Below are 56,770 nucleotides of genomic sequence, written 5' to 3'. Positions count from 1 at the left end.
CGTTTACGTTGGGCGCAGGGTGGCGCGGAAACCATCATGAAATATTTCCCACAGGTCTGGCATTGGCGCAATCGTCGCCTATGGCCGATGTACATTGAATATTTCGTGACGGTCATTTGGGCGGTGCTTTGGGTGCTGTTCGCCATCGTTACCTTGGCGCAAAAATTCATTTTCGGCATTGATATTGAAAATATCGGGCTGTTTGAAACCAATATTTCCATTATGTTCTTTGCCTTCTTTTTACAGTGTTTGTTAAGTTTATATATCGACTCACGCTATGAGCGGGACTTACTACGCTATGGTTTATCCTGTATTTGGTATCCTTACATTTACTGGCTATTAAATACAGTGACATTATTGGTCGGCATCCCGAAAGCGATTTTCCGCAATAAATCGAAATTTGCCGTCTGGACCAGCCCGGACAGAGGAGTATAGCCATGTCGTCGTCAGATGAATTACAAAAATTGATGGTGATTGATAAAAGCGATCGCTTATCTTTCAAAATGTTGGTGAAAAACTTTATCCTGGATCTGCTTACTTGGGGGTTATGGATTTACAGTATTGCCTTCATTATCAAATACGCCAAGGGGATTTTTACGCAACCGGTGCTGGAACGCTTTTTCTTCCATGACGTGATTGGAATCATGTTTAGTGTGGCGATTGTCCTTGTTATCGTCACATTCTTTTGGTCAATTATTTCAGCAGGAAGAAGGAGGAGAAAGAAAAAATAAAACCCATACCTTGTTTTTAATTAACCCATTATGGCTTCAAACGCTATAAACACATAACAATACAAAGCAGCATAGATAAAAGTGCGGTCGAAAATCCAAGTGTTTTTTCACCGCACTTTTTGTCTTTACGCTTTTGCGTTATTTTTACGGCGTTGTAAGAAATACACCAACACGAGCAACAAGGCACAGCCTAAGGATACAATGAACAGGCTGCCGAAGAAGCCGTTCCAGTGTAAGGTTTTAATAATCCACGCCAACGGCACACCGGCGGCAGCTGCGCCGATATAGGCGAACAAGCTCACAAAGCCGGTGGCGGAGCCGGAGGCATATTTGTGGGAGTTTTCAGCGGCAGCCATGGCAATCAGGAATTGTGGCCCGAAGATGAAGAAGCCCATTAAGAAGAACAGCGTGCTCATCACGAAATAGTTATCGCTTGGAATAAACCACAAGGCGAGGGATACGGAGATGATGCCCAACACATAAATAATGTTCATTTGCGTACGGTTGCCGTGGAAGAATTTATCGGAACCCCAACCGGCAAATAACGCACCTAAGAACCCGCCGACTTCAAAGAAAGACACTGCCGCGTTGGCTTTGAGTAAATCGTAGCCGTGGGTTTCCGTTAAATATAAATTGCCCCAGTCGTTAATGCCCGTGCGAATCATGTAAATAAAACACCAAGAGAACGCAAGCGCCCAAATAATGGTATTTTTGAACACGTAGGTTTTCAGAATTTCCCAGTTGGACAAACCCACGCCTTCGCTTTCATGTTCTTTTTCCGCGATGTCGTTACGCCATTCACCCACCGTCGGCAAACCCATGGAAGCCGGGCGGTCGCGCAACAGGAAGCAGAGCGCGAAACCGATTACACAGGCGATAATCCCCGGCACGATCATGCCGTAGCGCCAGCCCCAATAGAGCGTCACCGCACCGGCGAGCAACGGGATCAACGCGCCGCCGAGGTTATGGGAGGTGTTCCAAACCGCCCACCACAAACCTCGCTCATTGCGCGAATACCACGTGTTCAGAATTTTAGAACAAGGCGGCCAGCCCCAGCCTTGGAAAAACGCATTAATCATCCAAAGGGTGATGAACATAAACACCGAAGAGCTCATACCGAACAGAATGTTTACCACGCCGGTCATCATTAAACCGATCCCCATAAAATAGCGCGGATTCGAGCGGTCGCCCAACACGCCCGATAAGAATTTCGACACGCCGTAAGTCAAATAAAACGCCGTTCCCATGATCCCGATATCGGTTTTTTGCAACCCCAAATCCGTCAACATCGCCGGCATCACGAAGTTAAAACTCTTGCGCGTAAAATAAAACACCGCATAGCCGATATAACTGGTGATCATCAGGTGCATACGCCAATAGCGGTACGTTTTGTCGATTTCTTCCTTGCTTTTCGTCACCGGCAAATCCGGCGGGACACTAAAAATACCCATCGTCTTCTCCTTATTTTTTGTGATTTAAATAACAAAACTTATTTTGGTTAGCATAGTACAAAATAAATGTTAAAAAAGTGACATTTGTCACAGATAGCAAAATCCCTTATTACCCATGGGCGTATTTTGTTATAGTGTGACAGTGCCAAGGCAAATCAATAAGGAGAGACAATGGACTTACATAACATTCGCGAAGAATACCGCAAAAAAGTGCTGTCGCAACGGGAATGTCGCCCCAATCCCATCACGCAATTTGAACATTGGCTGGAGGACGCCATCAAAGCGCAGGTCAACGAACCCACGGCGATGAACCTCGCCACCGTCAACGAAGACGGGAGACCAAGCAGTCGCATGGTGCTATTAAAAGAAGTGAACGCGCAGGGTTTTGTGTTTTTCACCAACTACCACAGCCGCAAAGGGCGCGCCATCGAACAACAGCCTTTCGTCGCCTTAACTTTCTTCTGGCCGGAACTGGAACGCTCCGTACGCATTGAAGGCAAAGCGGAAAAAATCCCCGCCGAACAATCCGACGCCTATTTCGCCAGCCGCCCTTACACCAGCCGCGTCGGCGCCTGGGCAAGCGAACAAAGTGCGGTCATTTCCGGCTACAAATCCTTACTTGCCAAAGCCGCCCTCATCGCCGCCCAACACCCCCTCAACGTCCCCCGCCCGGAACACTGGGGCGGCTACCTCGTCACCCCCGACCGCATCGAATTCTGGCAAGGCAGACCCAGCCGCCTACATGACCGTATCTGTTATCTGTTGGAAAACGGAGAATGGAAAAACGTGAGATTGTCACCGTAAAAACGTTGGAAAAAATCACCGCACTTTTTGGGGAAAGTGCGGTGGGATTTTTAGGTGTTTTTGATGTTGTTTTGATAGCGCCAGCGTCTACGCTGGTGTTTGGGGAGTTGGCACAAGCGAAGGACGCTTGCGCCAGCATTAGATATTATATTTAGATACTATTTCTGTGGCTTGTTTCTCTAATTCAGGGAATAGTGTTTGGGTGCTAACCCCAAATAATTCCAACTCTTTTATGATATTTTCTTTGTTTCTTATAATAAATTTTTGTTTACCGGATTTTCTAATCCATTCATTGGGAATTGAGGGCGGTGTCAATTTATTATGATTCATCCCATACAATAAAAAGCATCCTTGCTGCCTTACGATTCTTGCATTATTTAATTTTGCTTTTACACAAAGTATCTTATTAAAATCCTTATGATTAATAACAGGTCTAAAACTTGGCTTATCTGCTCTAATATCGTGAGTTAACGCCAGTATTTCTTTTTGCTCATTAAAAGAATTTAAAAAGGCATTTTCTCCCTCTTCCTTAGATGCAGCGAAAATGAGATCTTCATAATCATTCTGACTCATATTAATTTCATGACCAATACTAGATAATGTATCTTTAAATTTTTTAAAATTCTTAAGGCGCTCATAATTGTTCATGACATATTCGGACTCTTTCATTCTTTGAGTTATCGATGCATTATTTGTGCAATCTTTAATATTGAAATCATTGGGTCGTATGCTAATAGCAGATAATATTGAGACCGTATCACTATCTGAATACTTAATGTATTCATTTGGAATATCTAAGATAATTAATTCACCATCTTTATTATGATGTGATGTTTCTACACACGCAAAATACAGCGCAACTAAGGCATTGGTAGTTAAATCAAGCAATCTTGTTTTACAGCCATAATGTTGTAATTTAACTAATTTTTCAAAAAGAGTATCACTTGGTAAAAAATCATCAGGACAGCTTGTGAATGTGTCTTTTATAATTTTATCTTCATTTCTAATAAGATTTGGACTGCGAAAAATACTTGGTTGTATTTTCCAGCTCTTATCAGCTTGTCCACGGAAAAAACGCATTTTACCTTGCTCTGGATTTCCAAGTTGATTAAGTATTTGTATTAAATCACTAACATTATTAATAATATATTTTTTCATATTTATTCTCTGAAAATAGTCTTTTTTATAAATTGTACCCCATACAACGGCACATTCACCACCCAATCCTGCTCCTTATAATCCGCCATGGAAAACCGTAAGGCGCGTTTCGGTTGGAATTGATCTACATAGACTTTCAAACTTTTGGCTTTGAGGTTTTCTTCGGCTTTCACTTCGATTGGAGTGATGTCCTGCCCTTGTTGCAGCACAAAATCCACTTCTGCCGTGCCTTTTTCCGTCGCCCAGTAGAACACGGGATTGTCTTGTAGCACGAGGAGTTGTTGCAGAACATATTGTTCCGTGAGCGCACCTTTGAATTCGGTAAAGAGACGATTGCCTTCCAATAACACGGTCGGGTCTAAATAGCTTTGCGCGGCGAGCAAGCCCACATCCAGGCTGAATAATTTGAACGCATTGTCTTGATAGGCGGTGAGCGGTAAATGCGGTTTTTTAATGCGCGGCACGGCGTGCACCAAACCGCTGTCTTTCAGACATTGCAGGGCGATTTCGTAATCCTTGCTGCGCGCGCCTTTTTGCAGTTGGGAATAGACGAATTTTTTATTTTCTTTCGCCAGTTGTTCCGGAATGCTGTTCCATAGTGCACGCACCCGTTGCACTGTTTGTCCGTCGCGAATATGTTTGGAAAAATCCTGTTCGTATGCCATCAACAAATTACGTTGAATTTGCCGCACTTCGTTCAGGTTCTGGGTTTCCACAAAGGTTTTCACCGCTTCCGGCATCCCGCCCACAAAATAGTATTGACGCAATAAATCAATATAAGCGGATTTCATTGCGCTGATTAACGCCCAATCGCGCATTTCCAGCAATTGCACGAGATCCTGTTTGTCCATGGCAAGTAAAAATTCACGAAAATCCATCGGGTAAATCTGCAGAAAATCCACTTTCCCCACGGGAAAAGACACTTGATGATGCAGTGACACGCCGAGCAATGAACCGGCGGCAACGATATAAAAGTGCGGTGCGTTTTCATAGAAATATTTAAGGGAGGAAAGCGCCTGCGGCACTTCTTGGATTTCATCAAAAATGATCAGCGTATTTTCCGCCTGAATATCCACGCCACTTTCGATCTTCAAACCGAGGATTAAACGATCGATGTTGTAATCGCCCTCAAACAGGGTTTTCATGCGCGGGTTATTGTCGAAGTTAATATAAGCGGTTTGCTCAAAGACTTGCTCGCCGAAATGTTTCATAGCCCAGGTTTTGCCTACTTGCCGTGCGCCTTGAATAATCAATGGCTTACGATTGGGCTTGATTTTCCACTGTTGCAATAAGTCTAAGATATAGCGTTTCATCGTTGATCCTTTCGTTCGATTTTTCGCTATTCTAACGCAGTGATGACATTTTTTCTAAGGAAAAAATGTCATATCACCACATTTTTTCCAACGAAAAAATGCAATCTCACTACACTTTTTCTAAGGAAACTGAAATCTACCTAAAAAAATAACCACACTTTAGGCTGAAAAGTGCGGTCATTTCTCGTGTTAAATTTGAATTAGGCTAATTTGGCGCGGATGGCGTTGGCTAATTCCGTGTTTACCTTCTCAAAGTGTGCCAGTTGACGTTTGACGACGCTTGAATCGGTCACTTCCGCCAGGCTGGCGGCGAAGTTGCCGGCGAGGCGATCACGTTGGGCGGTGTCCATGATGGCGTAAAGTGCTGCCGGTTGTGAGTAGTAGTCTTCGTCGTAGTCGCGGAAGTTGAAGTGCGCGCCTTCGCGTTCCAGTTGCAATGACGGGCCTTGGTCGTGAGTTGGCACGTAGGTGTCAAAGCGGTTCGGGGCATAGTTAGGGTGTGCGCCGCCGTTGTTGTCCACGCGCATTGCGCCGTCGCGATGGGTGGTGTGATACGGGCATTTCGGCGCGTTCACCGGGATTTGGTGGTGATTTACGCCTAAGCGGTAACGTTGCGCGTCTTGATAAGAGAACAAACGTCCTTGCAACATGCGGTCAGGGGAGAAGCCGATGCCCGGCACGTTGTTGTTCGGTGCGAATGCCGCTTGTTCCACTTCGGCAAAATAGTTTTGCGGGTTGCGGTTAAGCTCCAACACGCCCACATCAATCATCGGGTAATCCTTGTGCGGCCACACTTTGGTTAAGTCAAAGCTGTAATTGTGTTTTGCCGCGTCCGCTTCCGGCATGATTTGAATTTGCACGTTCCAGCGCGGGAAATCGCCTTGGGCGATGGCGTCATATAAATCCCGTTGGTTGGATTCACGATCTGCGCCCACCACTTTTTCCGCTTCTGCATTGGTTAAGAATTTATGGCCTTGTTGGGTTTTGAAGTGGAATTTCACCCAGAAACGTTGGTTGTCGGCGTTGATAAAGCTGTAAGTGTGGCTGCCGTAGCCGTTCATGTTGCGGAAACTTGCGGGAATGCCGCGATCGCTAAATAAAATCATAATTTGGTGCATGGATTCCGGATGGTGAGACCAGAAATCCCACGCGGCGGTGGCGTCGCGCAAGTTGGTTTGCGGGTTGCGTTTTTGGGTGTGAATGAAGTCCGGGAATTTGAGCGGGTCGCGAATGAAGAACACCGGTGTGTTGTTGCCCACCAAATCCCAGTTGCCTTGTTCGGTGTAGAATTTTAACGAGAAACCGCGCACATCGCGTTCCGCATCGGCGGCACCGCGTTCGCCGGCAACAGTGGAGAAGCGCAACAGCACGTCAGTTTGTTTGCCTACTTCGCTGAACAGCGCAGCTTTAGTGTATTGGGTGATGTCGTGGGTGACGGTAAACGTACCGAAGGCGGCGGAACCTTTGGCGTGCACCACACGTTCAGGAATGCGCTCACGGGCAAAGTGCGCCAGTTTTTCCTGATACCAGACATCTTGTAACAGTAACGGACCGTGTGCACCGGCGCTCATGGTGTTGTCATTATCCACCACCGGCGCACCGGCAGCGGTAGTTAATGTGGCAGAGCTATGATCAAAAGGGCATTTTGCTGACATAATCGTTTCCTTATTTTTTGAGTAGTAGAGTAAAAAAATATTCGTTTTTTACGGATGATTGATTGGCAAAAATTATAAATGCCGGCAAAAAGTTCTCAATCTATTAAATTGATAATATTTGACGATTGAAAATTCTATATTGATAGTTGAGGTTGATTTTAGACTAGCGGGAAACATGTAAAAAAATAACCGCACTTTAAGCCCAAAGCCCAAAAGTGCGGTTATTTCTCACGATAAATTTTGGAAATCTTATTGCTCAAATTCCCGATTCAGCACCAAAGCGATGCCGTCTGCGTTGTTGTCGGCGGTGACTTCTTTTGCCGCTTGCTTCACGGCATCGGGGGCGTTGCCCATGGCGATGCTTAAGCCTGCGTATTGCAACATATCGAGGTCGTTGAAGTTGTCGCCGAAGGCGATGACTTGCTCGGCGTTGATACCCAGATGTTGCTCCATAAATTGAATGGCTTTGGCTTTGGTGGCGGCGGGGTTCATGATTTCCAAATATTCGTCTTTGGAGCGGTGAATGCTCAAGTGCGGCAGGGCATGTTTCAGCACGGGCTCCACCGTTTGAATGTCTTCCGCGCTGCCCATGACTAATATTTTATGCACTTCCGTGAGGTTGCTCGGCAAGGGCTGGGCAGTTAAGCCGGTAATATCGCTTTCCTGTTTGATCCATTCATTGTTCACATCGTTACAGAACCAATCCAAACCGGCGTAATAGCTGATGGAAAGGTGGGAAAAATCGTCTAACCGTTCATTAAGTTTTTGTAAGTCCTGCGCTTCCAGAATTACGCTGTAAAGTGCGGTCAGATTTTTATCTAAAATTAACGCGCCGCTGTAACAAATCATGCCGTGTTGCGAACCAAGCTGTTCCGTGTAAGGCGTGATGGCGTAAGGCGGACGGGCGGAAACGGGAATAAACGGAACGCCCTGTTTCAGCACGTTTTTGATGGCGTCTTCCGTTTTCGGCGTAATCTGATGTTGGCTGTTGAGTAACGTGCCGTCAATGTCGCTGAACACGGCTTTGTATTGGGGCTTCGGCATCGCGTTTTCCTCCAGTGTGGAGTCGGCGAACTTGAGCAAGCGGGTGAGTTCTTTCTTGCCTTTTTCCGATAACACCTTGTTGTCCTTCAGAATTTGTATGGCGCGCGCCTGAATAAAGCGTACATAATCCACATTTTGTGTTTGCGCGAATTGTTTTTCGGCAAATTGCATCTCCGCAAAATCTTTATTGGCTTGCCCGATAAGCATTTTCTGCCCGATAAGGACGATCAGCGCGATGGCAAGGGCGATCACCGCACCGTAGCCGTTGGTGGGATAGTAAAGCATGCCCGCCAGAATGAAAAGTGCGGTCACTAAATTCGATGAATTTTTGATGTAGCCTTCGGCGGGCGGGGCTTTGACGAGATCTTTGAGTTTCATTGAAAATCCGCTGATTGAAGATTGAGTTGATGGACAGATTGATGGCGCGCGTCTTTTGGCTATGGTTATTTAAAAATCTAGTTCTTTGCTCCCTCCGTTTACGGGGGAGCTGCCGCAGGCTGAGGGGGGATTTTGCCCCCTTCCGCCCTTCGGGCACCTTCCCCCGCAAGCAGGGGAAGGCAAGATTATTTAGAAGGCGCGCTAGTTTTAATTTACGCCAACACACCAAAATGGTAGCCGACGATACCCACGCCGAACAGCGCGAAGATGATATACATGGCGTTGATTTTCTTACGTAACAAATACATACACAAGAAAGTGAGTAAGAGTGCCGCCAAGCCCGGGAGCAAGTCGTTTAATACGCTTTGCACGGTGGTGACTACTTCTTCGCCCATTTGGTTTTTATAGCGTGACAGTTCCAACGGGATGTTGATGCTGGTCCATTTCGACACCAGCGAACCCATCACAAAGAGACCGAGGATAGACGCCCCCTGCGTCAGTTTTTGTAGGCGGCCGCCGCCCATGTCGTTGACGATTTCGGTACCTTTCTCGTAGCCGTATTTAAAACCATACCAACGGGTTAAAGCGCGGCAAAGGTTGATACCGATAAAGAACAACAACGGTCCCAGTAAGCTGCCGGTAATGGCCAAGCCTGCGCCGAGCGCCGCCAATACCGGACGTAATGTGCCCCAGAAAATCGGGTCGCCCACACCGGCAAGCGGCCCCATCAGACCGACTTTCACGCCGCTGATTGCCGCGTCGTCAATGTCTTTCGCGCCGTTGGCACGTTCTTGTTCCATCGCCGCCGTTACGCCGATAATGGAAGAGGCAACCCAAGGCTGGGTGTTGAAGAATTCCAAGTGGCGTTTTAACGCTGCCGCTTGGTCTTCTTTTTTGCTGTACAGGCGTTTGATCGCCGGAATCATGGAAACGCAGAAGCCCATTGCCTGCATACGTTCAAAGTTGAATGAACCTAATAAGAAGGTTGAACGCCAGTAGGTGCTGCGAATGTCTTTTTTGGTTAAAGCAAGTTTATTTTGTTCAGTCATGATCTGTTCCTTCTTAAAGTCCTTCAAGTTCATCATCGGCTAATTCGCGTTTTGCCGTGCTTTGTGGCAATGCCGCTTGATTAAAACGCGGGTTTAATTGAATGTAGAGGATTGCCAAGCAAGTACCTAAAATACCCAAGCCCACCAAGTTGTAGCCGGAGAAAGAGGCAATCACGAAGCCCAAGAAGAAGAACGGCATTAACGCACCGGCGCGCATCATGTTGATAACCATGGCATAACCGACCACCACGATAAAGCCCCCGGCGATTTGCAACCCGCGGGTCACTACTTCCGGAATGGAGTTAAGCGCGTGGGTCACGGTGTCTGTGCCTGCCACAAGGGCGACGAAGAATGCCGGAATGGCAACGCGTAAGGCTTGCAGGGAAAGACCGGCGAAGTGACAGAACTCAATGCCGCGGAAATTGGCTTGCGCCGCGTAATCATCGGCTTTGTGTTGCAGGAAGATGGTGAGCGTACGCACAAAAATGGTTAACACCTGACCTGCCGCCGCCACCGGAATGGCGATGGCTAAGGCGCTACCTTTGTCTTGACCGCCTTTGATCACCAAAATCGCCGCGATCACACTGGCGAGCGCCGCATCTGGCGCCATTGCCGCGCCCACGTTCATCCAGCCGAGGGCGACCAATTCTAACGTACCGCCGACGATGATGCCGGTTTCCAAATCACCCAACACCAGCCCGATCAAGGTACAGGCGACCAACGGACGGTGGGTTTGACGTTCGTCCAACACGCTTCCCATACCGCAAATGGCGGCAACCAGCGTGACTAAAATAATTTCCATTGTTGTCATGGTAAATGTTCCTCTAATTAGAATTTAACGGCATCAAGTTCTTTGTGGGTCAACATCACTTTCGGATTGGCAGCCACTTGTTGTAGGCTTAATTCCACGCCTTTATCCAAAAGTTGTTTGAAGGCTTCCACGTCGGTTGGGTTGACGGCAACCGCTTGGGAAAGCAATTTATTGCCTTCGCGGTAAGTCATACCGCCCACATTGACTTTGTCGATTTTCACACCGCCGTCAATTAAACGCACGATGTCGGACGGATTGGTGACCAACCACAGAATATTTTTGCCCGCGTATTTCGGGTTGTGATACACCTTGATGGCTTTCTCCACAGGAATCACATAGGCTTTCAAATGCGGCGGGGCGACTTGAAGTAACAAATCGCGACGCAACGGATCGTTCGCCACATCATCGTTCACCGCAAAAATCGCTTCGCATTTCACCGCTTTCGCCCAAGATGTCGCCACTTGACCGTGAATCAAACGGCTGTCGATACGCAGTAAAGAAATGTTCATATTGCCGGAAAGTGCGGTCGGTTTTGCCGGTGTTTTTTCCGTTTCGGCAGGTTTGGCGGCGGGCGCCGGTGCGGAGGCAGGTTGAGGGGCTTCTTTTGGTTGACGGAAAGATTTCACTGCCGCAACGCCCACTTCTTTGGCGGTTTCCACCAATTCCGGTAGGCTCGCGCCGTCTTTCGCATCCAACACTTCCAACAACATCGGCAAGCTGATACCGGTGACGATGTCCGTATTTTCGCGCCCGGTGGCGACCCGCGCCGCCGCGTTATACGGGCTTCCGCCGAATAAGTCCACCAAAAACAGCACCGGCTCGTTTTCCGGCAAGGTGGCGATAATGGCGTTGTATTTCTCCACCAAATGCTCACCGCCTTCGCCAGGCAGGAAGGTGACAACATGGCAGTTTTCATCTTCGCCAAACACCATTGCGGCGGAATTGACGATTTCTTCCGAAAACTTACCGTGCGTTGCAACGATAATGTGGGTCATTCAAACCTCCTTTAAGTTATTGTAAAAATTAGACGTTTGAATCGTTTCAGCGAAAAATTCAAAACGGTCGCAAACGTTTGCATGATGGCTAAGTGTATTCATTTGATGAAAGTCGTCAAATAGAGAGTTTAAAAATCGTGATCATGATCAACAAGTACGATGAGTTGACGGCATGAAAAACAACAGGTTGCGGGCAAGATGTTATTTTATATGGGGGAATTTTAAGAAGTTGTTATAAAAAGAGGCGAAAAAACAACCGCACTTGCTTAAGTCTTTCATTCCGCCTGATACAACCGATAGCTTACTTGCCCGCTGTCTTTTTCTTTTAATAAACGCCAGCTTTGCGGCACCTTCGCCACTTTGCCTTTTTCCGTTTCCACATAAATCAGGGCTTGCGGGCGCAACCAATTATTCTGCGCCAACAGGGCAACGGCTTGTTCGGCAAGGTCGAAATGGAACGGAGGGTCAAGGAATACCACATCAAAGTGCGGTTGATTTTGCGGATGATTTAAAAACGCCAGGCTGTTTTGATTCACCACTTGGGCGCGGTCGGCACATTTCAGGGTTTGAATGTTTTTGCTTAATTGTTGCGCCACGGCTTTTTCCAATTCCAGAAAGGTGACTTTCTCTGCTTGGCGCGAAAGGGCCTCAAAGCCGAGAGAACCGCTACCGGCAAAACAATCCAAACAGTCGCTGCCCGCGATATAAGGCATCAGCCAGTTAAACAGGGTTTCTTTTACGCGGTCGCCGGTCGGGCGTAAGCCTTGCGAGGATAGTACCGGCAATTTTCGCCCGCGCCATAATCCGGCGATAATGCGTACCTCGCCTTTCGTGCCTTGTGGAATTGTTGCTTTTTTCATATAAATCGGAAAATTACGCGTTTTTTTGCTAGAATGGGCGGCATTTTATCAAGTTTAAACAAGAGTGGGCAATTTATGTCGGATGAAAAGAAAAAAGGCGGATTTTGGTCTTGGTTCGGATTAGGCAAAAATAAGCAGGAAGAATCAACAGAAGCGGAACCAAAAGAACAAGCATCGCCGGAACAACTTCCCAACGAACCTGAAGCGCAAGACGCAGGACAAGAAACGGCGGAAAAAAACACCGCACTTTTAGATGAAGCAGAGACCGAAAATACACCAACGGATACATCGATGGCGCACGCTTCACAGCGTGTGCCTGAACCCACTGACATTCAACCTGAAATAGCTCAACCCGAAGAAGATACGGCACACGCTGTGAAGCGTGCGCCATCAGTCGAGCTTGCACCATCGGATGAGCCGACTCAATCTATTGAAGAAACATCGGAAAATCCGACCGCACTTTTAGACACTGAAGCGGAAGAACCAACGGAAAGTGCGGTGGAAATTCAACATGAATCTGCGCCTGACGCCGAAATTGAATCGCCTGAACAGGAAAGCGCCGTCGCCGACATCGTTGAAACGCAGGAAAAACCAAGCGAAGGCGGTTTTTTCAGTCGGTTACTCAAAGGCTTGGTGAAAACCAAACAAAACATCGGCGCGGGGTTCCGCAGCTTTTTCCTCGGCAAAAAGATCGATGACGAATTGTTCGAAGAGTTGGAGGAACAATTGCTCATCGCCGACATCGGCGTGCCGACCACCACCAAAATTATTAACAATCTCACTCAACACGCCACCCGCCAACAGTTGCAGAACGCCGATGCCTTGTATCAGCAATTAAAACTGGAAATGGGCGAAATTTTAAAACCGGTGGCGCAACTGTTACACATCGACGGTTCTAAAAAGCCTTATGTGATCCTCATGGTGGGCGTGAACGGCGTGGGTAAAACCACTACTATCGGCAAATTGGCGCGCAAATTCCAGATGGAAGGCAAATCCGTCATGCTGGCGGCGGGCGACACCTTCCGTGCGGCGGCGGTAGAGCAGTTGCAAGTGTGGGGCGAACGCAATCACATCCCGGTGGTGGCGCAAAGCACCGGTTCCGATTCTGCTTCAGTGATTTTCGACGCCATGCAATCGGCGGCGGCACGCAATATCGATATTCTCATCGCCGACACCGCCGGCCGTCTGCAAAATAAAAATAACTTGATGGACGAGCTGAAAAAAATCGTCCGCGTGATGAAAAAATACGATGAAAGCGCCCCGCATGAAATCATGCTCACGCTGGATGCCGGCACCGGTCAAAACGCCATCAGCCAAGCCAAATTATTCCATGAAGCGGTGGGCTTAACCGGCATTAGTCTAACCAAACTGGACGGTACCGCCAAAGGCGGCGTGATTTTCGCCATCGCCGACCAATTCAACCTGCCGATTCGCTACATCGGCGTGGGCGAAAAAATTGAAGATTTACGCGAGTTCAACGCAGAAGAATTTATTGAGGCTTTATTTGCTCATGAAGAGGAATAAAGTGCGGTTAAAAAGTAAAGTGTTTTTAGAGAAGAAAAATGATTCGATTTGCAAATGTGAGTAAAGCTTATATGGGCGGCAAGCCTGCCCTGCAAGGGTTAAGCTTTCATTTACCGGTGGGTAGCATGACCTACCTGGTGGGGCATTCCGGCGCAGGGAAAAGTACCCTGCTGAAATTAATTATGGGCATGGAGCGCGCCAACGGCGGGCAGATTTGGTTTAACGGGCATGACATCACCCGCTTATCCCGTCATGAAGTGCCGTTTTTGCGCCGTCAAATTGGCATGGTGCATCAGGATTATCGCCTGTTGCCCGATCGTTCGGTGTTGGGCAACGTGGCATTGCCGTTGATTATTGCCGGACAAAACCCGAAAGACGCCAATAGTCGCGCCTTGGCTGCATTGGATCGGGTAGGGTTGCGTGACCGCGCCAATCATCTGCCGGCGCATTTATCCGGTGGGGAACAGCAGCGTATCGATATTGCCCGCGCGGTGGTGCATAAGCCGCAACTTTTGTTGGCGGATGAACCAACGGGTAACTTGGATAGCGCGCTATCCTTGGAAATTTTCAATTTATTTGAAGAATTCAATCGCCTTGGCATGACAGTGTTAATCGCGACTCATGACATCGGCATCGTGCAACAAAAACCGAAACCTTGCTTGGTGCTCGAGCAAGGCTATTTACGCTAGGAGGCAACATGAGTGTTCGTATGGGTTTCCCTTTTGGCGTGCAAAGCGCCTATGTGTTGCGTGCGGTGCTGGCGGATTTGTTGAAACGCAAGTTTGCTACGCTGTTGACGGTGTTGGTGATTGCTGTGTCGTTAACCATTCCAACGGTGAGTTACTTACTTTGGAAAAATATCCATCATGCTACCACGCAGTTTTATCCGGAAAGTGAACTGACGGTCTATTTGCATAAAAATCTGTCGGAAGACGACGCCAATTTAGTGGTGGAAAAAATCCGCCAGCAGGAAGGCGTGGAGTCGCTGAATTACATTTCACGTCAGGAAAGTTTGAACGAATTCCGCCACTGGTCGGGCTTTAGTGAAGAACTGGATGTGTTGGACGACAACCCGCTGCCGGCAGTGGTGATGATCAAACCGACCAAAGCCTTTAACGAATCACAAAAACGCAATGAATTGCGGGAAACCTTAGACAAAATCAAAGGCGTGCAGGAAGTGCGCTTGGATAACGACTGGCTGGAAAAACTCACCGCGCTCACCTGGCTAGTGGCACATGTGGCGATTTTCTGTACGGTGTTGATGGCGGTTGCGGTCTTTTTGGTTATCGGCAACAGCATTCGCGCCGACGTTTACAGCAATCAAGCGAACATTGAAGTGATGAAATTACTCGGCGCCACCGACCAATTCATCCTCCGCCCGTTTCTCTATACGGGCATGATTTACGCCGTATTCGGCGGTTTGTTCGCCTGCCTTTTCAGCAGCCTCACCATCGGCTATTTCACCGGCGCGGTGAAATACGTCACCGACATCTTCGCCGTTAGCTTTAATTTAAACGGCTTAGGATTAGTCGAATTTCTTTTCCTGCTTATTGTTTGCACTATCATGGGCTACATCGGCGCTTGGCTATCGGCAACGCGGTATATTCGGGTGTTGGATAAGAAAGGCTAAAAAGAACTGAGGGTAAAAACACAATGAAAAAGGACCGCACTTTTGGTGAAGTGCGGTCCTTTTTTTCCTCATTTCAACCGCTTCAACGCTTCCCTTACACTCAATGGCGCCATTTTTTCTTTGTGTCGTTGCACGAAATCTTTCACCCAATCAGGATTGGTTTTTCCGTATTCGCGCAACGCCCAGCCGATGGCTTTGTTGATGAAAAACGCCGATTGACCGAAATTATTTTGAATCACTTCGCTCAGTAACACCTGATCCGTTTGTTGCTTTAAGGACAGCTGACAGTCAATGGCGACACGTCGCAGCCAGATATTGTCATGTTTGCTCCAGGCGATTAATTGCGGACGGATTTCGGGGAAGTTCAAATAAATGCCGCCGACCACTTTGTCCAACGCATCGACACTGTCCCACCAAGATTTGCGGGTAATTAGCCGCTCAATTCTGCATAAATCCTGTGGCGCGAGCCGCTCGACCGACACATTCAAATAATCCGTGGCAACATATTGCATCTCACGATACGGGCTTTCCCAACAGGCTTCGACAAAATCCCAATCGACAGCCTGTGATTTCGCCTCCTTGAATAACGACTTGCAAAGTTGGCGACGCAACGGCGTAGGGATGCCGAGAAATTCAAATTGGTTTTTCATATACGTCGCCATTTCTACGGCTTTGTCCGGATTCGCAGCATTTTGTAGCAACGTTAAAATCTGTTGTGCCTTTGACATATCAACCTTCTTATGAAAAGTGCGGTTGTTTTTTATGTGTTTTTAGCCGAATTTCACGCCCAACGCGTTCAAATCCTGCTTCAGTTTTTGTGCATTGGTGAATTGTAAGGCGTGTAAGCCGACATTGCGGGCGCCTTCCACGTTGCGCAGGTTGTCGTCGATGAACACGGTGTGTTGCGGGGTGAGGTGATAGCGTTCGATGAGCAGATTGAAAATGCGCGGGTCGGGTTTGATCAGCCGTTCGTAGCCGGACACTAGAATGCCTTCAAATTCACTGAGGAACGGGAACCTTTCTTCGGCGAAGTGGAAGGTTTCGTTCGACCAGTTGGTCAGCGCCAAAATGCGAATGCCGTTGCGTTTGAGCGGCTCGAGCAGGGCGACGGTGTCGTCAATGGTGCCGTTGAGGGTTTCCGTCCAGCGTTCGTGGTAGGCGCGGATTTGTTCGGCATAATGCGGGTGCAGTTTGATGGCTTCGGCAACGCCTTCCGTCCAAGGGCGTCCGGCGTCTTGTTTTTCGTTCCATTCGCTGTTACATACTTCCGCTAAAAATGTTTCCATTTCCGCTTCGTTGCCGAATATTTTGCGGTATAAGTGGCGCGGATTCCAGTCGATCAGAACGCCGCCTAAATCAAAGACGACGGTGTCGATATGTGGTGTGTTGTTCATGTTTGTCTCCTTTTGAGCGCTTAGGCTTTATAGCCCAATATAGAACAAGGCACGCGTTGGGAAACGCGCGCCATCGATATTGCAAAAGTGCGGTCGTTTTGGGCAGCGTTTTTTAGTTAAACAACATCAGCCCCCAAGTGATCACCACGATCACTAGGGCGACGAACACGGCGGCGGAGCCTTGGTCTTTGGCACGGCCGGAGAGTTCGTGGCGTTCGGTGCCGATGCGGTCCACCACGGCTTCGATGGCGCTGTTGAGCAGTTCCACCACCAACACCAGTAATACGGAGCCGATCATCAGGGCGCGTTCGACGGCATTTTCGCCGAGCCATAACGCCAGCGGAATCATGAAAATGCAGCAAAAAAGTTCGTGGCGAAAAGCGGTTTCATATTTGACCGCACTTTTTAAGCCCTTCATGGAATATTGGGTGGATTTGATTAAGTGGGTCAGCCCCGTGGTTTTATCCATTTGATTTTCCTTATTCTTATTTCTTTTTGTTAGAGGCGTTTGGCTTCGATCACGTCATCCAGTTTTTCCAAACGGGATAGGATCTTACTTAACATTTCCACGTTGTTCAGCTCAATTTGCATATCAATGTTTGCCACTTGGCGTTTGCTGTCCGTGTGGGTGGACACGCCGAGTACGCTGATTTTGTCATTCGCCAGTACGGTGGTGATGTCGCGTAACAAGCCGTTGCGGTCGGATGCGACAATGCGAATGTTGAGATGGAAGCCGCTGGAATAATTGTCGCCCCAGCGGGATTCCACCACGCGTTCCGGGTGAGCGGCTTGCAATTCGAGGAATTGATCGCAGTCACAGCGGTGAATAGAAATGCCGCGTCCCATGGTGATGTAGCCGACGATGCTGTCGCCCGGAATCGGTTGGCAGCAGCGAGCGATATGGTGCATGAGGTTGCCAACGCCTTCCACGATAACGCAGTCTTTGCGTTCGGATTTTTGCTGAGAATTGACCGCACTTTTGTTGCTTACATGGCGCAGAATTTCTTCGTCCACTTCCTGCGCGGAAGTTTTGATGAATTTGCTTTGCAGGAAGTTAATCAGCGGGCTGATGCGAATATCGCCGCCGCCGATACCGGCATATAAATCGTCCAGATTTTTCAGGTTATAGCGCGGTAAGGCTTGTTGTTCCACCTGTTTTAAGCTGATGCCCAAACGGTTGATTTCGCTTTCCAGCAATTCTTTGCCCGCCGGGATATTTTTATCGCGATCCTGTTTTTTAAACCACGCGTGAATTTTCGCACGGGATTTCGCCGTGTGGGTAAAGCCAAGGTTCGGGTTTAGCCAGTCGCGGCTTGGGTTCGGGTTTTTCTGGGTGATGATGTCCACCTGATCGCCCATTTGAAGCTGATAAGTGAAAGGCACAATGCGCCCGCCCACTTTGGCGCCGATACAACGATGCCCGATTTCGCTGTGAATGGCGTAGGCGAAATCCAGCGGCGTAGAACCCGTCGGTAAATCCACCACTTCGCCTTTCGGGGTAAACACATAAACACGATCGTCGAACACTTGGCTGCGCAATTCCGCCATGACCTCGCCGGAATCGGTAATATCGTCCTGCCATGCCAACAGTTTGCGCAACCAGGCGATTTTTTCTTCGTAACCGGAACGCCCGGCGGTGGCGCCTTCTTTGTATTTCCAGTGCGCCGCTACGCCAAGTTCGGCGTCATCGTGCATTTGTTGCGTGCGGATTTGCACTTCAATCGGCTTGCCGCCTTTGCCGAGCACCACGGTGTGAATGGATTGATAACCGTTTGGTTTCGGGTTAGCGACATAATCGTCGAATTCTTTCGGCAAGTGTTTGAAATGGGTGTGCACGATGCCAAGTGCGGTGTAACAATCCTGCAATTTTTGGACGATAATGCGCACCGCGCGAACATCATACAAGTCGCTGAATTCTAGATGCTTTTTCTGCATTTTGCGCCAAATGCTGTAAATGTGTTTCGGGCGACCGTACACTTCCACCTGTTTGATGTTTTCCTGTAAGTAACCCGTGAGTTCGGTAACGAAATCGGCGATATATTGTTCGCGGTCGATGCGACGTTCTTGTAATAAATTGGCGATGGCGCGGTATTGTTCCGGATGCAGGTAACGGAAACAGTAATCTTCCAACTCCCATTTGAGCTGTCCGATACCTAAACGATTGGCGAGCGGCGCGTAAATATTGGCGCATTCTTTGGCGGCAAGTACCCGTTGTTCTTCGGTGTAATCGTTATCCACGGCGTCGCGCAGGAAGGCGATACGTTCGGCAAGTTTAATGATGACGCAGCGGAAATCGTCCACCATGGCGAGCAACATACGGCGCACGTTGTCCACTTGCAGGCTGCTGGCGGAATGGGTGACGTTTAGTTGGCGGATGTTGTCCATTTCGATTACGCCTTTCACCAGTTTACTGATATTGGCGCCGAAATCTTCTTCAATTTGGGCAAGATCCACCAGCTGATCGTTCACAATCGGAAATAACATCGCCGTGAGCAGGCTGTCGCCATCCATGTTCAAACTGTGCAGAATTTCCACCATTTCCACGCCGAAAGACAGCAAATGCGCTTCTTCCGCATGGTGCTCGGCACGCAACGCGATTTTTTGCTGCGAATAGTGCCAACAGGCGGTGAGACCGGTTTTGATGTTGTCCGCTACATTTAAGTTAGCGCACCATTGTGCAATCTCAAAATCCTTAGGATTTAATAGATGAGATCCTCTCACAGCGACCATAACGAATCCTTATTTTTTCCGAAATAAACTTATCGACTCCAAATGACCGGTATGTGGGAACATATCGATCATGGCGACGTTATCCAGTTGGTAGCCTGCATGGCGCAAGATTTCCGTATCTCGCACGAGTGTCGCAGGATTGCAAGAAACATACAGGATATTTTCAGCCTGTAACTGACAGAGCGCATTTAACGCAAATGCCGCTCCTGTGCGCGGCGGGTCGAGCAAAATTTTATTGAAAGGTTGCTGCGCCCAGCCTTGATTGATAAACGATTTATCCAAATCTGCTTGATAGAATTGGACATTTGTACAGCGGTTTCGTTCGGCATTTCTCCGCGCTTTTTCCACCATCGCAGAAACACCTTCGATTCCCACCGCACTTTTTACTCGGCGGGCGATGGGCAACGTAAAATTGCCCATGCCACAGAATAAATCCAGCACATGATCCTGTTCGTTGAGCGCCAGCCAATCCAAGGCGGTGTTGATCATTTGGCGGTTCAGTTCGGCGTTGATTTGAATGAAATCGCGAATATCGAATTGCAACACCGTGCCGTCATCCAGGCGATAAAAAAGCTGTTCGCCGTGCCAATGTTCGATGTCTTCCTGTTGTTGCACGAACAGCATGAGTTGGTGTTGTTCGGCAAATTTCAGCAATAAAGTGCGGTCGTTTTCGGCGACGTTTTTAATGTGTCGTAACAACATGGCGACGCCGTTGTCCGCTGCGACCAATTCGATGTGTCCCAGCTGTTGTGGGGCAGACCACCGAGTAAAAAGTGCGGTCAGTTTCGGCAGTAAATCATTGAGCGGTTGCTCCAACACCGGGCACTGTTCGATGGGAATAATCTGTTGCGAATTTTTGCGCCGTAAGCCGATATTGAGCCGTCGGGTTTTGTTATCGAACAACACGCTTAAACGTACGCGACGGCGATAATGCCAAGGCTCGCCTTGCAGTAAGGGCATGAAATGAATGGGTTCGGGCTGCAAGCGGCTGAGACGTTGAATCAGTGCTTTTTGCTTGGCGGAACGTTGTAATTCGATGGGAATATGTTGATTTTGGCAGCCGCCGCATTGGTCAAAATAAACGCATGGTGGTGTTTGGCGTTGCGGGCTTGGGCGTAAAATACGTTGTGCGACGCCCCGACCGTATTGGCGTTTTTCTTCCAACACGCGCACTTCCACGCTTTCCTGTGGCAATGCGTTTTCAATAAACCAAGTTTTGCCGTTCACTTTCGCCACGCCCAGCCCTTGATAATCCAAATCGAGGATTTGTGCGGTGAAATTGGCGGTGGTTTGCTTAGGTTTGTTGCCGCGATAAAGTAGTGCCATATTATTTTGAGTATAAGCTGTGTTGTGTAAATAATTCTCGGCTTTTCAAAGGCTTGTCACCTAAATAGGGTTTTAATGCAATGCGCGTAAAACGCTTTGCTGCCGATAATATGCTTGGGTCATCAAATTGGGTTTGCTCAAACGCCAGTAATTCGCGCCCGTAAAAGGTTAAATTATCTTTAATTAGAGAGGCAATAAAGCCTTTTTCTTCGCGGTAACGATAGGTCATATCCGCTTCCACCGCCTTGCCTGAGCCGGCGCAACGGGTGAAATCAATGCCGTAGCCGAGCGTGCGCAACAGCTGGAATTCAAAGGTGCGCAAGGCGGGTTCTACCTCGGTTTGCGACATGGCCAATTGGGTTAGGCATTGCAAGTATTGTTGAAACAGTTGCGGGTAAGCTGTTTCCGGTTCCAGCACGCGACAGATTAATTCGTTTAAATAAAAGCCGCTGTATAAGGCGACATTTTGTAGCGGCAGGGCGATAGCGGCGGGTTCCGCTTTGGTTAAGATTTTCAACTCGCCGCGCCCGCTCCAGCGCAGCAATAACGGCGTGAACGGCTGCAACACGCCTTTCAGCATGGAACGTTTCGCCCGCGCACCTTTCGCCAACACACTGATGCGCCCGAAATCTTCCGTGAGTAAATCTACCAATAAGCTGGTTTCGCTGTAAGATTTGCGATGTAGCACGAAACCGCGTTGCCAATTTTCGATGATGTCACCCTTTCGCCGATAAAAAAGTGCGCTTATTCTAGCAGATTTCACACCGCACTTTGTGGGATTTTTTAGAAGGATTTTAGAATAAAAGGGAATGGAATATAACGGAATAGCTGCAATTGTTGCAGTAGCGCAAGCGTCCCCGCTTGTGCTTTTATCGGTCCAAGCGTGGACGCTTGAACTATCAGAGATCGGCACTATTAATTCCCCCCTCAGCCTTCGGCAGCTCCCCCCGTAAACGGGAGGGAGCGAAGGAAATTAGAGCAATAAAAAAGCAGGCTTTTACACCTGCTTTTTTGCTCAAGGCATTGATTAAGCTTTGGACATTGCCGCTACTTCTGCCGCGAAGTCGGTTTCTACTTTTTCGATACCTTCGCCCACTTCTAAGCGGATGAAGTTAACCACTTCGGCGCCTTTTTCTTTTAATAAATCACCAACGGATTTAGACGGATCCATCACAAACGGTTGGCCGGTTAAGGACACTTCGCCGGTGAATTTCTTCATGCGGCCTTCAACCATTTTTTCAGCGATTTCACGCGGTTTGCCGGATTGCATCGCGATATCCACTTGGATGTTGCGCTCATGTTCAACCACATCGGCAGGTACGTCGCTTGGGTTAACGTAGTCAGGACGGCTTGCCGCGATGTGCATGGCGATGTGTTTTAATAACTCATCGTCTGCGCCTTTACCGGCAACCAATACGCCGATTTTCGCGCCGTGTAAGTAAGAACCTACTACGTCGCCTTCGATGTAAGCGACACGGCGGATTGTCATGTTTTCGCCGATTTTCGCTACTAATGCGGCACGTTTTTCTTCAAATTCCGCTTGAAGTTGTTCGATTGTCGCACCTTTGTGTGCTGCAGCATAGTCTGCCACTTCGTTAGCTAAACCTAAGAAGCCTGCGTCTTTTGCCACGAAGTCGGTTTCGCAGTTTAATTCTACAACCACGCCGAAGCCGTTTTGTACACGTGCGATGATGACACCTTCAGCGGCAACACGACCGGCTTTTTTCGCGGCTTTCGCTTGACCGGATTTACGCATATTGTCGATGGCTAATTCGATGTCGCCGTTTGCTTCAACTAATGCTTTTTTACATTCCATCATGCCTGCGCCGGTACGTTCGCGCAGTTCTTTTACTAATGATGCTGTGATTTCAGCCATTTTAAAATCCTCTGTCGATTAAAGTGCGGTGGAAAAATAAATTGTTTTTTAACCGCACTTTTAGCTCAAAAAATACAGGGAGCTACTTAGCCCCCTGAACATCAATTAATCGTCTGATTAATAAGGGCTTACGCCTTATTGCAATCGCCTGAATTATTCTGCGGCTTGCGCTAATTCTTCAGCAACCGCTTCTTCGTTACCACGACCTTCTTTGATCGCCGCAACAGCGGAAGAAAGATAAAGTTGAATTGCACGTGCTGCGTCGTCGTTACCCGGGATAACGAAATCTACGCCGTCCGGATCGGAGTTGGTATCAACGATAGCAAATACCGGAATACCCAAGTTGTTTGCTTCTTTTACTGCGATATGTTCGTGATCTGCGCCGATAACGAATAACGCATCCGGCAAACCGCCCATATCTTTGATACCGCCAAGACTTAATTCAAGTTTTTCCATCTCACGGGTACGCATTAACGCTTCTTTTTTGGTTAATTTGTCGAATGTGCCGTCTTGAGATTGGGTTTCTAAATCTTTTAAACGTTTGATGGATTGACGAACTGTTTTCCAGTTGGTCAACATACCGCCTAACCAACGGTGATTTACATAGTATTGTTGACATTCTAACGCCGCTGCTTGGACTGCATCGGTCGCTGCGCGTTTGGTACCAACGAATAACACTTTGCCGTTGTTGCCAGCAATGCGGGTTAACTCGGCTAATGCCGCGTTGAACATCGGAACGGTTTTTTCAAGGTTGATGATATGAACGCCGTTGCGCGGCCCGAAAATGAACGGTTTCATTTTTGGGTTCCAGTAACGGGTTTGGTGACCGAAGTGAACGCCTGCTTGAAGCATATCGCGCATAGAAACTTGTGCCATAATAATTTTCCTTTTGTTTGGGGTTTAGCCTCCACATATCCAGCCAATCGACCGTTTGGCACCCCGATTTAGCCTTTCTGATATGTGTGTGTTTTAGTAAATTGATTAAAAATTAAACGTTATTTTTAAACAGCAAAATAACGGCGTGCTTTATACCATAAAGTGCGGTCGGTTTCCAGCGGATTTTATGGAAAGGCGAAAATTGACATAAGAAAGCACCGTAAAAAAACACCGCACTTTATCTTCAAAAGTGCGGTGTTTTTGCGGAACGTTTTTATTCCTCTTCTTTTTCCTTCGACTTGGCTTTCAAGATAATTTCCTGAATATCCGCCGCCATTTTTTGGTCGCATTCACGGGCGATGTCGCGCATGAGCGGGTTCTGGAATTGTCCTTTATTTGGATCGTAAACTTGCGACATTAAAGCCACTTCATGGCGATCCGCGTCGAAATAATAATCGCCGATTTCTTTTACCAATTCCGGTTCCATACCTAAGCTTTCCAGCGCGCGTTTGCCTGTGCGCACGGCGGCATCAAAGGTTTCGCGGACAATTTCATCGGCGCCGGCTTCATGTAACGCAAACGTGCTGAAACGATCGTAAGCGCGGGCGATGATTTTAATATTCGGGTTTACTTCGCGGGCGAAATGCACGATGTTTGCCGCTTGCTCTTTGTTATTAATGGCGACGATAAGCATTTCCGCCTGTTCAAGCCCGGCGGCAATCAGGAATTCTCGGCGGGAGGCGTCGCCGAAATAGGATTTAATGCCGTATTCGTTGAAGCCTTTAATCATGTTCGGGTTTAAATCCACCACGGTGGTGGCGTAACCGCTGAGACGCAATAAATCGTTGACGATTTGTCCGAAACGCCCCATGCCGACAATGAGAATCGGGTGTTGTTCGTCAATTTCATCGGCAGGCAACTCTTCCGCCGTCGCTTGCGGGGCGAATTTTTCGTATAGCACCAACATAATTGGCGTAAGCACCATGGAAAGCACCACAACCGCCGTCATATTGGCATTGACGGTTTCATCGATGACTTTTTGATTAAACGCCTGCGCGAACAATACGAAGGCAAATTCACCGCCCTGCGCCATGAGTAAAGCGCGTTCAATGGCGGTTTTGTGCGTGCTTTTCGCTGCACGGGCGACGCAATAAATACAGATACCTTTGGTTAACATGAGTGCAAGCACACCCGCACCGATAAGCATCCAGTTTTCCGCCACCACGGTGAGGTTGAGCGACATCCCTACGCCAAGGAAGAACAGCCCCAGCAATAAGCCACGGAAAGGCTCAATGTCCGCTTCTAACTGATGACGGAAAGCGGATTCCGACAGCATGACGCCTGCGACAAACGCGCCCATCGCTTGCGATAAGCCCGCTTCTTCCATCAGCAATGCGGAACCTAACACCACAAATAAGGCGGCGGCGGTCATCACTTCACGCGCTTTGGAATTGGCTAAAATGCGGAATACCGGATTCAGAATAAAACGACCGATAAACACCAACACGGCTAAGGCGACCAAGGCGATGGCGGCGGATTCCCACCAAGACATGGTGCTTTCGGTTTCTAACGGGGAAAGGTAGGTGATGACGGCTAATAACGGGACGATTAACAAGTCTTCAAATAATAAAATCGATACCATTTTTTGCCCGGCACGGGTTGAAAGCTGTTTGCGCTCGCCCAACACCTGCATCACGATGGCTGTGGAGGTGAGCACGAAGCCGGAGGAGCAAATGAACGCCACTTCCCACGAAATGCCGAATTGAACGGAAACCAGCGTCATTAAAATGGCGGAAAGCACCACCTGCAAACTACCGAGTCCGAAAATCTGTTTGCGTAGGCTCCATAAATGGGACGGCTTCATTTCCAAACCGATCACGAATAAGAACATGACCACGCCGAATTCCGCAATGTGCAAAATTGCGTGGGAATCGGTCACCAGTTTTAAACCGAACGGCCCGATCACTAAACCCGCTGCCAAATAACCGAGCACCGAGCCCAAGCCGATACGTTTAAACAACGGCACCGCGACTACCGCCGCGCCCAATAAAACGACAACGCGGATTAAATCCCCCGCACTATGTGCTTCCATCTGTTTCCCCCGAAATGAATTTATGGCTATGATTGTTAAAAAGCCGTTTATTCTAGCGTTTTTTTGATGTATTGCCGAGGAAATGTGAGCGTTTGGTGATAGGTTTTATAAATTTTTTTATTCTAGATGTTTTTCATTTCTTCCAATGTTTCGCGTAATGCTAGTTTTTGAACCCCAAACACCTCCGCATATCTCTCCAACACCTTATCCGACAACTTCGCAAACACGCTTGGTTTAAAGTGGCGTTTGATTTGCCATTGCCAGAAGCCGGTGGCTTGGGAGAGACCGATGAGATCGAAACGGTAGCGGTACATGTAGTAAAAGAGCGGTGATTTTTCGCCGCGTTTTACGGCGTTTAGCGCTTCGGCAGTGAGTTGATTGAGTTCTTCCACTGCTTGTTCTGTGGCGAATTCTTCCGTTTCCCAGCCGTTGCTGGTGGCGGTTTGGTAGTTGCCGTTTTGGGTGGCATAGATAACTTTGCGCTGTCCCTTGAAAATTTTGCTATCGTCTTGCGGAATGTCGTTAACGTCCATCTATCACCTCAAGCAGCATAAAGCAGGACGAAAAACGTCCGCTTTCCGGAATGTAACACAGGATTTTTTGTCCGTTTTTGAGTGCGTGTTTTTCTAAAAATTCCTGCAAAATAATATAGATAGAAGCAGAGCCCGTATTGCCTTTGGTTTCCAGATTGGTGAACCATTTTTCCTGTGGGATCACAAAATTGATGTTTTTCAGCCCGTCCAGTAATTTATCGCGGAAAAAGCCGGAGGAATAGTGCGGCAGGAAATAGTCAATGTCTTCGGCTTTGAGATGGTGTTTTTCGATTGAACGCAACAGCGCATTTTCTACCGTGTAGCGCACGATATTTTCATTGAGTAATTTCACATCCTGTTTTACCGACATAAGACTACGCGCATCGCGTTCATCTTTCATCACATTTTTCCAACTGACAAATTGATGACCTTGTATTTCTGCGCCGGCATACATACACACGGGCATTTCGTTGGCGTAAGAAATCAGATCTATCCAGTGAATTTTCAGGCTGATACCTTGCGGATTCGGTTTGTTACCGAGTTGTACCGCACCCGCACCGTCAGACAGCATCCAACGTAGAAAATCTTTTTCAAAACCGATTTCCGGTTTGGTGTCTTCCAGTTGTTTTTGGTTAATTTCCGCTTGAAAATGCTCACCCCGCATAATCGCCGAGGCGGTTTCGGACGCTACGGCGATAGCGCCTTGATGTTCGCCCGTGCGGATGGCGTTATAAGCATGTTTCATCGCCGCCATGCCGGCTACACAAATGCCGGCGGCACTGAGCACTTCATAGGCGGGCGCATTGGGGATTAACCCGTGTATCATCACGCCTTGACCGGGCATGATTTGATCAGGATAGGATGTGCCACAGGCAAGACAACTGACTTCATTGACATCCATACCTTGTGCGATCAGGTGTTTGATTGCTTCCGCTGCCAGTTCGGAGCCGCTGTGCGTGGCGGCGCGGGTGTGCGGATCAATGGCGTAATAACGGGTTTTTATGGCGTTAGAACGTAAAATCATTTTGCGCAGGCGGGAAGGCACATCCCCTACCATGCCTAATACTTGTTCCATGTGATCGTTATCAACGGGGTGATTCGGCAGAAAAACACCGACACGATTGATATAAACATCAGTTAATGCAGTCAAATTTATTCCCCTGAAGGCTCGGCAAAATAGCGTTTTTGGCGCGCTAATTTTTCTTTTAATAATGGTTTAAGTAAGCGTTTAATGACCGCAGAAAGCGGTACGACGGTGAGGATTAGTATAATTAAAAAGCCGATATAAAAATAGAGCATGGCATTGCGAAAACGCGGTGAAATCCGACCGCACTTTAACAGCAATTTGCCCCATAGATAAAAACTGCGATGACCGACTTTTTCGCTCATCATCAATTTTTCGTCGATTTTCACCGCGCCCATATCACGGAAAAGCGCGGTATCCAACGGTTGATGTGCCCGTAAGGTTTCCGCCAATTTTGCGCCGAAACGTTGCATATCCTCAAGCTCGTGATCGCTAATGCCGGCACTCGGCAACCATGAAAAATAACGTTTTTCGCCGCTCAGCATCCAGGCGGGCGTGGTGATAAAGCTCGCCCAAGCGTTGGATTGGTCGGTTTTAACAATATTGCCGATTAGGTTCGCACCAAGTGCGGTCAACATTTTCTTCATTTTTTCTTGTGCCATCAGCCACATATTGCGACAACCGATCAGCGTAATCACCGGTGTGTCTTTCAGCGTTTTCGCTTGTTCGCTTTGCAAAAACGCCGTTATCGGTTGTGATGGCGAGAGAAACCAGACGCTGTAAGCGATGACCACCAAATCATATTTTTCCCGCTGTAATTTTGGCGTCTCAATCGGTGCCGGTTTTAAATGTACGGATTCGGGAAATTGATTAAAAAATTCAATAAATTTCCACGGAAAAGCGTAGGGCGTTAACGGGCGCACCTGACATTCTTCAACGGTGATGTTTCCAAGTTGTTTTAGCGGTTGCAGAAAGTTTTCCGTCAGCGTATTAAGCTGCCCGGTTTGCGAATAAGAGACCACTAAAATCTGTTTTTGAGGTTCGGACATAGATTAAAAAAAGTAAATTGAATTCGGGAAAGAAAGGCGCATTCTATCTTATTTACGGCGGATTTTTAATCGTTTTGTGAAAGGGGAAAGAAGAAACACCGAAAAAATTAACCGCACTTTTCAGCCGAAAGTGCGGTTAAAAATTCGAGCGTTTTTTAACGTAAGAAATAACGATAGGATTTGCTGTCGCTCACGTCTTGATACACATAGCCCAGTTGTTCCAACGCCTGTTCAAAGTCGGCAACGTTGCCTTGTTCCAATTGGAAGCCGGCAAGAATATTGCCGTAATCCGCACCGTGGGCGCGATAATGGAAAAGGGAAATGTTCCAACGTGTGCCGAGGGTTTCAAGGAATTTTAACAGTGCGCCTTTTTGCTCCGGAAATTCAAAGGTATAAAGGCGTTCGCCGTGGTTGGTGACCCGTCCGCCCATTAAATAACGAACGTGGGTTTTCGCAATATCATCGTCGGACATATCTTCCACATCGAAACCGTTTTTCGTGAGATCGGCGATAATATCTGCTTTTTCTTGCTCATTTGTGGTACGAACACCGACAAACACGCAAGCGCGTTTATCATCGGCATAGCGGTAACTAAATTCCGTTACCGCACGGCTGCCCAGCACATGGGCGAATTTTAAGAAGCTGCCCGGTTGTTCCAGCATGGTCACCGCAAGTAAGGCTTCGCGATTTTCACCGATTTCGCAACGCTCGGAGACATAACGCAAGGTGTGGAAATTCAGGTTCGCACCGGACAAAATCGCTGCCATGTTTTTGCCTTGAATCCCATGCTGTTTCACATATTTCTTCAAGCCAGCCAAGCCTAATGCGCCCGATGGTTCTGCCACGGCACGGACGTTTTCAAACAAATCTTTCATGGCTGCGCACACTTCGTCGCTGTCCACCAACACTATATCGTCTAAATATTGTTGGCATAAACGGAAGGTTTCATCGCCGATGCGTTTTACCGCCACACCGTCGGCAAATAAGCCCACGTGCGCCAAATCCGTCGGTTCGCCTTTGTCGAGCGCAGCTTTTAAGCAGGCGGAATCTTTAGATTCCACGCCGATAACTTTGATTTCCGGCATAAACTGTTTCAGCAAAATCGCCACGCCTGCGGCGAGACCACCGCCACCGACTTGCACGAACACATAATCTAAATCCGCCACCTGCTGCAACATTTCCATGGCGAGTGTGCCTTGTCCGGCAATCACCAAGGGATGATCGAAAGGCGGAATAAACGTCATGTGCTTTTCTTTGGAAAGTTCCACCGCTTTCGCTTTGGCTTCATCAAAATTTGCGCCGTGCAACAATACTTCACCGCCAAAACCACGCACCGCATCCACTTTGATGCTCGGTGTGTTTTGTGGCATCACGATGAGCGCTTTCAAGCCAAGTTGTTTAGCCGATAACGCCACGCCTTGTGCATGGTTGCCTGCTGACGCAGCAATCACGCCGGCGGCTTTTTGCTCCAGCGAAAGGCTGGAAATCATGGCATAAGCACCGCGTAGCTTGAAGCTGTTGACGGGCTGGCGATCTTCGCGCTTGATCCAAATATTGTTGTGTAAACGTTCAGAAAGTTTCCCCATTTTTTGTAATGGCGTGACTTGCGCGGCTTCATACACGCGCCCGCCAAGTTTTACGATAGCGTTGATGTAGTCGCTTTGGGTGGGTTGTGGGTTGGTGAGTAGGGTTTTCATGGTGTTATTTATTATAAAGTGCGGTTGATTTTTCCTTCAAATTTTATGCTCCCCCTCTTTAATAAAGAGGGGGCTGAGGGGAGATTTTGACAATATAAAATCCAATTATGAGGTTGAAATTACGCCTGCCAAATCTCCCCTAACCCCTCTTTGCTAAAGAGGGGAATGATTTCATTATTTCAACAATGTTTTATCACGCACCGCGCCTTTATCCGCCGATGTCGCGAAATGTCCGAACACTTTCAACGCGAAGGAAACCTCACGTTGGCGGTTTGCAGGCTGCCAGCCTTTTTGATCTTGCTCGGCACGGCGTACGGCAAGTTCTTCATCGCTGATAGCAAGGTTAATCGCGCGGTTTGGAATGTCGATGTTGATGGTATCGCCATCACGCACTAAACCGATTGCACCGCCGGAAGCCGCTTCCGGTGAAGCGTGTCCGATAGACAAACCTGATGTACCGCCGGAGAAACGTCCGTCCGTTAAGAGCGCACATTTTTTACCTAAGCCCATAGATTTTAAGTAGCTGGTCGGGTAAAGCATCTCTTGCATACCCGGGCCGCCTTTCGGGCCTTCATAGCGAATGATCACCACGTGACCTTCTTTCACTTTGCCGCCTAAAATGCCGGCGACCGCATCTTCTTGGCTTTCAAAGACGATGGCTTTACCGGTGAATTTCCAGATGGATTCATCTACGCCTGCGGTTTTTACGATACAGCCGTCTTCGGCGATATTGCCGAATAACACCGCCAAGCCGCCTTCTTGTGAAATGGCGTTTTCTTTGTTACGGATACAGCCGTTTACGCGGTCGTTATCTACGGTATCCCAACGGCAATCTTGTGAGAAGGCTTGCGTGGTACGAATACCCGCAGGACCGGCGCGGAAGAATTTGAGTAATTCTTCGTCTTGGTTGCGGATGATGTCGTATTGGTCAAGTTGTTCGCCCATACTCATTCCTAACACGGTGTGCGTATTTTTGTGGATTAAGCCCGCACGGTCTAATTCGCCCAATAAGCCCATAATACCGCCTGCGCGGTGAACGTCTTCCATATGGTATTTGTTGGTGTTCGGCGCGATTTTGCTCAAGCAAGGCACTTTACGGGATAAGCGGTCGATGTCTTCCATTTTGAAGTCCACGCCCGCTTCTTGTGCGGCAGCGAGTAAGTGCAACACTGTGTTACTTGAACCGCCCATGGCGATGTCTAAACTCATCGCATTTTCAAAGACATCGAAGGTGCCGATTGAACGTGGCAATACGCTTTCGTCGTCTTGTTCGTAGTAGCGTTTGCAAAGCTCGACGATTTGACGACCGGCTTTTAAGAAAAGCTCTTTACGGTCTGCGTGGGTGGCAAGCATTGAGCCGTTACCCGGCAAGCTTAAACCTAAGGCTTCCGTTAAGCAGTTCATGGAGTTCGCGGTGAACATACCGGAGCAAGAACCGCAAGTTGGGCAAGCAGAACGCTCAATCGCATCAATGCGTTCATCTGAAACGTTCGGATCGGCGGCTTCGATCATCGCATCAACCAAGTCTAAGCGAATGAGTTGATCAGAAAGCTTGGTTTTCCCCGCTTCCATCGGACCGCCTGAAACGAAAATCGCCGGAATGTTCAAACGCATTGCCGCCATTAACATTCCCGGGGTGATTTTGTCGCAGTTGGAAATACACACCATAGCGTCCGCACAGTGCGCGTTCACCATGTATTCCACAGAGTCCGCAATTAAGTCACGGCTTGGAAGCGAATAAAGCATCCCGCCGTGTCCCATCGCGATACCGTCGTCCACTGCGATGGTGTTAAATTCTTTCGCCACGCCGCCTGCTTTTTCAATTTCTTTTGCGACGAGCTGCCCCATATCTTTTAAGTGAACATGCCCCGGCACGAACTGGGTAAACGAGTTCACCACCGCGATAATCGGTTTGCCGAAGTCATTTTCTTTCATTCCTGTAGCACGCCACAAAGCGCGCGCGCCCGCCATATTACGACCTTGTGTGCTGGTCGCTGAACGTAGTTTTGGCATAAATAATCTCTCCAAGTAAATTTTTTAGGGTTCGTTTGTATTATTTAGATAATGAATCTACTGCCTGAAATGGCAAAGAAATAATCGCTAATGGAATCATCACAACCGCACCAATCGTAAACACAGCTAATAATTCCGCAGATGGTGCATCAGGTCCTTTATCAAATTCTCTAGTGTTTTTATATTCAATAAAATTTGTTTTTAATGGTCTAGACAGTTTTCCTTTAGTCAATATTTCATCTTTATTTTGAAGCTCTATAATCTCCCCATTGCTTATATGAAAAAGTAATTTAGGATTTGCTTCATCAGATTTATAAACATCACGTTTATTGAATAACTCTTCTTTTCTTTTTTGAGTCAATTTTTTGCTATCAAGCTCAATAAATATGACTGATTCAATTTTATGATCTTCAGCATTTCTCTCAATTCTATCTATGCTTGCTTTTTTAAAAGCTTTCATATCTTGAGAATTTAAAAAATCAATGAAATCTTGCACATTTTTAGATTCAGAAGAAGAGAATTGATAGTTGTTTAAATTACCAATGGCATAAATATTATTGTTTGCAATAAAAAAGGCTTGAATAACCTCTGTTTGCTTAGATATTTCTTTTTTATTGGTCGTACACCCAAAAACAAAGAAAATAGAGAAAACAAATAATATAAATTTTTTCATTATCTTACCTCAATCACATCATAAATCTTCTCCAACTGACTCACTAACAATTCCAAAGTGCGGTCAGATTTTACGGTGAATTTTAACCGCACTTTGTCGTCAATCAGTTCCATTTCCATTTTTGTCACAGTGAAGCCGCGATGGCGGGCGACGCGGAGAATGCGTTCCAGCACTTCGGGGCGATGTTGGGCGGTGAGTTCGATTTGGTGTTCCATGGGGTTACTCCATACTTTCCAACATATCTGCGTTGCATGCGCCCGGCGGCACCAGCGGCCATACGTTTTCGTCGGAATGAATGCAAATATGTAATAAATAGGCTTCTTGACTGGCGAGCATGCGATCTAGCGCGGCTTCCACCTGATGTGCCGAGGTGATGCGTTCGCCCTGAATGCCGAAGGCGGAGGCGAGCACCACGAAATCCGGGTTGTCGTCTAAAATGGTGTTGCTGTGGCGGGCGTTGAAAAACAGGGATTGCCATTGGCGCACCATGCCCAGGCGTTGGTTGTCCATCAGCACGATTTTAATCGGTGCTTTGCCCCGTTTGATGGAACCGAGTTCCTGAATGTTCATCATGATGGAGCCGTCGCCGCTGACTAAAATCACTTCATCCTGCGGGCGGGCTTTTTTTGCGCCGATGGCGGCGGGCAGGCCGAAGCCCATAGTGCCGAAGCCGGCGGAGGTGATGAAGTTTTCCGGTGCGTGATGTTGAATATGTTGCGCCGACCACATTTGATGTTGCCCGACGTCCGTGACCACAATCGTATCAGGCATTTTTTTGTTGGACAGGCTGTTAAGCAGCCAAAGCGGGTTGATTAACTGTTCGCCGATATTTTCGCCGTAACGGAAAGCGTATTGGGTTTTGTGTTCCAGCACGGTTTGTTGCCAAGGGGAAATGTTTAACGGCACGCTGAGGGTTTCCAGCGTTTGAATGAGGTCGCCGCGTAAGGCGATATTCGGACGGCGTAATTTGCCTAATTCGGCGCCGTCGATATCCACATGAATCACTTTGGCGTGTGGCGCGAAGGTGTCCAGTTTGCCGGTCACGCGATCATCAAAACGGGCGCCGAACACCAGCAATAAATCTGCTTCTTGCGTAATGTAGTTAGCGGCTTTGGTGCCGTGCATGCCGAGCATGCCTAAATAGTACGGATCGTCGGCGGATACGGCGCCCAAGCCTTTTAAGGTGACTACACTCGGCATTTGGGTGGTATGTAGAAAATATCGCAATGCCGGCACCGCACCCGCCATGCCCACACCACCGCCGATATAAGCGACAGGGCGTTGTGCTTCTTGTAATAAGCCTAGGGCTTGCGCTAAATGCGCCTCGTGAAGTGCGGTGGTTTTTTGCGGTGAATTGACGATAGGCTTCGCTACGGTCGGTGCAATTTGCACGTCTTTCGGTACGTCGATCAACACCGGTCCCGGTCTGCCGCTTTGTGCGATTTCAAAGGCTTTGGCGAGAATTTCCGGCAGTTCTTCAATATTCTGTACGATGAAGCTGTGTTTGGTGCAGGCAAGGGAAAGCCCTAATACGTCCGCTTCCTGAAAGGCGTCGGTGCCGATAAGCGGCGAGGCGACTTGTCCGGTAATGGCGACGATCGGAATGGAATCCATTAAGGCATCGCCGAGGCCGGTGATGAGATTGGTTGCACCCGGCCCGGAGGTGGCGATACACACGCCCACTTTGCCCGATGCGCGCGCATAGCCGATTGCCGCCATGGCGGCGCCCTGTTCGTTGCGACAGAGCAGATGATCTAAACCGGAATCATAGATGGCATCGTAGGTTGGCATGATGGCGCCGCCGGGATAGCCGAAAATTGTGTCCACATTATGTGCTTTTAAGCACTCGATTATTAAATTTGCACCGTTCATACTTACGATAACTTCTATTTTGAGGGAGGAATTTTTTTACTGCGTGAAAGATTTAATCTTTTATTACATTTCTTGAAAAAATTCAAGGAAAGCACGAATATTTTTGCTCAAAATTTGTTACCATTAGCCATTCATTTTCTTTGAGGTAATAAATCATGCAAAAACTGCCTTACCGCGCCATTGTTTCCGACATGGACGGTACATTACTTAACGGACACCATGTGGTCGGTGATTTTACCGCGCAAACGCTGGAGCGCTTGTACGACAACAAGGTGGATATCGTGCTTGCCACCGGGCGTAATTATTTTGATGTGTCCAGCATTTTGAAGAAAACCAAAGTGAAGGACGCGGTGCTGATTACCTCAAACGGCGCACAGGCGCATAATCTGCACGGCGAGTTGCTGCTCAATAATTCCCTGCCTGAAACCATTGCCTATCAAATCATGAACCTGCCTTTTGACGACACACGGGTTTGCGTCAACAGCTATCAGGCGGAAGGTTGGTTTATCAACAAAGACATTCCCGAACTGGCGAAATATCACAAAGATTCCGGTTTTACCTACGACATTGTGGATTTTAAACGGCACCACGGCAGAGATACGGAAAAAGTGTTTTTTATCGGGCGCACGCCGGCAGATTTAGTGGAGCTCGAACAACGTATTCGTAAGGATTTCGGCGAACAAATCAGCATGACCTATTCCACGCCGATTTGTTTGGAAGTGATGAATAAAAATGTGTCAAAAGCCACCGCACTTGCACAGGTGATCGGACAACGGGAATACGGTTTGCAGGATTGTATCGCTTTCGGCGACGGCATGAACGACGTGGAAATGCTGGCGGAAGTGGGCAAAGGTTGCATTATGGGCAACGCCGATCCGCGTTTGGTACAAGCCTGTCCACAACTGGAAGTGATCGGCCGCCACGGACATGAAGCGGTGGCATCCTATTTGCGTGCGATTTACGGCATTTACTGATCATGTTCTCCGCCTTATTGCTGATTAGCGGCGGCGCAGCATTGGGTGCCGGGTTACGTTGGATGTTGGGCTTATGGCTGAATCCGCTATTCGCCATGTTTTCTTTCGGCACCTTAATCGCCAATTATCTGGGGTGTTTTCTCATCGGCTTATTGTTGGCGTTATTCTGGCATTTTCCGCAAATTTCCAATGAGTGGAAGCTCTTTCTGGTCACCGGTTTTCTTGGCAGTTTGACGACGTTTTCTTCCTTTTCGGCGGAAGTGATGGAAAATCTATTGAACGGAAAATGGACGCTGGGGCTTGGCGTTATCGCTACCCATTTGTTCGGAACCCTGCTGTTTACTTGGTTCGGCGTATTGCTTATGCGGGCTTGTCTGGATTAAGAAAATCGTAAATCCATTGCAACGCCGGCTGACGAATGTCATCAATTTCAAACAGAATTTCATGCTTGGCGCCCCGGACTTTTCGCCGTTCGCCGTGGGGCAAAAGTGCGGTCAGTTTTTTCAGCGTTTTATTATTTACGATCTTTTCCTGTTCCGCTTCCAGCAACAACACCGGCGTTTCAATGCGGGGCAGGACTTTCGGCAGATTTTTAATGGCGGTCAGACACAAATGCACCCAGCGGAAGGTCGGTCCGCCCAGTCTCAGTTGAGGATTTTCCCGATTCACCTCATTCATCCACTGCATACGCGCCACGCTATGACTTAAATCATTGTGTTCCGCATCCACCGGCTTGTAGGCGCTTTTGCCGAACACATAGCGCTCCCCTTGCCCCCATAACATCATCAAATTCAGCAGCAGCTCGTCGCGCGTGGGCTTTTTGAGCGGCACACCAAAAAACGGTGCGGAAAACACCGCCCGTTCAATGCGATGATCAAAATTTGCCAGATAATAAGCGGAAACCAGCCCGCCGAGGGAATGGGCGAGCAAATATTGCTGCGGATAAGGATAAAGTGCGGTCAGATTTTCGATTATTTTCGCCATGTCCTGCACATAAAAGCGAAATTCGTCCAAATAGCCTTTTTCCGGATCTTTCAATAACCGCTGCGAATAGCCTTGTCCGCGATGATCGAATAGCAGCACATCATAGCCCTGAGTATAAAAATCCTGCGCAATTTCCGTCCATTTCAGGATATTTTCCGCCCTGCCGTTCACCATGATCACCAATTTACGGGCGACGGGATGATGGGTGAAATGTCGATAAGCCAGGCGGCAGCCCCGTTCGCCCTGAATATATTGCAACGGGAATTGTGCGGCAAATTGCAACAGTGCGGCGTTATGCATGACGATTGTTCTCAGCTTCGGCGTTAAGTTGTTTCACTAACGCGTAAAAGACGATAACCGGGAAAAAATAGAAAATATTGCCCGAATTGTGACTGAAAAATCCCTGACTAAAACAATAGAACATCACGGAAACAATGTGTACCGCGCCTAACAATGAAGCCAGTTTCAGTTCGGCATCAGTGCTTTTGAGGTGTCGCATAAAAAAGCGCAACGGCACGAAAAACACACCAAGTAAGGCAAGCAACCCTAAAATACCGCGTTTGGATAAATCGTCGAAATATTGGTTATGCGCATGATTAAAGGAGGCAGCGTATTGGCTGATTAAGCCTTGTTCATACTGTTGTTTGCGTTTTTCGGTGACGCCTTGCACGCCCCAGCCGAAAATCGGTTTTTCCTGCGCCATTAACATGGCGCTTTTCCACATATCAAAACGCGCGCCCACGGAGGTGGAACCGTTATTTTTCTGAAAATAAGCGGTGATGTCGTATTCTGCCGCTGCGATGCGTTCCTTAATTTTGGTGTTCGGCAACATAGCGACGGTGGTGGCAATCAGGGCGAGGAGAATAAAAAATCCGCCGAAGAATTTTTTCGATAAAGCACGGTGGTAAGCGAATAAGATTAAACTGATCACAAACGGCACGCCAATCCAACCGCCGCGCGCGGTAGATAATAAACTGGCGAACACACCCATCAGGCTGAAGGCGAAATATAAGGCGCCGACGCGATATTGTCGTCTGATGAAAAAATAAAAGGTGACGGCTAAAGAAAACATCCCCAGCGACATGGCAATATCGCCCGACTGAATGTGCATTTGGTACATAAACGCCATTTCATAATGCAGCACAAAACGGTGAATAATGGCGGTGATACCGGCAATCAGACTGCCCCAGGGAATGGCGTGCAAAAGCCAATGAAAGCGAATCGGATAGCGCGCGAATAAAGGCAATAAGGTTAAAAAAAACAAAATACGGCTCGGGTTATCAAATTCCCGAATTTTGCCGTGATGATACAAAATGGAAAGGGAGAATAGCGTCACATAAAAGAGCAGAGCGGCGATAAAAACGCTGTCGCTGCCGGTGTCGCCGGGATTATCATTCGGCTTGCGAATTAAGCGATAAATGAAAAATCCCACCCCCATTAAAGATAAGATTGCCGGGGCATAATTATAGCCCTGTTTCAGCAAAAGCAGGCAGGTAAAAAAGAATACCAAGGTAGCATTAATAAACCACGCGGGGGAGGCAAATTTGTTTTTTGTCATGTTCATCATCGGCAATAAAACGCTTAAAAAAATGACCGCACTTTCGCAAAGTGCGGTCGGTTTTTACGGTGTTTTTTAATTATAAAACGTCAACGCAGTTGAGGTCTTCAAAGGATTGTTCTAAGCGTTTAGACATAGACTCTTCCATTTTGCGTAACCAAACGCGCGGATCGTAGTATTTCTTGTTTGGAGAGTCCGGACCTTCAGGGTTACCTAATTGACCTTGAAGATATGCTTCATTCGCTTTATAGAAGTTTAAGATACCGTCCCAAGATGCCCATTGCGTGTCGGTGTCGATGTTCATTTTGATTGCACCGTAGCTGATGGCTTCGCGGATTTCTTCACGGGAAGAACCGGAACCGCCGTGGAAGACGAAATTAATCGGTTTCGCAGGAAGATTACGTTCTTTCGCCACGAATTCTTGGCTTGCGCCTAAAATAGACGGTTTTAATTTTACGTTACCCGGTTTGTACACGCCGTGTACGTTACCGAACGCCGCCGCAACGGTGAAGTTCGGGCTGACCGGATGTAATTGATCGTAAACGTAAAGTACATCGGACGGTTGGGTATAAAGACGGGATTCATCTACGTCGGAGTTGTCCACACCGTCTTCTTCACCGCCGGTGATACCGATTTCGATTTCAAGCGTCATGCCCATTTTGCTCATGCGGGCAAGGTATTCGCGGCAGATTGCCATATTTTCATCCATCGGTTCTTCGGAAAGGTCAATCATGTGGGAAGAGAATAATGGACGACCGGTTTCGGCGAAGTGTTTTTCACCGGCTTCAAGTAAGCCGTCAATCCATGGCAGTAATTTTTTCGCGGCGTGGTCGGTGTGTAAAATCACAGGCACACCGTATTCTTTGGCTAAAGCATGAACGTGTTTCGCACCTGCGATGGCACCTAATACGTCAGGACGGGCTCCGCTGGTCGGCTTAATGCCTTTACCTGCATAGAACGCCGCACCACCGTTAGAGAATTGAACGATCACCGGGGCTTTCACACGGGCGGCAGTTTCCAATACGGCATTGACGGAGTCGGAACCTACGCAGTTTACGGCAGGAATAGCAAAGCCGTGTTCTTTCGCATATGCGAATACTTTTTGCACATCTTCACCGGTAAGCACGCCCGGTTTTACGATATCTAATAATTTAGCCATAGTTGTGTTTCCTTTTTTATCTAATTGAACTGGTAGGGTGGGTTTGCTAACCCACCGTTAGATTCAGAAATATTGGTGGGCTGGCAAGCCCACCCTACGATTATTTGTGGTTAAATTAACCGTTCGCGCGTTTCTCAAGAATTTCTACTGCCGGTAAGGTTTTGCCTTCGACGAATTCTAAGAACGCACCGCCGCCGGTGGAGATATAAGAAATTTTATCTGCGATACCGAACAAGTCGATTGCCGCAAGCGTATCACCGCCGCCCGCGATGGAGAAGGCGTCGCTGTCGGCGATAGCGTGAGAAATGATTTCCGTACCTTTACGGAAGTTCGGGAATTCAAACACGCCTACCGGACCATTCCATAAAACAGTTTTCGCATTTTTGATGATTTCTGCAAGTTGTGCAGCAGATTTGTCGCCGATGTCGAAGATAGATTCGTCATCTTTCACTTCGGTCACGGATTTTTCTGTTGCCGGTGCAGTTTCGGAGAATTCAGTACCGACGCGCACATCAACCGGCACAGGAATGTCGGTGCTTGCCGCTAATTCTTTGGCAACCGGGATTAAATCCGCTTCGTATAAAGATTTACCGACATTATGACCTGCTGCTGCGATGAAGGTATTGGCGATACCGCCACCCACGATGATTTGGTCAGCGATTTTAGACAGGGAGTTCAATACTTCTAATTTAGTTGAAACTTTAGAGCCGCCCACGATAGCCACCATCGGACGTGCCGGTTCTTTTAACGCTTTGCCCAAGGCATCTAATTCTGCGGCAAGTAACGGACCTGCACAGGCAACCGGTGCAAATTCTGCCACGCCATAAGTTGAGGCTTGCGCGCGGTGTGCGGTACCGAAAGCATCCATCACGAACACATCGCAAAGTGCGGCGTATTTTTTGCCTAATTCAGGATCGTTTTTCTTTTCGCCTTTGTTCACGCGAACGTTTTCTAACACCACGATTTCGCCGGCTTTCACATCAACACCGTCGAGGTAATCACGCACCAAACGTACCGGCACATCAAGATGCTCGTTTAAATAATCAACAACAGGTTGGAGGGAATCTTCAGGTTTGAATTCACCTTCGGTCGGACGACCTAAGTGGGAGGTGACCATCACTTTAGCGCCTTTTTCCAAGGCTAATTTTAAGGTTGGGATGGTGGCACGAATACGCGCATCGGAAGTGACTTTACCGTCTTTTACCGGCACATTCAGGTCGGCACGGATAAATACGCGTTTACCGTTCAAATCTAAATCGGTCATCTTAATTACTGACATAATTTACCTCTTTGCTTGTTAAAAATTTAAAATAAAAACTGTCCCGTATTATACCCTGATCTAAGTAGCTTGTAACCTCAATTCCTTTGATCCTACGCAAACGATTCTCAAAATTATTTAATAACCGGTGCGATTGCGCGGGCAATCAATCACTTGCCAGTTTAAATCGTAGCAAATAAATAATTCGTTACGTGCCGCACCAAGATAAACATCCTGCAACTGCGGGTTATTCTTTTTCATCCATTTAAAAAGCTCGGTACGGCTTAATTCGTAATTCGGCAGCTTTAAAGTGCGGTATAAATTTTTGATCTTTTCTAAATAATCCTGCGCATTGTTAAAAATGCAGGCGCCGTGTTTTTCCCATTCTCCCTGGATCAAATTGGCGCCGGGCATTTCCGGCAAATAGCGTTCGATAAGCTCTTGTGACAGTTTTGGTAAGTCGCCTTGACAAAAACGCGGATGATCGGAAACCCGTCTCGCCTGTTCGTTTTGTGACCACAAACCGTGTACGATCCAACCGAATTGTTGAGTCAAACCGCATTGATATTGCAAGGAATTCGGCAAATCCTCGCCGTATTGTTTACGTTGACGTTCGCAAAATGCCGGCGACCAAGACAACACCAGCGTGTAATAATCGGTACGCGCTTTTTTGTTCTGCCCGATGGGATCGTTTTTCATGATGTAATCGTAATCCCGATCGATTACCACGCCAACGGCTTGTTTTTGTTTAGAAAAATAATACCAACCGGCAAGTAAAAACATTAAAAACGCCACCACGAAAAATGACAGCAATAACATACGTTTTTGATCCATAAAATTCCTTTAATTTTGTTAGCGTATTGATTATAATCCGACCCTTTCATTTTCCCCGAGGACCCCATGGCACTACTCATCACTGACAAATGCACAAACTGCGATATGTGCTTGCCGGAATGCCCGAATGAAGCCATTTCAATCGGCGATGAGATCTATGTCATTGATCCCAATTTGTGCACCGAATGCGTCGGCCACTACGACACACCCACCTGCCAAAAAGTGTGCCCCATCAGCAAATGCATCATCACCGACCCTGATCATGTGGAAAGCGAAGACCAGCTTTGGGAACGTTTTGTGCTGATTCATCATGCGGATAAGTTGTAAAGGTTAGGGAAACATTTCTTGTAAAAATCTCTTTCTATTTGAAACAGTGGCGAAATACTCATCAAGAAGCTCACGCGAGATTTCCGATTTATCCATATCCTCTTTTGTATAAGGTAAGCTTAATGCGGCTGCCGCTGCCCAGTAATTCATATCATTATATTTAGGCTCCGGCACATTATTAATGACATCTTGATAGCAAGTTTTATAGGGTTTTTCTAAACGTTCTTTTAACATACATAAACCTAATCCTAAAGCGGCATCTTTATGCATTATCGGCATAGTTTCCATTATATCTACAGCTTTTTCATATTCATGCAACTGTGCAACAAGAATGTTTACGTACATTAATTGCCATTTTTCACTATTATTTTTAATTAGAATTTTCTCAATATCGGAAGCCAAGCTTATAAATTCTTTGTGATTGTTGGTTTGTAAACTTGAAATATATCTTTGTTGGTATTCATTAAACAGATCTTGATCTTGTTTATTATTGTGCCAATAAAAGGAAGAAATGAAAGCGATTGTTACCGCAAGAAAAATGACAAATTTTTTCATTCTGCAATAACCTCTTCGGTATGTGTTGATGGAAACCAGTTTGTTACTAGCCCAGAACCTGAATCATAGATACATTGCATGCTCATTTTTATTTTTAGCTTCTTCCCTTTATACGCAGAAGGTACATGGAAAGAGGTTTCTCCTAAAAATCGTTGATCGGACGCAAGCATGTAACTTTGGCTGGTATCAATTTTTAATATATTTTCATGAATAGTTCGGTAATTTTGATCAATAACTGTTATTTTAATAATAAATATGCAGTTATTTTTTACTGATGTGTTATGCATAAAGATACTTGCACTAATAAAGCAATGACCTCGTGCAAATTCAATATTTCCATAAATTATACCTAACCCATTTACACCAATATTTTTACTTGGAATAAAATTAGGTATTAATGTTCTGAAACTGATAACTCTACTCATTAAAATACCACTTCGCCAATAAAATCCCCGCATTAACCGACACGTTTAAGCCGTTTTTCAGCGGACTGTCGAAAGACAGGCGAACCTGTTCGTCGGTTTTTTCTGCCAAGGCTTCGGTGGAGCCTTCGCTTAACACGAAAACCGTTTTATTTTTTAACCGCACTTTATCCAGTGCGCCGGCGTTTTTGTCGTGGCAGACGTGAACGATTTGATAGCCCGCTTGGCGCAATTGCGCAAGGGCGTTGCGGGTATCGTCGGTTTCCAGTACGCGAACATATTCCGCACCGCCTTCTGCGACGCGTAGCGTTACTGCAGAATTCAGGCTTTCCGCGTCTTCCACGATGATATTTTTCACGCCGAAAAAGGCGCAGGTGCGTAAAATGCCGCCGATGTTTTGGGCGTTATTGACACCATCCAACAGCACCAAACAATCTTCTTGGTGAGGCACGTCCAAATAGCCTTGCAACGTGAACGGATGGGCTTTTTTCACCAGCATGCAAATGCCGCCGTGGTGTTCGGTGCCGCTGACTTTGGTGAGCTCGTCGTTATCGACGATGTGATACACCTTTTTGTTGGCGGCTAAATAACTGCAAATATCGCCGATTTTATGCGCCGTTTGCACCGTCACCCACAAGCGCACGATACTGCCCGGGCGTTGTTCAAACAACGCTAAACAGGCGTTTTCGCCGTAAACTTTCATTTCTTCCGCCCGATTTTTTTTGATTTTTTCCGGTGCGCGCGGCGACAGCGGGCCGGTTTTTTTCTCTCTCGGTTTATCATCGAAACGACTGCTTTTCACCGTCACTTTCACGCCGCCCTCGGCACCGCCCGCTTTTTTCATGGTGCTTTCGGCAATATGTAAGGTTTTTTCTTGCGGTTCGCTGCGTTTGAATTTGGGTTTGGTGTCTTTATTTCGAGTGAACTCTTGGCGTGAATCGGATTTTGGTGAGTTAAAATGCGGTCGGTTTTTATCGCGTTTTTTGTGGTCTGCGCCGACGCTGCGCTCGTTGAACGGTTTTCCCTGAAAAGATTTATTGGCGGATTTAAAGGTCGGTTTGTTTGATTGTTGGTTCATAGTGCATGCCGATGTGAGTAGCGGGAAAATGAACGGATTTTGTTCATTTTTAGTGTAAAAGTGTGAGCATTATAACGAAAAAAAACCTTTTTTCTACCAAGGCGGGTGATAAATATTGTAAACTACGGGGCTAATTAAAATGCATTTACGTTCTTATTCATTGCGTCTTTATAGAGAATTTTATGTTTACAGATAAAACCGAACGTGCCCGCAAGCGTCTTGAAAGCCTACCATGTTTGACTTTGCAGGCGGAGCAGGTGGAATTTATTTATAGTCCGACGGCGTTTAAAAGCGAGATTATTCAACTTATCCGGCAAGCAAAAACGCGCATTATTGTGACCGCACTTTACTGGCAAAATGATGAGGCAGGGCAAGAGATTCTGGACGAAATTTATCGTGCAAAGCAAGATAAACCGAAACTGGAAGTAAAAATTTTAATTGATTGGCATCGCGCGCAGCGCAATTTGTTAGGTGCGGAGAAAAGCGCTACCAATGCCGATTGGTATTACGAAACCCGCCAGAAATATCAACTTGCCGAGGATCCGCATATGTTCTTCGGTGTGCCGATTAATACCCGAGAAGTGTTTGGTGTTCTGCACATTAAAGGCTTTGTGTTTGACGACACTGTGCTTTACAGCGGCGCCAGCATTAATAACGTGTATTTACAGCAAAATGAGAAATACCGTTACGATCGTTATCAAAAAATCACCCATCCCGCGTTAGCCGATGCTATGGTGAATTTCGTGCGCCAGAACCTGTTGGATTCTGATGTGGTGTTGCCGTTGGATGCCGCCAACCCGCCGAAAACCAAAGAAATTCGCGGCAATATTCGTGCCTTTCGTAAAAATCTTGCGGCTTATGCGCAATATCAGTTACCAAGTGCGGTGTCTTTTGGTGATGAATTAACGATTACCCCGTTATTCGGTTTGGGCGGCGCGGGAAATATTCTGAATGCGACAATTGAAGATTTGTTCCAGTTGGTGGAAGAAAAATTGACCATTTGCACGCCATATTTCAATTTTCCGAATACTTTGCAGCAAAAAATCCGCTATTTGCTCGGCAAAGGCAAACAAATTGAAATTATCGTCGGTAATAAAGTGGCGAACGATTTTTATATTCCGCCTGATCAACCGTTTAAAATGGCGGGGGCGTTGCCGTATTTATACGAAAGCAATTTGCGCCGTTTCAGCAAAAAATTTGAACGGGAAATTTCGCTAGGGCAACTTTCCGTAAGAATGTGGCAAGACGGCGACAATACTTATCACCTGAAAGGCATTTGGGTGGATGAAAATTATATTCTGCTTACCGGCAATAACCTTAACCCGCGCGCTTGGCGGTTGGATGCGGAAAACGGTTTATTTATTCACGACCCGAAACAGCAACTGCGTCCACAAGTGTTAAAAGAACTGGAACACATCCGCCAGCACACCACGGTGTTAAAACACTACACCGAATTGGAAGAGATGGATCAATACCCGGCGCCGGTACAAAAACTGCTGAAAAAATTCGCCCGCATTAAAGCGGATAAATTAGTGAAGATGATTTTGTAGCGGAAAGTGCGGTGGTTTTTCAAAACGTTTTTCAAGATCAAAAAATGCAGCCTAAACGCTGCATTTTTTCATTTCATTTTCCCCTCGTCCGCACCCACAAATCCGCATACTTCACAAACGTCGAGTGCGCGGAGAGAATTGCGAGTAGCAAGCCCGCTTTGCCGTCTAAAAATCCCAAGCGTACAAAATACATTTTTACAAAACAGCCGATGGCGTGGCTAATGCCTTGCCATAAGGTGGCTTTTTTGCCGGCTTTTTCCCGTTGTTCCGCCCAGGCTTTGGCGTAACCGGCGGATTTCACCAAATAATGATGAATATCTTGATAGGTGTAGTGGAGCAAATCGCCGTTTAATTTCTGAATGTCGGCGTTGGCGGGTAATTCTACTTTTTCGTGTACCAGTTGATCGCCGTAGCGCGCGAAATCCGTGCGATACAGGCGAATCACATAATCGGGATACCAGCCCGAGTGGCGAATTTGGCTGCCGAATACCTCGCTTAAACGTGGGATTTTATATGCCGTATTCGGTGCGTCCTGAGCCACTGCGTTTTGAATGGATTGGCGTAATTCCGGCGTAACCCGTTCGTCGGCGTCCAGCCACAGCACATAATCGCTTGTGACCTGTTGCTGGGCAAGCTGGCGTTGCTTGCCAAAGCCCGGCCAATCGGTGTTCCGATAAAATTTTGCGCCGTATTGTTCGGCGATACGTTGCGTGTCGTCGGTGCTGCCCGAATCCAAAATCACGATTTCATCCACCCAATCTTTCACCGTATCCAAACAGGATGCGAGATGGTGCGCCTCGTTTTTGACAATCATTGCAACGCTGATGCTAGGCATATTTTTATCCTTTGTGAATCTGTCCCAAACGCTTATACTAAGCGCTTGTTTATCATTATTAAATTTTCGCAATTCTAACATAAGCCGGCGTATTTTCTATGTTACGTTTTTTCTATACCTGTTTAATGTATCTCGTGCAGCCGTTTTTATGGCTTTCTCTGTTATTCCGAAGCCTTAAAGCGCCGAATTACCGTAAGCGTTTAAGCGAACGTTACGGCTTTTATGGCGAATTACCCGCGCCGAAACCCAACGGCGTGCTGATTCATGCCGCGTCGGTAGGGGAGGTTATCGCTGCCGTGCCGCTAATTAAACGTATTCAACAGGATTACCCGCATTTGGCGATCACCGTCACCACCATGACGCCCACCGGTTCCGACCGCGTGAAAGCCGTTTTCGGCGAAACGGTCACCCACGTTTATTTACCTTACGATTTGCCTGATGCGGTCGCCCGCTTTATTGATTTTGTGCAACCGCGTTTGACGTTGGTGATTGAAACGGAGCTGTGGTTTAACCTGATTCATCAGCTGGCAAAAAGAAAGGTTCCCTTTATTATCGTAAATGCCCGCTTATCCGCGCGTTCCGCCAAGCGTTACGGTTGGTTTAAAAATCCGTTAAAACCGCTATTAGATAACATCACGTTAATTGCGCCGCAAGATGAGGTGAGTTTGGCGCGTTATGCGGGGTTAGGCATTGCGCCGGAACGGTTAACATTAACGGGAAATATTAAATACGATTTGAATTTAACGGACGATTTGTTGAGCAAAATTTCCGCGTTAAAAGCGCAGTGGCACACTCAACGCCCTATTTGGATTGCCGCCAGTACCCACGAAGGCGAAGACGAAATCATCTTAAAAAGTCACCGCACTTTATTGCAACGTTACCCCGATTTATTGCTGATTCTGGTGCCACGTCACCCCGAAAGGTTTAATTCGGTAGCGCAACTCATTGAACAGCAAGGGTTTAATTATCTTCGTCGTAGCAGTCATGTCGTTCCGCAGGCGGAAACCCAAGTGTTGCTCGGGGACACCATGGGCGAGTTGATGTTGCTGTACGGTATGGCGAATATCGCCTTGGTGGGCGGCAGTTTGGTGGCGCACGGCGGACATAATCCACTGGAACCGCTGGCGTTTAAATTGCCGGTGATCAGCGGCAAGCATACCTTCAATTTCCCTGAAGTGTTCGGCAAATTAATTGAACGCCAAGGCGTGCGGATAACGGATGAAAATCCGCAAGCCGTGGCGGAGGTGGTAGCGCAATTTTTACAATCACCGAAACTGAGCGAACAGTATGGCAATGTCGGTTACGCCGTGTTAAATGAAAATCGCGGCGCGTTGCAACGCGTAATGGATCTCTTAAAACCTTATTTAAGCGAGGTGAACTCATGACGACGGTAATTTATCCCGGCACCTTTGACCCGTTAACCAACGGGCATTTGAACATTATTGAACGAAGTGCGGTGATTTTTCCGCGCGTTTTAGTGGCGGTGGCGGAAAGCCCGAGCAAAAAGCCGTTATTTAGCTTGGCGGAACGGGTGGAGTTGGTGCGCCAATCAACCGCACATTTGTCGAACGTAGAGGTTATCGGATTCAATAATTTACTGGCGCATACCATCGCCGAATACAACGTCAAAGCCATCATTCGCGGCGTACGCAGCACCACGGATTTTGAATACGAAGTCCAGTTAGCCCACCTTAACCGCCTGCTCACCCACGGCGTCGAAAGCCTGTTCTTCCCCCCGGTGGAACAATGGTCTTACGTCTCCTCCACGATGATCCGCGAAATTTACCTACACAACGGCGACATGAGCCAACTCGTCCCGCCGGCGGTGTTGAAGGCGTTGCAGGAGAAGCGCGGGTAGGGAGCGTGTAATCGCACCGGTTGTGGCAAACGATTAATTTGAATACCCCTCCAACAACGCCCGCCAATTTTGTTCATTGAATTGGATGTGCATGCGTTCCGCTTCCTTACTGAAAGAACGATGTAGCCGTTGTAGATTTGCTTCTTTCCAAAAACTCCCGGATTTTTCACCGCACTTATCAAAGTCGATAAGCCAGAATTGGCTGCCGCTTTCTTTTTGCTGAAATAAAATATTGTGGGCGTTGAGATCCGCGTGGCAGATTTGTAAATCGTGCAAACGGCGAATTAACGCGCCGATTTGTCGCCATTGGTTCGGTTCGAGGTTTCGGGTTTGCAAAAGTGCGGTCAGATCTTGGGCGTTTTCCACTTTTTCGCTCAACAAATCGGCTTGATAACAAATGCCTAAATTGCCTTTACGCACCCGTGCGCCGATGGGTTTTGGAACCGGTAAGCCTGCCTGATGTAATTGATTTAACAGATTAAATTCAGCGATGCTACGGGTGTTTTTTAATTCACTGAAACGATAACGATCTCTATTGATTTTGCCCCATAAGCCGCCGCGATAATAATGACGTAATGCTGTGTTCACGCCGAATAAATCGACGGTTTGTAGAAACCAAGTAGTGCCGCGCCCTTTTGCCGAGCCGATAATGCGGTTTTGTTGCTGCCAGAAATCGGCATCGAAAAAGCGTTCTTGGTTTGCCAACGGTTGATCGAAATTAAATAGAAAAAAGTCGTTTTTAAGTTGAAATTCAAGCATTTTGAGTGACGAAAATGAGATAGCGAATAGGCGCATTCTACTTTAAAATAGACCGATTCCCAAATTTAAGCGAGATAACGAAATTCATGGCTCTTTTCTCTCAAGCTCCCCAATCTCTTTGCATTCTGCGTTTGTCCGCTATCGGCGATGTTTGTCACGCTCTTGCCGCAGTGCAACATATCCAACGCCATTGGAAAGAGACGAAAATCACTTGGATTATCGGCAAAACCGAGGCGCAACTGTTTCGTCACGTGCCGGGCATCGAGTTTATCGTGTATGACAAAAAGTGCGGTTGGCGTAGCGTGCGGAATGTGTGGCGACAGCTGAAACATCGCCGATTTGATGCACTGCTGAATATGCAAACGGCGTTTCGTGCATCCATTTTATCGCTTGGCATTCACGCCAAATATCGCATCGGTTTCGGCAAACAACGGGCGCGCGAGGGGCAATGGCTGTTTACCAACCGCCGCATTCAGGATCCCGTCAATCCCCATGTGTTGGACGGTTTTATGGCGTTCGCCGAGTATCTGGGCGTGCCGCCTGCACCGCCACAATGGGATTTGCCGGTAACGGAAACGGAGTTGGCGGCAGTGCGACAATATGTTGATCCCCAACGCAAAAATCTGCTGATTTCACCTTGTTCCAGCAAAAAAGAAAAAGATTGGTTAGTGGAACGTTATGCCGAGGTGGCGAATATTGCTCATCAACAGGGCATCAACGTGATTTTATGCAGTTCTCCCGCGCCTCGTGAGTTGGCGATGATTGAGGAAATCAAAGCCTTATGTGATTTTGCACCGATGGATACGGCGGGCAAATTGACTTTACCCCAACTCACTGCGTTAATCCGTGAAGCGAATTTGGTACTCTCGCCGGATTCCGGCCCGGCGCACATCGCTACCACGCAAGGCACGCCGGTCATTGGCTTGTATGCCTACCACAATCCGTTACGTACCGGCCCTTATTACAATTTGGCAAACGTCGTTTCCGTGTATGAACAAAATGCACAAAAAGAATACGGCAAATCTTCCTCTCAACTGCCTTGGGCAACCAGGCTAAAAGGAGAAAATCTCATGGCGCAAATTGCGGTGAAGGAGGTGGTTAACCAGATGAAGGCGTTAGACTTATTGTAAAAGTGCGGTGGTTTTTTACTGCGTTTTTCATGGCATTTCTCATAAAAAAAATCGGCACCTTATTAAGGTGCCGATGGTGTTTTAAAGTGCGGTCAAATTTTCAGGTAAATTTAACCTACGACTCTCGGCAGAATACCGGCTTCGGTAAGGAACGGGATGATGATAATGGCGATTCCGATAAGCAGCGCCAGAACGAGTGCGAAGTTTCCGCCTGCGACGCGGTAAGGCAGATCTTTGTATTGTTTTCTTGCGCGCCATGCCAAGCCGATAGGCAGGATGAGGCAATAGAAGGCGCAGAGTAAACCGGCGTAACCTAATGCGGCGAGGAAGCCGTTAGGGTAGAACAAGGCGAAAATCAGCGGTGGGATGAAGGTGGCGATGGTTAAACTTATACGATTTGCCGGCATTTTTGTGCGTTTGAATAAGTCATTTAGCCCTTCAAATAAGCCTAGTGCGACGCCTAAAAAGGAGGTGATGAGTGCCAATGAGTAAAATATCGGTAAGACTTGGCTTAATAACGTGGTGTCTTGTAGGGTTTTAGTGGCATTAATCAAGCCGGTTAATGTGGGATCGTCTTTGAGTACGGCAACAAATTGGTTTTGGCTTAAGATACCGTGTGTGGCTAATTGCCATAATAAATAGGCGACGAGCGGAATAGCGGTGCCGATGATGATGGCGGAGCGGAAGCGTTTTACATCCCCTTCCAGATAATTATTGATACTGCCCATTACCACATGGAAGCCGAATGAGGTGAAGAAAATCGGACCGGCGGAGAGGATTAATGCATAATCCAGCGGCATTGCCATTAAGTTTTCGCCGATGACTTTCGGCAACATCATGGCGAGCACGAGAATAAAGACGATGATTTTACCCGAAAATAACACTCTTGTGATGCCGTCCACACCTTTAGTGCCGATAACCACGAAGGCGCCCAAAATAAAGGTGAAGATTAAAATGGAAATTTTTAATGTGCTATCGGCGGAACCTAACAGATCTTTTGGTAAGGCATTTGCAAGCAACGTACCGCCGCCGGTCATGTAGGCTGCGGATAAAGCATAGAGCAAAATGAAAAGCGAAACGGTAGAAATAATACGTCCGGGAATGCCGAAGTATTTTTCCGCTAAGGTTGCGACACCGTCATCTTGGCGTTTGGCGGTTTGGTAAACCTCAACGAAAAGTAATCCGCTGTAAGCGAGCAGTAACCAGAGTCCGATGAGCAGTGCGGCGGTGAAGCCGAATCCCATGCCGGCGGAGGTGAGCGGCATGGCAAGCATCCCGGCGCCAATGGCGGTTCCCGCGATAATTAAGGCACTGCCGAAAGTTTTATTTTTTAATAGCATAAGTTCATCCTAAAGAAAGTGGGTCGGTATTATCGCATAAAATTGCCGGAGATTAAGGGGCAGTTCGCCGATTTTGTTGGAAAGTGCGGTCTTTTTTAGCAACGTTTTTTATTTCCTGTCATCCACGCCGATGTAAAGATAATTTCCCGCTTCATCACACAGGCTGCGGAATCCCACATTGATGATTTGATAACGCTGTTGAGGAAAGCCGGAATAATCAAAATTTTCGTGGTGATGCCCATGGTAAATTTGCGTCACGCCTAATTTCTCCGCCAACTGATTGATGACGCCGAAGCCTGACGGGTGTGGTTTCGGGGCTTCGTGGCAAATGAGAATATCGGCTTGTTGTTGCTCAAAAATTTCAATATCTGACGGAAAAATTGAAGTCCGGTGGCGTAGAGGTACACCGCCGCGCCAGATTTTTTCTGATGGACAATATTGGCAAAAATGAATGGGATCGAAAAATAGCGGCTTGTTCGGCGGCATCCAAATTTGTCCGCGAAATACACCACCCAAACCGGCAATTTTTTTATGCTGAATTTCTTGTACGCGCCCGTGTAAATTGCGCTGTTTCCATTCGGTTCCCCAAATAGATTCAAATGCCGCCACGGTTTTGCTGTCGTGGTTGCCGTGAATAAACCAAATGTCGGCATATTGGGCTAATTTTTCTAACGGCTCGGGGGTGGTGAGCTGTAAGTCGCCCAGAATGATCAGCGCCACGTCCTTACGTTCTTTTAAGAACGGGTAAAGGTGATCAAAATTCCCGTGGGGGTCGCCTGCAAATAAAAGCATCATTATCGCCTGAACTTAAAATATGGTATTGCCGTGGTCGCTGTTTAATTCGGGCAATTCTTCTTCATTGAGGATTTTCTCCACAATTTCTTTTACCTGATTATAACGTTCCAAATAACTCGGCGATTCGATTTCAATGTAAGGCACATTGTATTTATCCAGCAATTTTTTGAGTAATTGTTGGAAGCGTTGTCGCTGTTTTTGGCTGCCCAGACTGCGCAAACCGTCATCGACCCATTGCGTGTTGTTGTTTAATAAGATGGTGACGTCAAAGGGATATTCTTTGATCATGGAATCTAAAAACGGGTGGGCTTTGCCTTCGTATTGAATACAAAATGCCTGTGTGGTGATGAAATCGGTGTCGATAATGGCGACTTTATGGGCATGTCGCACGGCGTAGTCAATATAACGTTGATGCCCCAGCACCATTTGCGGATAGTCGGAATATTGCATTGCCTGTTCGTCACCGCCCAGTTTTTCAAACACGAACTCGCGGCCGTATTCCCAGGCGGATGTGGTGTTAAACACCGTTGCCAGTTTGTTCACCAGCACGGTTTTACCGCTACTTTCACCGCCTAAAATGGCAATGGTTTTGGCGAAAAACGGACGCACTTCCTTCGGAATGAATTTCCAATAATGGAAGGGTTCGGTGCGAATTTTCGTGGCGGAAACGTTGAAGAAGGCGCGTTCCGGATCGACTAAAGAAACGTCCAGATTGAGGTATTTTTCATAAGGCGCTTTGTCTTGAATCTCGCTGCTGAAGACAATGCTTGGGTTAAAGCCTTTCTCTTTAAATAAGGCTTTGACCCGTTCCGCCCATGCCGGCCAACCGTTCGGATAGCTCGGCAAGCCGTCTTCGATTAAGTGATGGATAAAAATTTGGTTTTTTTGATATTTAAAAATTTGTTGCATCCAACGCAGACGATCCTGCACGGTCGGCATACGCTTCATTTTGCTGTCGTAAAACAGCTGCAAGTCCCGTTCCGTATCGCTGCACACGATGACGTGCACTTCATCCACTTTACTGAACGCTTCGTAAATCATGTTAATGTGGCCGGTGTGAACAGGGTAAAATTTGCCGAAAATCACTCCGACTTTTTTATTGTTCGGCGCATTAATTTGTAGCACGCGATGTAGCGCGCTTAATTTTGTTGCACTGGGATTTTTAATTTTTCCGCTGACGAGTTGATTGAAATATGCGCGGGTAATATTCGCCCTTTGGCAAACATCATTGACTTTGAGATTCAATTGCTTACGTTTTTCTTGTAAATACTGGAACGCTGACATACTTCTCTCCTGTGTTAAGTGGATGCTTTAAACAAAAGTGCGGTCGGAATTTATTCTGTTTTTGCGGCAGAGAGTGCTTCCAGTCGTTTTTCAAGTTCGCTTAATTTTTCACGGGTGCGCATTAACACCTGCGTTTGCACGTCAAATTCCTCGCGCGTAACAATGTCCAGTTTGGACAATTGTGCCTGTAACACCTGCTTGATTTTGGCTTCCGCATCTTGCCCTAAGTCTTTAATCCCTTTTGGCAGATTATCTTGAATTTGTTGTATAACATGCTCTATTTTTTTTGGATTTAGCATAAATGCCTCACTTTTTTGTATTTTTAAACTGATTTACCTTTCTTAACCCAGTAACGATAAGGGATTTGTGTGGTTTCGCTGTGTAGCAGGGTATGATCCATAAATTGGCAGAAACTTGGAATATCACGGGTGGTCGCCGGGTCGTCCGCCAGCATCAAAAGCACATCGCCTTCTTGCAAGTGGCGAATATGTTTGCGTATCAACATGACCGGCTCCGGGCAACGCAAACCAATGGTATCAAGTGTTTGAGTGATTTTTATATTATCCATTTTTGTTATTTATTAGGGAAAATTACGGGGTATAATACATAAAGTATGATACAAAATCAGCAAAATTCCTCAAATGTGTTAGACATATGATTGAATATCGCATCCCCAAAAGTGCGGTGGATTTTACCGAAGAAATTAAAAAGAGCCGTTTTATCACTTACTTGCGGCATACGGAAGGTTTGGCGCAGGCAAAAGCGTTCTGGGCGGAAATCAAAACCTTGCACCCGAATGCGCGCCATTGTTGTTGGGCGACAATTGCCGGCAATCCTAAAGATTCTCAGCAATTCGGTTTTTCCGATGACGGTGAGCCGGGCGGCACAGCCGGTAAACCCATGTTGGCGGCATTGCAAGGCAGCGGTTTAGGGGAAATCAGCGCCGTGGTTGTGCGCTATTATGGCGGTATTTTGTTGGGCACCGGCGGGTTGGTACGCGCTTATAGCGGCGGCGTTCAGCAGGCTTTGAAATTATTGTCGACGGACACGAAAGTCGCTTGTCGGCATTATGAAGTGCGGTGCGATTATGCACAGATTAACCGGGTTCAGGTGCTGTGCGAACAGTATGCCGTGTTGATTGTGGAACAAGATTTTCAAGCGCAGGTGACTTTGCGTTTAGCTGTACGTCCTGATACATTAGCAGCTTTCCAACAGGCGTTAACGGAGCGCTCCGCCGGGCAATTAGTTTTAGCAGAAATTGAATAAGAGAGATTTTTAGTGCATTTTTTATCCATTTTACGCATCGTCGGGATTTTAGTCATGTGCTTTTCCTGCACCATGTTACTTCCGGCATTTGTTGCGTTATTGTACGGCGATGGCGGCGGTAAAGCCTTCATTCAGTCCTTTGTGATGAGCGCCATTGCCGGTGTGATCCTCTGGTGGGCGTGTCACCATCATAAAGAAGAATTACGCTCGCGCGAAGGGTTTCTGATTGTTGTCGCTTTTTGGGTGGTGATGGGCAGTCTCGGTGCTATTCCTTTCATGTTATTTGAAGATCCCGATTTAACGGTTGCGGCGGCATTCTTTGAATCTTTTTCCGGGTTAACCACGACCGGCGCAACAACGATTGTCGGCTTAGACAGCCTGCCGAAAGCGATTTTGTTCTATCGTCAATTATTACAATGGCTGGGTGGCATGGGGATCATCGTATTGGCGGTGGCGATTATTCCTTTATTAGGCATCGGCGGAATGTCCCTTTATCGCGCGGAAATTTCCGGTCCGTTAAAAGAAAATAAAATGCGCCCGCGGATTACCGAAACCGCCAAAACGCTGTGGATCATTTATGCTTCATTAACCCTGCTTTGTGCGTTTTCCTACTGGCTTGCGGGCATGTCGCCTTTTGATGCCATCAGCCATAGCTTTTCTACGGTTTCCATCGGCGGTTTTTCCACCCATGACCGAAGCATGGCTTATTTTGATAGCTCCGCAGTCAATATCATTACCGTTGTCTTTTTGTTGATTTCCGCCTGTAACTACGCCTTGCATTTCAATGCTTTTTCACAACTGGGTAAACGGAACATTTTTCTGAGCTATTTTCGCGATCCGGAATTTCGTTTTTTCATGTTAATCCAGCTTTCTTTGATCTTAATTTGCTTTGCTATGTTACTGAGCAATCATCATTTTGACGAAACCTTTCAGAACCTTGAACAAGCGGCGTTCCAATCGGTCTCGATTTCAACTACGGCGGGTTATACCACATCCAGTTTTGAGCAATGGCCGCTATTTTTACCGATCCTCTTATTATTTGCCTCCTTTATCGGGGGCTGTGCCGGATCCACCGGCGGCGGTTTAAAAGTGGTGCGGATTTTGGTGCTTTATTTGCAAGGTAAGCGGGAACTTAAACGCTTAATTCACCCGAATTTAGTGTATCCCGTCAAACTGGGTAAACGGGTTCTCGACGAACGGGTGATTCAAAGTATCTGGGCGTTCTTTTCCGCCTACTTACTGGTTTTCGTGATTTGCCTGTTGGGCGTCATCAGTTGTGGCGTCGAAACATTCGATGCTTTTAACGCCGTTATCGCCTGTTTAAATAACCTGGGACCGGCACTGGGTTCGGTGAGCAGTAATTTTGTTGGCATTCCGGACAATGCAAAATGGATCCTGACCTTAGCCATGGTTTGCGGACGTTTAGAAATTTTTTCCCTTTTAGTTTTATTCACGCCGGCATTTTGGAAATCCTAATGAAAACACTCATTTTATATTCCACACATGATGGGCAAACCAAGAAAATTGCCGATTATATTGCGCAAATCATTGCGTCGGATGTTGATGTGAAGTCGATTAACGACGTATTTGAATTGGCGGATTACAACCGCATTATTATCGGCGCCTCAATTCGTTACGGGCATTTCAACAAGCAACTTTATAAAATGCTCGAAAAACACACCGCACTTTTGAATCAAAAGACGACGGCGTTTTTTGGCGTGAATCTGACGGCGCGCAAACCGGAGAAATCCACGCCGGAAACCAATATATATGTACGCAAATTTTTGCAACGAATTACTTGGAAACCGACAATGTCAGCAGTGTTTGCCGGCGCGTTGCTTTATCCGCGCTATGGTTTCTTTGATCGCATCATGATCCAACTCATCATGCGAATTACCGGCGGCGAAACGGATCCGACTAAAGAAATTGAATACACGGATTGGCAAAAAGTGCGGTCATTTTCCGAAGCATTTTTGCAGCTGAAATAAGCAAATTGTATTTTTTCTAAGCTATCGATAAAAAAGTGTAAAAATCCGCTTGATCCTTTTATCTCGATCCCTATAATACGCCTCCGCACTGCAAAGGCAGTAACTAAAAGAAAATACACAAAAATTTTCTTGACGACAAATAAGATCTTCATCTATAATTTGCGTCCTTGCTTAGAGCAAATGTTCTTTAACAATCAATCAGACAAACTGTGTGGGCACTTGAAGATTCGTTTTTGATAGATTTAGAAATAGAGTGAG

57 protein-coding genes and 1 pseudogene are annotated in these 56,770 nt (G+C 47.2%); 17 read left to right on the top strand and 41 right to left on the bottom strand.

Going from position 1 to position 56,770, the window contains the following annotated elements; all coding sequences use genetic code 11:
- Both DK430_RS11185 and DK430_RS11180 read left to right on the top strand, forming a co-directional pair.
- Positions 1–435 (top strand): annotated as a pseudogene (locus tag DK430_RS11185) (poly-beta-1,6-N-acetyl-D-glucosamine synthase); the annotation flags it as partial.
- 2 nt (positions 436–437) lie between these two features.
- The gene (locus DK430_RS11180; protein WP_109079139.1) at positions 438–731 is read left to right on the top strand and encodes an HmsD; all 294 of its coding nucleotides are present in this window, start codon (positions 438–440) and stop codon (positions 729–731) included.
- Between the two features lie 125 nt (positions 732–856).
- Here DK430_RS11180 and uhpC read toward each other — a convergent pair whose 3' ends face one another.
- Entirely contained in the window at positions 857–2,182 is a 1,326-nt protein-coding gene (gene uhpC / locus DK430_RS11175; RefSeq protein ID WP_109079138.1) for an MFS transporter family glucose-6-phosphate receptor UhpC, read from the bottom strand.
- A gap of 171 nt (positions 2,183–2,353) precedes the next feature.
- Between uhpC and pdxH the strand changes: the two genes are divergently transcribed.
- Together pdxH and DK430_RS13225 are read left to right on the top strand one after the other, a co-directional pair.
- Positions 2,354–2,986 carry a pyridoxamine 5'-phosphate oxidase gene (gene pdxH, locus DK430_RS11170; RefSeq protein WP_109079137.1) on the top strand — a complete coding sequence of 211 codons (633 nt, stop codon included), beginning with the start codon at positions 2,354–2,356 and terminating at the stop codon, positions 2,984–2,986.
- On the top strand, positions 2,959–3,141 hold the full coding sequence (locus tag DK430_RS13225; protein WP_162616842.1) for a hypothetical protein: 183 nt from the start codon (positions 2,959–2,961) through the stop codon (positions 3,139–3,141). The genes pdxH and DK430_RS13225 overlap by 28 nt, the downstream gene beginning before the upstream one ends.
- Here the strand turns inward: DK430_RS13225 and DK430_RS11160 are convergent.
- The 8 genes from DK430_RS11160 to rsmD form a co-directional block, all read right to left on the bottom strand.
- Positions 3,125–4,144: an FRG domain-containing protein gene (locus DK430_RS11160; RefSeq protein ID WP_109079136.1), complete on the bottom strand. Its 1,020-nt coding sequence runs from the start codon at positions 4,142–4,144 to the stop codon at positions 3,125–3,127. The genes DK430_RS13225 and DK430_RS11160 overlap by 17 nt on opposite strands.
- Positions 4,145–4,146: 2 nt before the next feature.
- Positions 4,147–5,457, bottom strand: a complete 1,311-nt coding sequence (locus tag DK430_RS11155) for an ATP-binding protein (RefSeq protein ID WP_109079135.1) — start codon at positions 5,455–5,457, stop codon at positions 4,147–4,149.
- A gap of 200 nt (positions 5,458–5,657) precedes the next feature.
- On the bottom strand, positions 5,658–7,112 hold the full coding sequence (locus DK430_RS11150) for a catalase (protein WP_109079134.1): 1,455 nt from the start codon (positions 7,110–7,112) through the stop codon (positions 5,658–5,660).
- A 249-nt stretch (positions 7,113–7,361) separates the two neighbouring features.
- Positions 7,362–8,534, bottom strand: a complete 1,173-nt coding sequence (locus tag DK430_RS11145; protein ID WP_109079133.1) for a Cof-type HAD-IIB family hydrolase — start codon at positions 8,532–8,534, stop codon at positions 7,362–7,364.
- 212 nt (positions 8,535–8,746) lie between these two features.
- Positions 8,747–9,583 carry a PTS mannose transporter subunit IID gene (gene manZ / locus DK430_RS11140; protein ID WP_109079132.1) on the bottom strand — a complete coding sequence of 279 codons (837 nt, stop codon included), beginning with the start codon at positions 9,581–9,583 and terminating at the stop codon, positions 8,747–8,749.
- A 13-nt stretch (positions 9,584–9,596) separates the two neighbouring features.
- Complete coding sequence (locus DK430_RS11135) at positions 9,597–10,394, bottom strand: PTS mannose/fructose/sorbose transporter subunit IIC (protein ID WP_109079131.1); 798 nt, start codon at positions 10,392–10,394, stop codon at positions 9,597–9,599.
- 17 nt (positions 10,395–10,411) lie between these two features.
- The gene (locus DK430_RS11130; protein WP_109079130.1) at positions 10,412–11,389 is read right to left on the bottom strand and encodes a mannose/fructose/sorbose PTS transporter subunit IIB; all 978 of its coding nucleotides are present in this window, start codon (positions 11,387–11,389) and stop codon (positions 10,412–10,414) included.
- Positions 11,390–11,664: 275 nt separating this feature from the next.
- Complete coding sequence (gene rsmD, locus DK430_RS11125) at positions 11,665–12,249, bottom strand: 16S rRNA (guanine(966)-N(2))-methyltransferase RsmD (RefSeq protein WP_109079129.1); 585 nt, start codon at positions 12,247–12,249, stop codon at positions 11,665–11,667.
- Between the two features lie 75 nt (positions 12,250–12,324).
- Between rsmD and ftsY the strand changes: the two genes are divergently transcribed.
- From ftsY to ftsX, 3 genes are read left to right on the top strand one after another with little or no spacing between them, the layout of a single operon-like run.
- Positions 12,325–13,773 (top strand): signal recognition particle-docking protein FtsY, encoded by a 1,449-nt coding sequence (gene ftsY / locus DK430_RS11120; protein WP_109079142.1) that lies wholly within the window; start codon positions 12,325–12,327, stop codon positions 13,771–13,773.
- Between the two features lie 38 nt (positions 13,774–13,811).
- Entirely contained in the window at positions 13,812–14,462 is a 651-nt protein-coding gene (gene ftsE, locus DK430_RS11115; RefSeq protein WP_109079128.1) for a cell division ATP-binding protein FtsE, read from the top strand.
- An 8-nt stretch (positions 14,463–14,470) separates the two neighbouring features.
- Positions 14,471–15,403, top strand: coding sequence for a permease-like cell division protein FtsX (gene ftsX, locus DK430_RS11110; RefSeq protein WP_109079127.1), 933 nt, complete (start codon positions 14,471–14,473; stop codon positions 15,401–15,403).
- Between the two features lie 68 nt (positions 15,404–15,471).
- Here ftsX and DK430_RS11105 read toward each other — a convergent pair whose 3' ends face one another.
- From DK430_RS11105 to ilvG, 17 genes are all read right to left on the bottom strand, one after another.
- A complete protein-coding gene (locus tag DK430_RS11105) occupies positions 15,472–16,131 on the bottom strand; it encodes a DNA alkylation repair protein (protein ID WP_109079126.1) in 660 nt (219 codons plus the stop codon).
- A gap of 42 nt (positions 16,132–16,173) precedes the next feature.
- Complete coding sequence (locus DK430_RS11100; protein ID WP_109079125.1) at positions 16,174–16,797, bottom strand: HAD family hydrolase; 624 nt, start codon at positions 16,795–16,797, stop codon at positions 16,174–16,176.
- 112 nt (positions 16,798–16,909) lie between these two features.
- On the bottom strand, positions 16,910–17,266 hold the full coding sequence (locus tag DK430_RS11095; RefSeq protein ID WP_109079124.1) for a diacylglycerol kinase: 357 nt from the start codon (positions 17,264–17,266) through the stop codon (positions 16,910–16,912).
- Between the two features lie 29 nt (positions 17,267–17,295).
- Positions 17,296–19,527 carry a GTP diphosphokinase gene (relA, locus tag DK430_RS11090; RefSeq protein ID WP_109079123.1) on the bottom strand — a complete coding sequence of 744 codons (2,232 nt, stop codon included), beginning with the start codon at positions 19,525–19,527 and terminating at the stop codon, positions 17,296–17,298.
- 9 nt (positions 19,528–19,536) lie between these two features.
- Entirely contained in the window at positions 19,537–20,853 is a 1,317-nt protein-coding gene (rlmD, locus tag DK430_RS11085) for a 23S rRNA (uracil(1939)-C(5))-methyltransferase RlmD (protein ID WP_109079122.1), read from the bottom strand.
- A 1-nt stretch (position 20,854) separates the two neighbouring features.
- On the bottom strand, positions 20,855–21,541 hold the full coding sequence (gene recO, locus DK430_RS11080) for a DNA repair protein RecO (protein ID WP_239496816.1): 687 nt from the start codon (positions 21,539–21,541) through the stop codon (positions 20,855–20,857).
- A gap of 339 nt (positions 21,542–21,880) precedes the next feature.
- Positions 21,881–22,729: a translation elongation factor Ts gene (gene tsf, locus DK430_RS11075; RefSeq protein ID WP_109079121.1), complete on the bottom strand. Its 849-nt coding sequence runs from the start codon at positions 22,727–22,729 to the stop codon at positions 21,881–21,883.
- Between the two features lie 153 nt (positions 22,730–22,882).
- Entirely contained in the window at positions 22,883–23,605 is a 723-nt protein-coding gene (rpsB, locus tag DK430_RS11070; RefSeq protein WP_109079120.1) for a 30S ribosomal protein S2, read from the bottom strand.
- Positions 23,606–23,879: 274 nt separating this feature from the next.
- Positions 23,880–25,697, bottom strand: coding sequence for a monovalent cation:proton antiporter-2 (CPA2) family protein (locus DK430_RS11060; RefSeq protein ID WP_109079119.1), 1,818 nt, complete (start codon positions 25,695–25,697; stop codon positions 23,880–23,882).
- Positions 25,698–25,819: 122 nt separating this feature from the next.
- The gene (locus DK430_RS11055) at positions 25,820–26,230 is read right to left on the bottom strand and encodes a DarG family dialkylresorcinol biosynthesis protein (protein ID WP_109079118.1); all 411 of its coding nucleotides are present in this window, start codon (positions 26,228–26,230) and stop codon (positions 25,820–25,822) included.
- Positions 26,220–27,380 (bottom strand): beta-ketoacyl-ACP synthase III, encoded by a 1,161-nt coding sequence (locus tag DK430_RS11050; RefSeq protein WP_109079117.1) that lies wholly within the window; start codon positions 27,378–27,380, stop codon positions 26,220–26,222. The genes DK430_RS11055 and DK430_RS11050 overlap by 11 nt, the downstream gene beginning before the upstream one ends.
- A 2-nt stretch (positions 27,381–27,382) precedes the next feature.
- Entirely contained in the window at positions 27,383–28,303 is a 921-nt protein-coding gene (locus DK430_RS11045) for a hypothetical protein (RefSeq protein ID WP_109079116.1), read from the bottom strand.
- A gap of 155 nt (positions 28,304–28,458) precedes the next feature.
- Positions 28,459–30,000, bottom strand: a complete 1,542-nt coding sequence (ilvA, locus tag DK430_RS11040) for a threonine ammonia-lyase, biosynthetic (RefSeq protein WP_109079115.1) — start codon at positions 29,998–30,000, stop codon at positions 28,459–28,461.
- 174 nt (positions 30,001–30,174) lie between these two features.
- Entirely contained in the window at positions 30,175–32,013 is a 1,839-nt protein-coding gene (gene ilvD, locus DK430_RS11035; RefSeq protein WP_109079114.1) for a dihydroxy-acid dehydratase, read from the bottom strand.
- Between the two features lie 40 nt (positions 32,014–32,053).
- Positions 32,054–32,686: a hypothetical protein gene (locus tag DK430_RS11030; RefSeq protein ID WP_109079113.1), complete on the bottom strand. Its 633-nt coding sequence runs from the start codon at positions 32,684–32,686 to the stop codon at positions 32,054–32,056.
- Positions 32,686–32,901: an acetolactate synthase 2 small subunit gene (ilvM, locus tag DK430_RS11025; RefSeq protein ID WP_109079112.1), complete on the bottom strand. Its 216-nt coding sequence runs from the start codon at positions 32,899–32,901 to the stop codon at positions 32,686–32,688. Before ilvM ends, DK430_RS11030 begins: the two co-directional genes overlap by 1 nt.
- Positions 32,902–32,905: 4 nt before the next feature.
- Positions 32,906–34,558, bottom strand: a complete 1,653-nt coding sequence (gene ilvG, locus DK430_RS11020; RefSeq protein ID WP_109079111.1) for an acetolactate synthase 2 catalytic subunit — start codon at positions 34,556–34,558, stop codon at positions 32,906–32,908.
- 155 nt (positions 34,559–34,713) lie between these two features.
- Here ilvG and DK430_RS11015 point away from each other — a divergent pair, with 155 nt between their 5' ends.
- Both DK430_RS11015 and crcB read left to right on the top strand, forming a co-directional pair.
- Positions 34,714–35,532: a Cof-type HAD-IIB family hydrolase gene (locus DK430_RS11015; protein ID WP_109079110.1), complete on the top strand. Its 819-nt coding sequence runs from the start codon at positions 34,714–34,716 to the stop codon at positions 35,530–35,532.
- Between the two features lie 2 nt (positions 35,533–35,534).
- Entirely contained in the window at positions 35,535–35,915 is a 381-nt protein-coding gene (gene crcB, locus DK430_RS11010) for a fluoride efflux transporter CrcB (RefSeq protein ID WP_109079109.1), read from the top strand.
- On the opposite strand, the gene DK430_RS11005 is transcribed toward crcB, so the two are convergent.
- From DK430_RS11005 to DK430_RS10985, 5 genes are all read right to left on the bottom strand, one after another.
- Positions 35,893–36,816, bottom strand: coding sequence for an alpha/beta fold hydrolase (locus DK430_RS11005; RefSeq protein ID WP_109079108.1), 924 nt, complete (start codon positions 36,814–36,816; stop codon positions 35,893–35,895). The genes crcB and DK430_RS11005 overlap by 23 nt on opposite strands.
- Complete coding sequence (locus DK430_RS11000; RefSeq protein WP_109079140.1) at positions 36,809–37,954, bottom strand: O-antigen ligase family protein; 1,146 nt, start codon at positions 37,952–37,954, stop codon at positions 36,809–36,811. Before DK430_RS11000 ends, DK430_RS11005 begins: the two co-directional genes overlap by 8 nt.
- Positions 37,955–38,153: 199 nt before the next feature.
- Positions 38,154–39,233, bottom strand: coding sequence for a class II fructose-bisphosphate aldolase (fbaA, locus tag DK430_RS10995; RefSeq protein WP_109079107.1), 1,080 nt, complete (start codon positions 39,231–39,233; stop codon positions 38,154–38,156).
- Positions 39,234–39,348: 115 nt separating this feature from the next.
- Complete coding sequence (gene pgk / locus DK430_RS10990) at positions 39,349–40,512, bottom strand: phosphoglycerate kinase (RefSeq protein ID WP_109079106.1); 1,164 nt, start codon at positions 40,510–40,512, stop codon at positions 39,349–39,351.
- Between the two features lie 117 nt (positions 40,513–40,629).
- A complete protein-coding gene (locus DK430_RS10985; protein ID WP_109079105.1) occupies positions 40,630–41,325 on the bottom strand; it encodes a ribonuclease T2 family protein in 696 nt (231 codons plus the stop codon).
- A 66-nt stretch (positions 41,326–41,391) separates the two neighbouring features.
- Here DK430_RS10985 and DK430_RS10980 point away from each other — a divergent pair, with 66 nt between their 5' ends.
- Complete coding sequence (locus DK430_RS10980; RefSeq protein ID WP_109079104.1) at positions 41,392–41,652, top strand: YfhL family 4Fe-4S dicluster ferredoxin; 261 nt, start codon at positions 41,392–41,394, stop codon at positions 41,650–41,652.
- A 3-nt stretch (positions 41,653–41,655) separates the two neighbouring features.
- Here DK430_RS10980 and DK430_RS10975 read toward each other — a convergent pair whose 3' ends face one another.
- The 3 genes from DK430_RS10975 to DK430_RS10965 are packed head-to-tail and all read right to left on the bottom strand — an operon-like array spanning position 41,656 to position 43,707.
- A complete protein-coding gene (locus tag DK430_RS10975) occupies positions 41,656–42,207 on the bottom strand; it encodes a hypothetical protein (protein WP_109079103.1) in 552 nt (183 codons plus the stop codon).
- Positions 42,204–42,632: a hypothetical protein gene (locus DK430_RS10970; RefSeq protein WP_109079102.1), complete on the bottom strand. Its 429-nt coding sequence runs from the start codon at positions 42,630–42,632 to the stop codon at positions 42,204–42,206. The genes DK430_RS10975 and DK430_RS10970 overlap by 4 nt, the downstream gene beginning before the upstream one ends.
- Positions 42,625–43,707, bottom strand: coding sequence for a tRNA/rRNA methyltransferase (locus tag DK430_RS10965; RefSeq protein WP_109079101.1), 1,083 nt, complete (start codon positions 43,705–43,707; stop codon positions 42,625–42,627). Before DK430_RS10965 ends, DK430_RS10970 begins: the two co-directional genes overlap by 8 nt.
- A gap of 182 nt (positions 43,708–43,889) precedes the next feature.
- Between DK430_RS10965 and pssA the strand changes: the two genes are divergently transcribed.
- Entirely contained in the window at positions 43,890–45,257 is a 1,368-nt protein-coding gene (gene pssA, locus DK430_RS10960) for a CDP-diacylglycerol--serine O-phosphatidyltransferase (RefSeq protein WP_109079100.1), read from the top strand.
- Positions 45,258–45,330: 73 nt separating this feature from the next.
- On the opposite strand, the gene DK430_RS10955 is transcribed toward pssA, so the two are convergent.
- Positions 45,331–46,092, bottom strand: coding sequence for a glycosyltransferase family 2 protein (locus DK430_RS10955; protein ID WP_109079099.1), 762 nt, complete (start codon positions 46,090–46,092; stop codon positions 45,331–45,333).
- Positions 46,093–46,190: 98 nt separating this feature from the next.
- Between DK430_RS10955 and waaA the strand changes: the two genes are divergently transcribed.
- Positions 46,191–47,477, top strand: coding sequence for a lipid IV(A) 3-deoxy-D-manno-octulosonic acid transferase (waaA, locus tag DK430_RS10950; RefSeq protein ID WP_109079098.1), 1,287 nt, complete (start codon positions 46,191–46,193; stop codon positions 47,475–47,477).
- Complete coding sequence (coaD, locus tag DK430_RS10945; RefSeq protein WP_109079097.1) at positions 47,474–47,950, top strand: pantetheine-phosphate adenylyltransferase; 477 nt, start codon at positions 47,474–47,476, stop codon at positions 47,948–47,950. Before waaA ends, coaD begins: the two co-directional genes overlap by 4 nt.
- Before the next feature lie 33 nt (positions 47,951–47,983).
- Here the strand turns inward: coaD and DK430_RS10940 are convergent, their stop codons facing one another.
- Positions 47,984–48,709 (bottom strand): 3-deoxy-D-manno-octulosonic acid kinase, encoded by a 726-nt coding sequence (locus DK430_RS10940; protein ID WP_109079096.1) that lies wholly within the window; start codon positions 48,707–48,709, stop codon positions 47,984–47,986.
- A gap of 86 nt (positions 48,710–48,795) precedes the next feature.
- Here DK430_RS10940 and DK430_RS10935 point away from each other — a divergent pair, with 86 nt between their 5' ends.
- Positions 48,796–49,839 (top strand): glycosyltransferase family 9 protein, encoded by a 1,044-nt coding sequence (locus DK430_RS10935; protein WP_109079095.1) that lies wholly within the window; start codon positions 48,796–48,798, stop codon positions 49,837–49,839.
- A 110-nt stretch (positions 49,840–49,949) separates the two neighbouring features.
- On the opposite strand, the gene DK430_RS10930 is transcribed toward DK430_RS10935, so the two are convergent.
- From DK430_RS10930 to tusA, 5 genes are all read right to left on the bottom strand, one after another.
- Entirely contained in the window at positions 49,950–51,179 is a 1,230-nt protein-coding gene (locus DK430_RS10930) for an aromatic amino acid transporter (RefSeq protein WP_109079094.1), read from the bottom strand.
- 108 nt (positions 51,180–51,287) lie between these two features.
- The gene (locus tag DK430_RS10925) at positions 51,288–51,971 is read right to left on the bottom strand and encodes a metallophosphoesterase family protein (protein WP_109079093.1); all 684 of its coding nucleotides are present in this window, start codon (positions 51,969–51,971) and stop codon (positions 51,288–51,290) included.
- Positions 51,972–51,986: 15 nt separating this feature from the next.
- Entirely contained in the window at positions 51,987–53,258 is a 1,272-nt protein-coding gene (gene nadR, locus DK430_RS10920) for a multifunctional transcriptional regulator/nicotinamide-nucleotide adenylyltransferase/ribosylnicotinamide kinase NadR (RefSeq protein ID WP_109079092.1), read from the bottom strand.
- Positions 53,259–53,308: 50 nt separating this feature from the next.
- Positions 53,309–53,557: a ubiquinone biosynthesis accessory factor UbiK gene (gene ubiK, locus DK430_RS10915; protein WP_109079091.1), complete on the bottom strand. Its 249-nt coding sequence runs from the start codon at positions 53,555–53,557 to the stop codon at positions 53,309–53,311.
- 23 nt (positions 53,558–53,580) lie between these two features.
- The gene (gene tusA, locus DK430_RS10910; RefSeq protein WP_109079090.1) at positions 53,581–53,826 is read right to left on the bottom strand and encodes a sulfurtransferase TusA; all 246 of its coding nucleotides are present in this window, start codon (positions 53,824–53,826) and stop codon (positions 53,581–53,583) included.
- Between the two features lie 86 nt (positions 53,827–53,912).
- Between tusA and DK430_RS10905 the strand changes: the two genes are divergently transcribed.
- Genes DK430_RS10905 through hemG form a run of 3 tightly spaced genes read left to right on the top strand, consistent with a single transcriptional unit; the run spans position 53,913 to position 56,512 of the window.
- The gene (locus DK430_RS10905; RefSeq protein ID WP_109079089.1) at positions 53,913–54,524 is read left to right on the top strand and encodes a YigZ family protein; all 612 of its coding nucleotides are present in this window, start codon (positions 53,913–53,915) and stop codon (positions 54,522–54,524) included.
- Between the two features lie 12 nt (positions 54,525–54,536).
- Positions 54,537–56,000, top strand: a complete 1,464-nt coding sequence (locus DK430_RS10900) for a TrkH family potassium uptake protein (protein WP_109079088.1) — start codon at positions 54,537–54,539, stop codon at positions 55,998–56,000.
- On the top strand, positions 56,000–56,512 hold the full coding sequence (hemG, locus tag DK430_RS10895) for a menaquinone-dependent protoporphyrinogen IX dehydrogenase (protein ID WP_109079087.1): 513 nt from the start codon (positions 56,000–56,002) through the stop codon (positions 56,510–56,512). Before DK430_RS10900 ends, hemG begins: the two co-directional genes overlap by 1 nt.
- Positions 56,513–56,770: the final 258 nt, after the last annotated feature.

It is taken from the genome of Aggregatibacter kilianii (assembly GCF_003129965.1).
GTDB lineage: Bacteria > Pseudomonadota > Gammaproteobacteria > Enterobacterales > Pasteurellaceae > Aggregatibacter > Aggregatibacter kilianii_A.
Note: the sequence above shows the minus strand (reverse complement) of the source record. Positions and strands in the feature narration are given on the sequence as shown.

Bases quoted from the DNA above. Each gene is read 5' to 3' on its own strand.
- DK430_RS11180 (WP_109079139.1), top strand. From the start codon at position 438: ATGTCGTCGTCAGATGAATTACAAAAATTGATGGTGATTGATAAAAGC.
- uhpC (WP_109079138.1), bottom strand. From the start codon at position 2,182: ATGGGTATTTTTAGTGTCCCGCCGGATTTGCCGGTGACGAAAAGCAAG.
- pdxH (WP_109079137.1), top strand. From the start codon at position 2,354: ATGGACTTACATAACATTCGCGAAGAATACCGCAAAAAAGTGCTGTCG.
- DK430_RS13225 (WP_162616842.1), top strand. From the start codon at position 2,959: ATGGAAAAACGTGAGATTGTCACCGTAAAAACGTTGGAAAAAATCACC.
- DK430_RS11160 (WP_109079136.1), bottom strand. From the start codon at position 4,144: ATGAAAAAATATATTATTAATAATGTTAGTGATTTAATACAAATACTT.
- DK430_RS11155 (WP_109079135.1), bottom strand. From the start codon at position 5,457: ATGAAACGCTATATCTTAGACTTATTGCAACAGTGGAAAATCAAGCCC.
- DK430_RS11150 (WP_109079134.1), bottom strand. From the start codon at position 7,112: ATGTCAGCAAAATGCCCTTTTGATCATAGCTCTGCCACATTAACTACC.
- DK430_RS11145 (WP_109079133.1), bottom strand. From the start codon at position 8,534: ATGAAACTCAAAGATCTCGTCAAAGCCCCGCCCGCCGAAGGCTACATC.
- manZ (WP_109079132.1), bottom strand. From the start codon at position 9,583: ATGACTGAACAAAATAAACTTGCTTTAACCAAAAAAGACATTCGCAGC.
- DK430_RS11135 (WP_109079131.1), bottom strand. From the start codon at position 10,394: ATGACAACAATGGAAATTATTTTAGTCACGCTGGTTGCCGCCATTTGC.
- DK430_RS11130 (WP_109079130.1), bottom strand. From the start codon at position 11,389: ATGACCCACATTATCGTTGCAACGCACGGTAAGTTTTCGGAAGAAATC.
- rsmD (WP_109079129.1), bottom strand. From the start codon at position 12,249: ATGAAAAAAGCAACAATTCCACAAGGCACGAAAGGCGAGGTACGCATT.
- ftsY (WP_109079142.1), top strand. From the start codon at position 12,325: ATGTCGGATGAAAAGAAAAAAGGCGGATTTTGGTCTTGGTTCGGATTA.
- ftsE (WP_109079128.1), top strand. From the start codon at position 13,812: ATGATTCGATTTGCAAATGTGAGTAAAGCTTATATGGGCGGCAAGCCT.
- ftsX (WP_109079127.1), top strand. From the start codon at position 14,471: ATGAGTGTTCGTATGGGTTTCCCTTTTGGCGTGCAAAGCGCCTATGTG.
- DK430_RS11105 (WP_109079126.1), bottom strand. From the start codon at position 16,131: ATGTCAAAGGCACAACAGATTTTAACGTTGCTACAAAATGCTGCGAAT.
- DK430_RS11100 (WP_109079125.1), bottom strand. From the start codon at position 16,797: ATGAACAACACACCACATATCGACACCGTCGTCTTTGATTTAGGCGGC.
- DK430_RS11095 (WP_109079124.1), bottom strand. From the start codon at position 17,266: ATGGATAAAACCACGGGGCTGACCCACTTAATCAAATCCACCCAATAT.
- relA (WP_109079123.1), bottom strand. From the start codon at position 19,527: ATGGTCGCTGTGAGAGGATCTCATCTATTAAATCCTAAGGATTTTGAG.
- rlmD (WP_109079122.1), bottom strand. From the start codon at position 20,853: ATGGCACTACTTTATCGCGGCAACAAACCTAAGCAAACCACCGCCAAT.
- tsf (WP_109079121.1), bottom strand. From the start codon at position 22,729: ATGGCTGAAATCACAGCATCATTAGTAAAAGAACTGCGCGAACGTACC.
- rpsB (WP_109079120.1), bottom strand. From the start codon at position 23,605: ATGGCACAAGTTTCTATGCGCGATATGCTTCAAGCAGGCGTTCACTTC.
- DK430_RS11060 (WP_109079119.1), bottom strand. From the start codon at position 25,697: ATGGAAGCACATAGTGCGGGGGATTTAATCCGCGTTGTCGTTTTATTG.
- DK430_RS11055 (WP_109079118.1), bottom strand. From the start codon at position 26,230: ATGGACGTTAACGACATTCCGCAAGACGATAGCAAAATTTTCAAGGGA.
- DK430_RS11045 (WP_109079116.1), bottom strand. From the start codon at position 28,303: ATGTCCGAACCTCAAAAACAGATTTTAGTGGTCTCTTATTCGCAAACC.
- ilvA (WP_109079115.1), bottom strand. From the start codon at position 30,000: ATGAAAACCCTACTCACCAACCCACAACCCACCCAAAGCGACTACATC.
- ilvD (WP_109079114.1), bottom strand. From the start codon at position 32,013: ATGCCAAAACTACGTTCAGCGACCAGCACACAAGGTCGTAATATGGCG.
- DK430_RS11030 (WP_109079113.1), bottom strand. From the start codon at position 32,686: ATGAAAAAATTTATATTATTTGTTTTCTCTATTTTCTTTGTTTTTGGG.
- ilvM (WP_109079112.1), bottom strand. From the start codon at position 32,901: ATGGAACACCAAATCGAACTCACCGCCCAACATCGCCCCGAAGTGCTG.
- ilvG (WP_109079111.1), bottom strand. From the start codon at position 34,558: ATGAACGGTGCAAATTTAATAATCGAGTGCTTAAAAGCACATAATGTG.
- DK430_RS11015 (WP_109079110.1), top strand. From the start codon at position 34,714: ATGCAAAAACTGCCTTACCGCGCCATTGTTTCCGACATGGACGGTACA.
- crcB (WP_109079109.1), top strand. From the start codon at position 35,535: ATGTTCTCCGCCTTATTGCTGATTAGCGGCGGCGCAGCATTGGGTGCC.
- DK430_RS11005 (WP_109079108.1), bottom strand. From the start codon at position 36,816: ATGCATAACGCCGCACTGTTGCAATTTGCCGCACAATTCCCGTTGCAA.
- DK430_RS11000 (WP_109079140.1), bottom strand. From the start codon at position 37,954: ATGGGGGTGGGATTTTTCATTTATCGCTTAATTCGCAAGCCGAATGAT.
- fbaA (WP_109079107.1), bottom strand. From the start codon at position 39,233: ATGGCTAAATTATTAGATATCGTAAAACCGGGCGTGCTTACCGGTGAA.
- pgk (WP_109079106.1), bottom strand. From the start codon at position 40,512: ATGTCAGTAATTAAGATGACCGATTTAGATTTGAACGGTAAACGCGTA.
- DK430_RS10985 (WP_109079105.1), bottom strand. From the start codon at position 41,325: ATGGATCAAAAACGTATGTTATTGCTGTCATTTTTCGTGGTGGCGTTT.
- DK430_RS10980 (WP_109079104.1), top strand. From the start codon at position 41,392: ATGGCACTACTCATCACTGACAAATGCACAAACTGCGATATGTGCTTG.
- DK430_RS10975 (WP_109079103.1), bottom strand. From the start codon at position 42,207: ATGAAAAAATTTGTCATTTTTCTTGCGGTAACAATCGCTTTCATTTCT.
- DK430_RS10970 (WP_109079102.1), bottom strand. From the start codon at position 42,632: ATGAGTAGAGTTATCAGTTTCAGAACATTAATACCTAATTTTATTCCA.
- DK430_RS10965 (WP_109079101.1), bottom strand. From the start codon at position 43,707: ATGAACCAACAATCAAACAAACCGACCTTTAAATCCGCCAATAAATCT.
- pssA (WP_109079100.1), top strand. From the start codon at position 43,890: ATGTTTACAGATAAAACCGAACGTGCCCGCAAGCGTCTTGAAAGCCTA.
- DK430_RS10955 (WP_109079099.1), bottom strand. From the start codon at position 46,092: ATGCCTAGCATCAGCGTTGCAATGATTGTCAAAAACGAGGCGCACCAT.
- waaA (WP_109079098.1), top strand. From the start codon at position 46,191: ATGTTACGTTTTTTCTATACCTGTTTAATGTATCTCGTGCAGCCGTTT.
- coaD (WP_109079097.1), top strand. From the start codon at position 47,474: ATGACGACGGTAATTTATCCCGGCACCTTTGACCCGTTAACCAACGGG.
- DK430_RS10940 (WP_109079096.1), bottom strand. From the start codon at position 48,709: ATGCTTGAATTTCAACTTAAAAACGACTTTTTTCTATTTAATTTCGAT.
- DK430_RS10935 (WP_109079095.1), top strand. From the start codon at position 48,796: ATGGCTCTTTTCTCTCAAGCTCCCCAATCTCTTTGCATTCTGCGTTTG.
- DK430_RS10930 (WP_109079094.1), bottom strand. From the start codon at position 51,179: ATGCTATTAAAAAATAAAACTTTCGGCAGTGCCTTAATTATCGCGGGA.
- DK430_RS10925 (WP_109079093.1), bottom strand. From the start codon at position 51,971: ATGCTTTTATTTGCAGGCGACCCCCACGGGAATTTTGATCACCTTTAC.
- nadR (WP_109079092.1), bottom strand. From the start codon at position 53,258: ATGTCAGCGTTCCAGTATTTACAAGAAAAACGTAAGCAATTGAATCTC.
- ubiK (WP_109079091.1), bottom strand. From the start codon at position 53,557: ATGCTAAATCCAAAAAAAATAGAGCATGTTATACAACAAATTCAAGAT.
- tusA (WP_109079090.1), bottom strand. From the start codon at position 53,826: ATGGATAATATAAAAATCACTCAAACACTTGATACCATTGGTTTGCGT.
- DK430_RS10905 (WP_109079089.1), top strand. From the start codon at position 53,913: ATGATTGAATATCGCATCCCCAAAAGTGCGGTGGATTTTACCGAAGAA.
- hemG (WP_109079087.1), top strand. From the start codon at position 56,000: ATGAAAACACTCATTTTATATTCCACACATGATGGGCAAACCAAGAAA.